Raw genomic sequence first — 56,259 nt, forward strand, 5'->3', positions numbered from 1 at the left:
CCCGCGGGCCGGTCCCGGCCGCCGACGGGGCGGGGTGGGACCCGGTCGTCCGGGCCGGTCACGCGGAGGACCGGGCCCGGGGCGGCCGGGAACCGGGTTTCCCGGTGGTGGCCTGCGGGGACCACCGCGCGTTCTCCGGCCCCGTGCTCCGCGACGGCGTCGCCCGGGCCCTCCTCCCCGCCGGTCCCCGGCGGACCGGGGCGCGCACGGGCCCGGGCGCGCGGAGGCGGGCCCGTGCCGTCCGGGGCGCGTCGGCAGTGGCGCCGGACCGCCGACGGGGCGGAACCTTCCGGCGCGGAGCTCTTCCGGCGCCGGCCTCAGCCGCGGCCGCTGCCCGCCATGCGCTCCAGCCGCGCGATCCGCTCGGTCATGGGCGGGTGGGTGGAGAAGAGCTTGGAGAGGCCCTGGCCCGGCCGGAACGGGTTGGCGATCATCATGTGGCTGGCCGTCTCGATCTTCGGCTCCGGCGGCAGCGGCAGTGCCCTGGCGCCCGCCTCCAGCTTGCGCAGGGCGCTGGCCAGGGCCAGCGGGTCGCCGGTCAGGCGGGCTCCGTCGGCGTCGGCCTCGTACTCCCGGGAGCGGCTGATGGCGAGCTGGATCACGGAGGCGGCGAGGGGGCCCAGCAGCATGATCAGGAGCATGCCGAGCAGGCCCGGGCCCTCGTCGTCGTCCGAGCGGCCGATGGGGATCAGCCAGGCGAAGTTGACCAGGAACATGATCACCGAGGCGAGCGCGCCCGCGACGGACGAGGTCAGGATGTCGCGGTTGTGGACATGGCTCAGCTCATGGCCGATCACGCCCCGCAGTTCGCGCTCGTCGAGGATGCGCAGGATGCCGTCGGTGCAGCACACCGCGGCGTTGCGCGGGTTGCGTCCGGTGGCGAAGGCGTTGGGCGCGTCGGTCGGTGAGATGTAGAGCCGGGGCATGGGCCGGCGGGCCTGTATGGAGAGCTCGCGGACGATCCGGTAGAGGCCGGGGGCCTCGAACTCGCTGACCGGACGGGCGCGCATGGCGCGCAGGGCCAGCTTGTCGCTGTTCCAGTACGCGTAGGCGTTGGTGGCGAGCGCCACCAGCACGGCGGCGATCAGGCCGCCGCGCCCGAAGAAGCCGCCGATGACGATGATGAGCGCCGACAGTCCCCCGAGGAGGACCGCGGTCCTGAGTCCGTTGTGCCGACGGTGCACGGTACGCCCTCCATTGGTGCGGCGGGGGGAGCCTCTGGTGCGTCGCGTCCAGTGGACCCTTACGTACAGGTCAACGCGGTGCGGGCGGCCGCAGTTCCCCACGCCGGTTCCGGGCGGGTACCCCGGCGGGCCCGGGACGCACGTGCCCCCGGGGCGGGGCGCGCGTCCCGCCGCGGGGCCGGTCCCGGGGCGGAGGGACGGATCAGAAGAGGGTCACGCCGGTGAAGCGGAGGATCAGCTGGGGCGCGCCGGAGAGGACGACGGCGAGGAGCCCGGTGACCACCAGGGCGGCGGTGAGCGGGGCCGTGGCGCGGCGGGCGGCGGGGGCGCCCTCGGGCGCGGCGCGGAAGAGGAGCGCGGTCCAGCGGAGGTAGTAGACCAGCGCGATCACCACGTTGACGGCCATCACCACGGCCAGCCACCCCATCCCCGCCTCCACCGCCGAGGCGAAGACGGTGACCTTGGCGAAGAGACCGACGATGCCCGGCGGCAGTCCGGCCAGGGACAGCAGGAAGAAGGCCAGCAGGAGCGCCGCCACCGGGCGGGAGGCATACAGACCGCGGTGGTCCTCGACGCGGCCCGCCGGCCGGCTCCGGTCCACCAGGGCGACCACGGTGAACGCGCCGAGGTTCACGGCGGCGTACATCAGGGCGTAGGCGAGGGTCGAGCCGATCGCCCGGGCGGCGTCGTCGCCGTAGGCGGCCGCCGCGACCGGGACCAGCAGGTAGCCGGCCTGGCCCACGGAGGACCAGGCCAGCAGCCGGACGGCGCTGCGGTCCCGGCCGGGTCGCTGGCGCAGGGCGCCGACGTTGCCGACGGTCATGGTGAGCGCGGCCAGCACGGCCATGACGGGCCCCCAGACCGGGGCGTAGGACGGGAAGGCGAGGACGGTGACCAGGATCAGGCCGGTGAAGCCGACCGCCTTCCCGGTGACCGACAGGTAGGCGGCGACCGGCAGCGGCGCGCCCGCGTAGGTGTCGGGCACCCAGAAGTGGAAGGGGACGGCGGCGGTCTTGAAGGCGAAGCCGACCAGGGTGAGGACCACGCCGGCGCGGGCGAGCGCCGAGAACTGGCCGTCGACCCGCTGGATCTCCTCCGCGACCACCGTCAGGTGCATCGACCCGGTGACGGCGTAGACGAAGCTGACGCCGAGCAGGCTGACGGCAGTGGCGGTGACCGAGGAGAGGAAGAACTTGAGGGCGGCCTCGGAGGAGCGGCGGTCCCCGTGGCGCAGTCCCACCAGGGCGAACGCGGGCAGGGAGGCCACCTCGAGGGCGACGATCAGGGTCGCCAGGTCGCGGGAGGCGGGCAGCAGGGCGGCGCCCGCGGCCGAGCCGAGGAGCAGGAACCAGTACTCGCCGGCGGGCAGCCGCCGGGCCTCGTCCTTGAGCGCCGTCATCGACAGGAGGGCGGCGAGCAGCGCTCCCCCGAGGACGACGAGCTGCACGACCAGGGTGAAGCGGTCGGCGACGTAGCTGCAGACGCCGGGGTCGGTGGTCAGGCAGAAGGTGGAGCGGTCGCCGTCGAGCAGGGGCAGCAGGGCGAGCAGGCCGGCGGCGAGGGCCGCGACGGAGATCCACCCCAGCAGCGCCTTGCGGGGCCCGGGGAGGAACAGGTCGGCGACCAGGACCGCCAGGGCGGCCACGGCGGTGAGGGTGGGGGGCGCGACGGCGAGCCAGTCGACGGACTGGACCACGCTCTCGGCGGTGGCCGGGGCGCTCATCGGGTGCCTCCTGCGAAGAGCTGCTGGACGGCCGGGTCGGTGAGGCCGAGGAGCGCCTTCGGCCAGAGTCCGGCGAGGACGGTGAGGACCACCAGCGGGGTCCAGGCGGCGAACTCGTGGCCGCGGACGTCGGCGAGGAGCGGGACGCCGTCGGTGTCCCGCGGCGGTGCGCCCATGCAGACGCGGCGGACCACGACCAGCAGGTAGGCGGCGGTGAGCAGGGTGCCGAAGGCGCCGACCGCCATGAAGACCAGGTAGGCCGGGCGGCTGAGGCCCGCTGCCGGGTCGAACGCGCCGAAGAGGGCGAGCATCTCGCCCCAGAAGCCGGCCAGGCCGGGCAGTCCCAGGGAGGCGACGGCGGCGAAGGCGAGCAGGCCGCCGAGGCGGGGCGCGCGGCCGTAGAGGGCGGCTCCGGTGGCCTGGAGCCCCTGTGCCGAGAGGGCGTCCAGGTCGGTGGTGCCGGTGCGGTCCTTGAGGGCGCCGACCAGGAAGAAGAGCAGGCCGGTGATCAGCCCGTGGGCGACGTTGGCGAACAGGGCCCCGTTGACGCCGGTGGGGGTCATGGTGGCGATGCCGAGCAGGACGAAGCCCATGTGGCCGACGGAGGAGTAGGCGATCAGGCGCTTCAGGTCGCCCCGGGCGCCCTTGCGCGCCAGCGCGAGGCAGGCCAGGGAGCCGTAGACGATGCCGACGACGGCGAAGGCGGCCAGGTAGGGCGCGAAGACCTCGAAGCCCTCGGGGGCGGCGGGGAGCAGGATGCGGACGAAGCCGTAGGTGCCCATCTTGAGCAGCACGCCGGCCAGCAGGACCGATCCGACGGTGGGCGCGGCGGTGTGGGCGTCGGGCAGCCAGCTGTGCAGGGGCCACATCGGGGTCTTCACGGCGAGGCCGATGCCGATCGCCAGGACCGCCACCACCTGGACCGTCACGGTGAGTGGCCGTCCGTCGCCGGTGGCGAGTGCCACCATGTCGAACGTGCCCGCCTCGATCCCGATCAGGAGCAGGCCGAGCAGCATGACCACGGAGCCCAGCAGGGTGAACAGGATGAACTTCCAGGCCGCCTGCGCGCGGCCCGCCCCGCCCCAGCGGGCGATCAGGAAGTACATCGGGATCAGCACGGTCTCGAACGCCAGGAAGAACAGCAGCAGGTCGAGGACGGCGAAGGAGGCGAGGGTGCCGGTCTCCAGGACGAGCAGCAGGGCGACGAACGCCTTCGGGGAGCCGCCCGCGGGCGGGTTGGCGTACGCGTGGAGCGCGCAGAGGAAGGTCAGCAGGGCGGTGAGGACCAGCAGCGGCAGCGAGATGCCGTCGACGCCCAGGTGGATCCGCACGTCGAGGGCGGGGATCCAGCTGATGTCGGTGGTGGCCTGCATGGTCTGGGGCCGGTGGTGGTCGAACCCGGCGGCGAGGGCCAGGGCGGCCAGGAGGACGGCGGCGGTGACGGTCACGCCGTGCCGCAGCACCGCCTGCTCGGGCGACCTCCCCCTCAGCCCGGGCGGGGCCGGGAGGAGGGCGGCGGCGGCCCCGAGCAGCGGGATCACCACGACGAACGCGAGAAGGGCCCGCATCACGGACTCGTTGACATCGATCACGCCTGCTCACGCTCCCGAGACGGCGAGGACGACGGCCACCGTGAGGACCACGGTTCCGGCGAGCAGCGCGCTCACGTAGGTCTGGAGGTTGCCGGTCTGTGCGCGGCGGACGGCCGCGCCCAGCAGGCGGGGCGCGGCGGCGGCGCCGCGGACGTAGGTCTCGACGACCTCGCGGTCCAGGAAGCGCACCAGGGACGCCGCGGCGGTCACCGGACGGACGAAGGCCGCGCGGTAGAGGGCGTCCAGGTGGAAGCCGGCGGCCGCGTGGCGGTGCAGGGGGCCCAGCAGGAGACGGCCCGGGTCGGAGGGGTCGGGCGCGTCGGCCACGTCGCCGTAGGCGGGGGCGTGGCTCGCGATGGCCTCCGCCTCGACCCGGCCGGGGTCCGCGTCGGGGTGGGCGGCGACCGCGCCGAGCGGCGCGCCGGCCGCGAAGGCGGTGGTGTGCCGCCAGGTCGCGTAGGTGACGATCCCGCCGACCAGGGCGATGCCGGTGGCGAGCACGGAGGTCGCCCAGCCGGGGGCCGGCGACTGCCCGCCGAGCCAGTCGGGGAGCACGCCGAAGGCGGTGCCGAGGGCGAGGGAGGGGACGGCCAGCACCCACAGGACGGCGTTCATGGCGACGGGCTGCCTGCCGTGCGCGGGGAGTTCGGCCCCGCGGCCGCGGAAGGCCCGCAGCCACAGGCGGGCCGCGTAGGCGGCGGTCAGCAGGGCGGTGAGCAGGCCGGCGGCCAGCACGATCCACCCGGCGGCGACCGGGCCGCCGTCACCGGTGGCGGCGTGCTCGGCGGCGACCAGGACGGCCTCCTTGGAGAAGAAGCCGCTGAACGGCGGGATCGCGGCCAGTGCCAGCAGGGCGACGGTCATCGTCCAGTAGGCGTCGGGCACGCGGGAGCGCAGTCCGCCCATGCGGGACATGGCGGCCAGCGAGTTGGTGCCGGCGGCGTGGATGAGCACGCCCGCCGCGAGGAACAGCAGTGCCTTGAAGGCGCCGTGGGTGAGGAGGTGGAACGCGGCGGCCGAGCGGTCCCCGGCGGCCAGTGCGCCGGTCATGTAGCCGAGCTGGCCGATGGTCGACCAGGCCAGGACCCGTTTGACGTCGTCCTGGGCGAGGGCGGCGAGGGCGGCACCGGTCATGGTGACGGCGGCCGTCACCGCCAGCACCAGCATGGCGGCCCCGGACAGCTGGAAGAGCGGGAGCAGCCGGGCCACGAAGTAGACGCCGGCGGCGACCATGGTCGCGGCGTGGATCAGCGCGGAGACGGGTGTGGGACCGGCCATCGCGTCGGGCAGCCAGGTGTGCAGCGGGAACTGCGCCGACTTTCCGGCCACCCCGGCCAGGAGCAGCAGGGCGATCAGGGTGGGGTGGTCGATCCGCTCCGCCGCGGCGAAGGTCGGCGTGCCCGGGGCGAGGGCCGTGTTCCGGACCGCCTCCAGGATCTCGGTGATCCGGAACGAGCCCGCGTCGGAGGCGAGGACGAAGAGGCCGATCAGGAACGGGACGTCGCCGGCCTTGGTGACGAGGAACGCCTTGAGCGAGGCGGCGCGCGCCTCGGGGGTCTCCCAGTAGTGACCGACCAGGAAGTAGGAGCAGATGCCCATGACCTCCCAGCCGACCAGCAGCACCATCAGGTCGCCGGTGTAGACGACGAGCAGCATGGCGGCGGTGAAGAGGGAGACCAGCGCGGCGTACGAGGGGTAGCGGGCGTCGTGGCGGAGGTAACCGGTGGAGTAGACCTGCACGCACGCGGAGACCAGCGTCACCAGCACGGCGGCGAGGGCCGCGAAACCGTCGACGTGCAGGGCCAGTTCGATCGGCACCGAGCCGGTCGGGGTGAGTTCGGTCGCGGCGTCGACCGGGTCCCGGCCGCCCTGGCGGGCCGCCACCAGCGCGGCGAGGGCGAGGGAGGCGAGCACCGGGAGCACGGCGAGGGGGCGGACGAAGCCGGGGGCGACGCGGCCCAGCAGCAGCCCCGCGACCGCGCCGAGGAACGGCAGCAGGGGGACGAGGACGGCGAGGGTGATCGTGCTCATGCTGAGGCCTCGGCCTTCTCGCCGGTCCCGGTGGCGGTGGCGGTGGCGTCGTCGGTGCCGGCCCCGTCGTCCCTGCCCGCGCCCGTGTCCGCGCTCCCGCCGCCGTCCTCCGCGGTGTCGCGGAGGCGGTCGATGTCGGCGGTGCCGCGGTTGCGGTACACGGCCAGGACGATCGCCAGGCCGATGCCGATCTCGGCGGCGGCGATGGCGATGGTGAACAGGGTCAGCGCCTGGCCCGAGTGGAGCCCGTCGTGGGGGAACCCGGCCCGGGCGGCGCGGCTCAGCCAGGCGTCGAAGGCGACGAGGTTGAGGTTGACGGCGTTGAGCATGAGCTCGACGGACATCAGCACCAGGATCGCGTTGCGGCGTGCCAGGACGCCGTAGACCCCGGTGCAGAAGAGGAGGGCGGAGAGGACGACGGGATACACGAGGTGCATCAGCGCTCGCCTCCTTCGGCACGGCGTCCGGCGTCACCGGACGCGGCGTCGGCCGCGCCCTGCTCGCCGGGCCGGGCGGCGGCACGGCCTGCGGCGGCGCGGCCGGCGGCCTTCGCACCGGCCGCGGTCCTCGTGGACGGGCCGGCCGGGCGGGCGGCGCCGGCCTTCCCGGAGGACGCGGCGTCCACGTCGGCGTTCCGTTTGCGGGAGAGGACGATGGCGCCGACCAGCGCGGCCAGCAGCAGGACGGAGAGGGCCTCGAAGGGGAGCACCCAGTGCCGGAAGAGGGACTCGCCGGTGACCTCGGTCGTGCCGGCGGACGCGCCGTCCAGCTCGATCCAGGTGGTGCGGAAGGCGTCGACGACCAGCCAGACCAGGGCGACCGCCGCGGCGACCGCCACGCCGAGGGCGACCCCGCGGTTGCCGGAGTCGGCGTCCGGGGAGCGTCCGATGGGGGCCCGGGTGAGCATCAGGCCGAAGAGGAGGAGGACGACCACCGAGCCGACGTAGATCAGGACCTGCACCCAGGCGATGAACTCGGCGGTGAGCAGCAGGTACTCGACGGCGAGCCCGCCGAGCGCCACCACCAGCCAGAGCGCGGCGTGCACCAGTTGCCGGGTGGTCACGCTGACCACCGCCGCGCCGAGGGTGACCACGCCGACCAGCAGGAAGGTGACCTCCACCCCGGTGGGCGAGAGGAATCCGTGGCTCACGGGGCCTCACCCTCCGCCGGGCCCTCCGCCTGGCCTTCGGCCTGCCGCAGCTTGTCCGCGGTCCTGCGCGCGGCGGCGACCTCCTTGGGCTCCTCCGCGCCGGCGTCCAGGGCGGGCGGGGCGGGGACGGTCCACATCCACTCGCGGAGCTTGTCCCGCTCGTGGGTGAGCTCGCGGATGTCCGTCTCGGCGTACTCGAACTCCGGGGACCAGAACAGGGCGTCGAACGGGCACACCTCGACGCAGATCCCGCAGTACATGCAGAGCGCGAAGTCGATGGCGAACCGGTCGAGGACGTTGCGCTGCCGCTCGCGGCCGCCGGGCGCGGCCGGGGGCACCGTCTCCTTGTGGGAGTCGATGTAGATGCACCAGTCCGGGCACTCGCGGGCGCACAGCATGCAGACCGTGCAGTTCTCCTCGAAGAGGCCGATCACGCCGCGGGTGCGCGGGGCGAGCTCGGGCTGGACCTCCGGGTACTGCGCGGTGACGTTCTTCCGCATCATGGTGCGCAGCGTGACGGCCAGGCCCTTGGCCAGCCCGCTGCCGGGGAATCCCGGGGATGCGGAGGCCGAGGCCGAGGCGGAGGCGGACGGCGTCACGGGATCACCACCTTGACGACGCCGGTGAGGGCGATCTGGGCGAGGGCGAGCGGAACCAGAAAGGTCCATGACAGCTTCTGCAACTGGTCCTCCCGCAGCCGGGGGTAGGTGACGCGCAGCCAGATGACCACGAAGGCCAGGGCGGCGGTCTTCAGCAGGGTCCAGAACCAGCCGAGGCCGTCGCCGCCGAACGGGCCGTGCCAGCCGCCGAGGAACAGCACGGTGGTCAGGCCGCAGAGGACGACGATGCCGGCGTACTCGGCGAGCAGGAAGAAGGCGAAGCGCAGGCCGGTGTACTCGGTGTACGCGCCGAAGATGATCTCCGAGTCGGCCACCGGCATGTCGAACGGCGGGCGCTGAAGTTCGGCGAGTCCGGCCACGAAGAAGACGACGGCGCCGACGATCTGCCAGGGCAGCCACCACCACTCGAAGGCGCCGGCGATCCCGGTGAGCGAGACGGTGCCGGCCGCCATGGCGACGGAGGCCGCCGCGAGCAGCATGGGCAGCTCGTAGGCGAGCAGCTGGGCGGCGGTGCGGAGGCCGCCGAGCAGGGAGTACTTGTTGGCGGACGCCCAGCCGGCCATCAGCGAGCCGAGGACGCCGACGCCCATCACGGCGAGGGCGAAGAAGACGCCCGCGTCGATCGCCTGGCCGACCGCGTCGCCCGGGCCGAGCGGGATGACCAGCAGGACCAGCAGGTACGGCAGGAGGGCGACGGCGGGGGCCAGCTGGAAGACCCGGCGGTCGGCGCCGGCCGGGACCACGTCCTCCTTCTGTGCGAACTTCACGCCGTCCGCGACGAGCTGGGCCCAGCCGTGGAAGCCGCCGGCGTACATGGGGCCGAGGCGGCCCTGCATGTGGGCCATCACCTTGTGCTCGGTCTGGCCCACGACCAGCGGGAGGACCAGGAAGGCGGCGAAGACGGCGAGCAGACGCAGCGTGACGTCGAGCGCGTCGGTCACTGTCCGCCTCCCTCGGGGTCGTCGGTGGGTCGTTCGTCCGTGGTGGGGTCGTCGCCCTCGCGGGGCCCCTCCGGCTCCTCGAAGGCGGGCTTCGCGTGGTGCCACGGGGCGTCGGGGCTGCGCGGGGCGGCCTGCGGCCGCCGGGGTTCCCGCTCGGCGGGGGGCGTCGTCCCCTCGGCCCGCTGCGACGCGGACCCGCCCGAGGCGGAACGGGACCGGCGCGGCACCGAGGGCGGCGGCGCGGTCGCGTCACCCTGTTCCTCGCGCTGCGACGCCGAACCCTCCGACACGCTCCGCGAACGCCGCGGACCCGCCGGCGCGCCCGCGGCCCCCGCCGCACCACCCGGCTCCTCGCGCTGCGACGCGGAGCCCGCGGACGCGCTGCGGGAACGCCGGGGGGCGGCCGGGGTCTCCGCGGCCTGGGAGGCGGACCCCTCGGAGACGGTCCGGGCACGGCGCGGGCGGTCGGCGCCGGCCGCGCGGGCCGCGCCCCGGGCCGGGGCGGCGGGCAGCTGCCCCTTCAGCGGGCCCCACTCGTTCGGGTCCGGGACCCCCGGCGGCAGCATCTGCCGCCGCCTGGGCCCGCCGTGCTCCGCCGCCGCGGACTCCCCCGGCTCCTTGGCCCCCGGCCACGCCTTGACGACCCGTGCCGCCAGCACGAAGTCCTTCCGCAGCGGATGCCCCTCGAAGCCCTCCGGCAGCAGCAACGGCTCGAGGCCGGGGTGGCCGTCGAACCGCACGCCGAACATCTCGTGGGTCTCCCGCTCGTGCCAGGCCGCGCCCGCGTGGACGCCGACCGCGGAGGCCAGCACCGGGGCGTCGTGCGGCACGGTGGTGCGCAGCAGCAGCCGGCGGACCGGCCGGCCCAGGGCGGCGACGTGGGCGCAGACCCGGAAGCCCGCGCCCGGCTCGTCCACCGCGCTCAGCCAGTCGAAGAAGGTGCACCCCAGCCGGTCGCGGGCCACGGTCAGCGCCTCGGTCCAGGCCTCCGGGGGCACGTCGACCGTCAGGACCTCGTAGGACTCCTCCGCCACGGCCCCGTCGCCGAAGAGCGCACCGGCCGGTTCCGGGAGCCACCCCTCGCTCATCGGTCCCCCTCCGCGGCCGGCGGCCGGACCAGCCCGCTGGTGAGCGCGGCGGTGGAGGGGCGCGGGGCCGCGCCGCTCCCGCCGTACCGCTTGCCCAGCGATTCCCGGGCGATCTTCTCCTGGAGCTTGATGATCCCCTGCAGCAGCGCCTCCGGCCGCGGCGGGCAGCCCGGCACGTAGACGTCGACGGGGACGATCTGGTCGACGCCCTTGGTGACCGAGTACGAGTCCCAGTACGGCCCGCCGCAGTTGGAGCAGGCGCCGAAGGAGATGACGTACTTCGGCTCCGGCATCTGCTCGTAGAGCCGCTTCACCGCGGGCGCCATCTTGTCGGTCACGGTGCCCGAGACGACCATCAGGTCGGCCTGGCGCGGCCCCGGCGCGAACGGGATGACGCCGAGGCGCATGAAGTCGTGCCGGGACATCGACGCGGCGATGAACTCGATGGCGCAGCAGGCGAGCCCGAAGTTGAAGACCCAGAGCGAGTAGCGGCGGCCCCAGTTGAGGACCACCTTCATCGGCTCGGGCGCCAGCCGGGAGAGCGCGCCCAGCCGCTTGGGCTCGGGCAGCATCACCGGCTGCGGCTCGGGGGTGTCACCGGTGGCGGCAGCGGTCACGTCCACTCCAGGACGCCTTTCCTGTAGGCGTACAGCAGGCCCACGGCGAGGAAGCCGAGGAACAGGAACATCTCCACGAGGGTGGTGGCGCCGTAGCCCTGCGCGTCGAAGACGGTCGCCCAGGGGAAGAGGAACACCGAGTCCACCGCGAAGATCACGTAGAGGAACGCGTACACGTAGTACCGGACCTGGGTGTGCGCCCAGCCCTCGCCGACCGGGTCGACGCCGCACTCGTAGGTGAGCAGCTTCTCGGGCGTCGGCACCACGGGCCGCAGCAGGCGTCCCGCGCCGAAGGCGGCGGCGACGAACAGCACGCCGACGACGGCGAGGAGGCCGACGACCGAGTAGGACGGAAAGTAGTCGGGCACCTCGGTCCTCGCTCCCCACGTCTGGTTCCCTCGTGAACGTACGCAACGGGAGTCTAGGCCCTGCCTCCCCGGCGGAGGCCGGGTGCGGTGGTGGGGTTTTCCCCCGTACCTCTCGGCCGGACCACCTCATGGCGCGGGCGTGCCGCCGCCGGGCAGTCTGGCCCCATGACCACCGAACCGACACCGGCCCCGCTGCCGGCCTCCTCCCCGGCGGCCCCGGCGGCCCCGGTTCAGGCCCCGTCCCCGGTGGCCCCGGCGCTCCCGGCGGCCCCGTCCCCGGCGGCCACGCTCCCGGACGGCGCCGGCCCGCCTCCGGCGCGCCTGGCCTACGACGCGTACACCTGGCGGGAGATCGCGTTCCTGCTGAGCAACCTCCCGGTGACCGTGGTCGGCTTCACCTACGCCGCGGTGGTGCTGCCGACCGGCGCCGGGCTGACCGTGACCGCGATCGGGCTGCCCCTGCTCGCGCTGGCCCTGATGGGCGCGCGCCTGCTGGGCCGGCTGGAGCGCGGCCGCGCCCGCGGCCTGCTGGGGCTCCGGATCGACGAGCCGAGCCCGCTGAGCTCGCACAACCGCTCCGGCAACTTCTTCGTCCGCCTGTGGACGGCGCTCAAGGACCCGGTGGGCTGGCGGTCGATGCTGTACCACCTGATCCGCCTGCCCTGGGGCGTCCTCACCTTCACGGTGACGCTGACCGGCCTGTTCGTCCTGTGGCCGGTCCTGCCCCACGTGGTGCGCGCCATGACGACGGTGGACCGGGCGATGGTCCGCGGGCTGCTGTCGCCCTCCCCGGACCTGGAGCGGCGGATCGCCGAGCTGGAGTCCGACCGGGGCGTGGTGATCGACACCGCGGCGGCGGACCTGCGGCGCATCGAGCGCGACCTGCACGACGGCGCGCAGGCCCGGCTGGTGAACCTGGCGATGGGGCTGGGTCTGGCCAAGGAGAAGCTGCTGGAGGACCCCGAGGCGGCCGCCGCCATGGTCGACGAGGCGCACGGCGAGGTGAAGCTGGCCCTGCGGGAGCTGCGCGACCTGGCCCGCGGCATCCATCCGGCGGTGCTCACCGACCGGGGACTGGACGCGGCGCTCTCCTCGGTGGCGTCCCGCTGCACGGTTCCGGTGCGGGTGTCGGTGGAGCTGCAGACCCGGCCGGCCGAGGCCGTGGAGGGCATCGCCTACTTCACCGTCTCCGAGCTGCTGCAGAACGTCAGCAAGCACAGCGGGGCGCGCACCGTCTCGGTGGACGTGTGGCGCGCCGGGGACCGGCTGATGCTCCAGGTCCACGACGACGGCCGGGGCGGCGCCCGCCTCGACGCCGGGTCGGGCCTGGCGGGACTGGCGGAACGGCTGGGCGCGGTGGACGGCGTGTTCGTCGTCGACTCCCCGGAGGGCGGGCCCACCACGGTCACCGCCGAACTTCCCTGGCGGGACCGGCCCGTCACCCTCACGAAGGAAGGCTGACGTCATGACCGCCGTCCACCCCTGCAAGCGGGCCGCACGCCTCCCCGCGCCGCTGGCGCCGCTGCTGGAGCCCGCGACCCCGCTGGCGGTCCTGCACGCGCTGCTGAACCTGCCGGTCGCCGTCGTGCTGTTCACCTACGTCGTGACCGCCCTGTCGCTGGGCGCCGGGCTGCTGGTCACGGTGGTCGGGCTGCCGGTGCTGGTGCTGGCCCTGGCCGGCTGCCGGCTGCTGGGCGCGGCCGAGCGGGCCCGGGTGCGGCTGCTGCTGGGCGTGCGGGTCGCCGAGCCCGAGCCGCCGGCGCCGCGCGGGGACGCGCCGCGGCTCATCGCCTGGTGCGGCGCGGTGCTGCGCAGCGGGTCGACCTGGCGGCAGGCGCTGTACGCGCTGGTGCACCTGCCGTGGGCGGTGTTCTCGTTCACCGTGACGGTGACCCTCTGGTCGGCCGGGCTCGGGCTGCTGACGCTGCCGGTCTGGTACTGGTGGCTGCCGGCCGGCGACCGGGAGATCCACCTCTTCGGCGACGGCGCCCTGCTGGGCTCCACGCCGTTCGAGCTGGCCGTGTGCTGCCTGGTGGGCGCGGCGGTGACCCTGGGGGCCGCCTGGACCGCGCGCGGGACGGCCGCGGTGGACACGGCGCTGGCCCGCGGCCTGCTCGGCCCGTCCGGGCGCGCCGGGCTCTGAGGGCGGAACGGGCGGCGGGGCGGCGGCGGGGACGGAAATCGTCCCCGCCGCCGGAATGTTGCTGGGATGCTGGGCCGGTGGAGAACGCGGAGAACAACAAGGTGCGGGTGGTCATCGCCGAGGATTCGGTGCTGCTGCGGGAGGGGCTGACGCGGCTGCTCACCGACCGGGGCCACGAGGTGGTCGCGGGGGTCGGCGACGGGGAGGGGCTGGTGAAGACGATCACCGATCTCGCCGCCCGGGGCGAGCTCCCCGACGTGGTGGTGGCCGATGTGCGGATGCCGCCCACCCATACGGACGAAGGGGTGCGGGCCGCCGTCCGGATCCGCAAGGACCATCCGCGGGTGGGCGTGCTGGTGCTCTCGCAGTACGTGGAGGAGCGTTACGCCACCGAACTGCTGGCCGGGTCGAGCAGGGGCGTGGGCTACCTGCTCAAGGACCGGGTGGCCGACATCCGCGAGTTCACCGACGCGGTGGTCCGGGTCGCCCGTGGCGGGACGGCCCTGGACCCGGAGGTGGTGGCGCAGCTGCTGGGCCGCAGCCGCCGCCAGGACGTGCTGGAGGGCCTGACCCCGCGCGAGCGGGAGGTGCTGGGGCTGATGGCGGAGGGCCGCACCAACTCGGCGATCGCGCGCCGCTTGGTGGTCAGTGATGGAGCGGTGGAGAAACACGTGAGCAACATCTTCATGAAGCTGGGTCTGGCCCAGAGTGACGGGGATCACCGTCGGGTTCTCGCCGTCCTGACCTATCTGAACTCCTGAACTGGTGAACTGCTGCCACGCTGGACCGAGGGTTCGCTGTTGACAAGATGTCAACAGCCCGCGGGGGCCGCCTGGCGACAGGCGCCGGCTCCGCGCCCTTCCACGCCAAGCGGTTCAACGAATGACACAGGAAGGCAGCCCTTACAGACTTAGGGTTGAGGCGGGAGCGGCCGGCCCAAGGCGTCTCCCGCACATGCCGCCCAGGGAGGTCCAGTTCAGTGACCAGCCAGGTCAGTACAGAGCGCGAGCCGACAGCGGCGAAGGACGTCCGCCGGCTCGAACGGGTGGTCATCCGGTTCGCGGGTGACTCGGGTGACGGGATGCAGCTCACCGGCGACCGTTTCACCTCGGAGACGGCGTCCTTCGGCAACGACCTGTCGACCTTGCCCAACTTCCCCGCCGAGATCCGCGCCCCCGCAGGCACCCTCCCGGGCGTCTCCTCGTTCCAGCTCCACTTCGCGGACCACGACATCCTCACCCCCGGCGACGCACCGAACGTGCTGGTCGCCATGAACCCGGCCGCGCTGAAGGCGAACCTCGCCGACCTGCCGCGCGGCGCGGAGATCATCGTCAACACCGACGAGTTCACCACCCGTGCCCTGCAGAAGGTCGGCTACGCGGCCGATCCGCTCGAGGACGGGTCGCTCGACGGCTACCAGGTGCACCCCGTGCCGCTGACCACCCTCACGGTGGAGGCGCTGAAGGAGTTCGGTCTCACCCGGAAGGAGGCCGAGCGCAGCAAGAACATGTTCGCGCTGGGCCTGCTGAGCTGGATGTACCACCGGCCGACCGAGGGGACCGAAACGTTCCTGAGGAAGAAGTTCGCCAAGAAGCCGCAGATCGCCGAGGCGAACATCGCGGCCTTCCGGGCCGGCTGGAACTTCGGCGAGACGACCGAGGACTTCGCCGTCTCCTACGAGGTGGCCCCGGCGTCGCAGGCGTTCCCGCCCGGCGTCTACCGCAACATCTCCGGCAACCTGGCGCTCTCCTACGGTCTGATCGCCGCGTCGCGCCAGGCCGCGCTGCCGCTCTACCTGGGGTCGTACCCGATCACCCCGGCCTCCGACATCCTGCACGAGCTCAGCCGGCACAAGAACTTCGGCGTGCGCACGTTCCAGGCGGAGGACGAGATCGCCGGCATCGGGGCGGCGCTCGGCGCGGCCTTCGGCGGCTCCCTGGCGGTGACCACGACCTCCGGCCCGGGTGTGGCGCTGAAGTCGGAGACGGTGGGCCTCGCGGTCTCGCTGGAGCTTCCGCTGCTGATCGTGGACATCCAGCGCGGCGGCCCGTCGACGGGTCTGCCCACCAAGACGGAGCAGGCCGACCTGCTCCAGGCGATGTACGGCCGCAACGGCGAGGCCCCGGTCCCGGTGGTCGCCCCGTGCACCCCGGCGGACTGCTTCGACGCGGCGCTGGAGGCGGCCCGGATCGCGCTGGCCTACCGGACCCCGGTGTTCCTGCTCTCGGACGGCTACCTCGCCAACGGCAGCGAGCCCTGGCGGGTGCCCGAGGTGGAGGACCTGCCGGACCTGCGGGTGCCGTTCGCCGACGGACCGAACCACACCACCGAGGACGGCACCGAGGTCTTCTGGCCGTACAAGCGGGACCCCGAGACGCTGGCCCGTCCGTGGGCGGTGCCGGGCACGCCCGGTCTGGAGCACCGGATCGGCGGCATCGAGAAGCAGGACGGCACGGGCAACATCTCCTACGACCCGGCCAACCACGACTTCATGGTCCGCACCCGCCAGGCCAAGGTGGACGGCATCGCGGTGCCGGACCTGGAGGTCGACGACCCGGACGGCGGCGCCCGGATCCTGGTCCTCGGCTGGGGCTCCACCTACGGGCCCATCACCGCGGCGGTCCGCCGGCTGCGCGGCATCGGCCACCAGGTCGCCCAGGCGCACCTGCGGTACCTCAACCCGTTCCCGGCCAACCTGGGCGAGGTGCTCCGGGCCTACGACAAGGTGGTGGTCCCGGAGATGAACCTGGGCCAGCTCGCCGCCCTGATCAGGGCGAAGTACCTGGTCGACGCCCGCTCCCACACCCAGGTCAACGGCATGCCGTTCAAGGCGGAGCAGCTCGCCGCGGCGCTGAAGGAGGCCATCGATGGCTGAGACGACCGAGACCGCCCCGCACCTGCTGTCACTGGTCCCCAAGGCGGCCGGCAAGCAGACGATGAAGGACTTCAAGTCGGACCAGGAGGTCCGCTGGTGCCCCGGCTGCGGCGACTACGCGATCCTCGCCGCCGTCCAGGGCTTCATGCCGGAGCTGGGGCTGGCGAAGGAGAACATCGTCTTCGTCTCCGGCATCGGCTGCTCGTCCCGCTTCCCCTACTACATGAACACCTACGGGATGCACTCCATCCACGGGCGTGCGCCGGCCATCGCCACCGGGCTGGCCACCTCGCGGAGGGACCTGAGCGTCTGGGTGGTCACCGGCGACGGCGACGCGCTGTCCATCGGCGGCAACCACCTGATCCACGCCCTGCGCCGCAACGTCAATCTGAAGATCCTGCTCTTCAACAACCGGATCTACGGGCTGACCAAGGGCCAGTACTCCCCCACCTCCGAGATCGGCAAGATCACCAAGTCGACGCCGATGGGGTCGCTGGACGCCCCCTTCAACCCGGTGTCGCTGGCGCTGGGCGCGGAGGCGACCTTCGTGGCGCGGACGGTGGACTCCGACCGCAAGCACCTCACCGAGGTGCTCCGGCAGGCCGCCGCCCACGAGGGGACGGCGCTGGTGGAGATCTACCAGAACTGCAACATCTTCAACGACGGCGCCTTCGACGTGATCAAGGACCGGGAGCAGGCCCAGGAGGCGGTGATCCGCCTGGAGCACGGGCAGCCGGTCCGCTTCGGCGCGGACAACGGCAAGGGCGTGGTCCGCGACCCGGCCACCGGCGACCTCGCGGTGGTCGAGGTCACGCCGCGGAACGAGGCCGACGTGCTGGTCCACGACGCGCACGCCGCCTCGCCGACCACCGCGTTCGCGCTCTCCCGCCTGGCCGACCCCGACACCCTGCACCACACGCCCATCGGGGTCCTCCGGTCGGTGGAGCGCCCGGTGTACGACACGCTGATGGCACGGCAGCTGGAGGACGCCGTCGAGCGGCAGGGCCCCGGCGACCTGGGCGCGCTGCTGGCGGGCGGCGACACCTGGACGGTCGCCGGATGACCCCCACGGGGCGCGCGTCACGGCGATGACCGCCGGGTGACGACGCCGGCGCGCCCGCGCACTCCCGCGTGTCAGGACCGTATTCCGATACGGGAATGACACGCGGGAGGCGCGGCGTTACCTTCCGAATGGTGCCGACGCTGTGGGAGCGCGGCAGCCAGGAGGAGGAAAGATGCCACAGCCGGCTCCGCGGAACGAGAACCGGATCGGTCTGCTCAACGGATTCGCCGCCTACGGCATGTGGGGCCTGGTCCCCCTCTTCTGGCCGCTGATGAAGCCGGCCGGCGCGGTGGAGATCCTGGCGCACCGGATGATCTGGTCCCTGGTCCTGGTCGGGCTGATCCTGCTGGTGATACGCCGCTGGGCCTGGGCCGGCGAGCTGATGCGCCGGCCCCGCAAGCTCGCGCTGGTCACCCTGGCCGCGACGGTGATCACCGTGAACTGGGGCGTCTACATCTGGTCGGTCAACGCCGGCCACGTCGTCGAGGCGTCCCTCGGCTACTTCATCAATCCGCTGGTCACCATCGCCCTCGGCGTCGTCCTCCTCAAGGAGCGGCTGCGCCCCGTGCAGTGGACCGCGGTCGGCGTCGGTCTCGCCGCCGTGGTGGTGCTGACCGTGGGCTACGGGCGGCTGCCGTGGATCTCGCTGACCCTGGCCTTCTCCTTCGCCGCGTACGGCCTGGTCAAGAAGAAGGTCAACATCGGCGGGCTGGAGTCGATGGCCGCCGAGACCGCCGTCCAGTTCCTGCCCGCCCTGGCGTACCTGCTCTGGCTCGGCTCCCAGGGGCGGTCCACCTTCGGCACCGAAGGGGCCGGGCACGCCGCCCTGCTGGCCGCCACCGGTGTGGTCACCGCCGTGCCGCTGATCTGCTTCGGCGCCGCCGCCATCCGGGTGCCGCTGTCCACGCTGGGCCTGCTGCAGTACCTGGCGCCGGTCTTCCAGTTCGGGCTGGGCGTCCTCTACTTCCACGAGGCCATGCCGCCGGAGCGCTGGGCGGGCTTCGCCCTGGTGTGGCTGGCGCTGTCCCTGCTCACCTGGGACGCGCTGCGCACCGCCCGCCGCTCGGCCCGCGCCCTGCGCGCGGCGGCCGCCGCGGCGGTGGCCGTCCCGCCGGCCGACCCGGTGGCACTGCCGGAGCAGGGCGCGCGGACCGAGGCGGTGCGCTCCCAGGAGCGCACCGCCTGATCACCCGCTCCCAGGGGGCCGCCTGATCACGCTTTCCCAGGGGCGCGCCGCCTGATCACGCGTTCCGGTTGCGCGCGCCCGCGCGCCACCCGTAAGAGTGGTGCCATGACGGAACCCACGGTGCCGGTCCACTGGAAACTCGTCGTCGACGCGGCCGACCCGCACGCCCTGGCCGACTTCTGGGCGGCCGCGCTGCACTACCTCCCGGAGGACAACAGCCCTCTGGTGGAGAAGCTGCTGGGCGCCGGCGCGGTGCCCGCCGAGGCCACCCTGGAGTGGCGCGGCCGGGCCGCCTGGCGGAACCTGGCGGCGGTCCGGCACCCGGAGGACCCGTACGACGAGGAGTCCGGGACCGGACTGGGGCGGCGGCTGCTGTTCCAGCGGGTCCCGGAGCCCAAGACCGGCAAGAACCGGCTCCACCTGGACCTCCACCCCGGCCCGGGGACGCGTGCCGCCGAGGTCGAGCGGCTGACGGCGCTGGGCGCCCGCGTGCTGCGCGAGGTCCGCGAGCAGGGCGGCGCGTGGACGGTCATGTACGACCCGGAGGGCAACGAGTTCTGCGTCAGCTGAACCCGCCGCCCCCGAACGCCCCGTCCGGGCCCCCTCCCCGCACGTGCGGCGCCCGCGGGCCCGGTGCGCACGGGCCCCGCGCCCGCCGGACCTGTGGAAAACTCCGGCGGCGTCGGCGCTCCCCCCTATGGTGGAGGGAGGTCGACAGGGACGGGCGGTACAGGTGTGACCACGGCAACAACGGCATCGGCGGCCACGGGCGCGGACGCGCACGGGGCGGACCCGCACGGGGCGGACGCGCACGGGGCGGACGCGCACGGGGCGGACGCGCACGACGCGGGCGGAGCGGCGCTGGAGACGCTGCGCAAGGTCTTCGGCTACGACTCCTTCCGCGGCGAGCAGCAGGCCGTGGTCGACCACGTCGTCTCGGGCGGGGACGCCGTGGTCCTGATGCCCACCGGTGGCGGCAAGTCGCTCTGCTACCAGATCCCCGCCCTGGTGCGCCCCGGCACCGGCGTGGTGATCTCCCCGCTGATCGCGCTGATGCAGGACCAGGTCGACGCCCTGCGCGCGGCCGGCGTGCGGGCCGGCTTCCTGAACTCCACCCTGGACCTCGACGAGCAGCGGGTGGTGGAGGCCCAGTTCCGCTCCGGTGAGCTGGACCTCCTCTACCTGGCCCCCGAGCGGCTCCGCCTCGAGTCCACCCTGAACCTCCTCTCCCGCGGCCGGGTCTCCCTCTTCGCGATCGACGAGGCGCACTGCGTGGCCCAGTGGGGCCACGACTTCCGCCCCGACTACCTGGCCCTGTCGGTGCTGGGCGAGCGCTGGCCCGACGTGCCGCGGATCGCCCTGACCGCGACGGCCACCCGCGCCACCCACCAGGAGATCACCCGCCGCCTCGGCCTGGACTCGGCCCGGCACTTCGTCGCCGGGTTCGACCGGCCCAACATCCAGTACCGGATCGTGCCGAAGGCGGAGCCGAAGAAGCAGCTGCTGGCCTTCCTGCGCGAGGAGCACCAAGGCGACGCAGGGATCGTCTACTGCCTCTCCCGGAACTCCGTGGAGAAGACCGCCGAGTTCCTCCGCGCCAACGGCGTCGAGGCGGTGCCGTACCACGCGGGCCTGGACGCGGGGACCCGTGCCGCCCACCAGTCCCGGTTCCTGCGCGAGGAGGGCCTGGTGGTCGTGGCGACCATCGCCTTCGGCATGGGCATCGACAAGCCCGACGTGCGGTTCGTGGCCCACCTGGACCTGCCGAAGTCGGTGGAGGGCTACTACCAGGAGACCGGCCGCGCGGGCCGTGACGGGCTGCCGTCCACGGCGTGGATGACGTACGGGCTCAACGACGTCGTCCAGCTGCGGAAGATGATCCTGTCCGGCGAGGGCGACGAGGCCTTCCGCCGCCGCGCGCAGGCCCACCTGGACGCCATGCTGGCCCTCTGCGAGACGGTCCGGTGCCGCAGGGCCCAGCTGCTGGCCTACTTCGGCCAGGAGGCCGCCGAGGAGCACTGCGGCAACTGCGACACCTGCGTCGCCCCGCCGGAGACCTGGGACGCCACCGTGGCCGCGCAGAAGGTGCTGTCCACCGTGGTCCGGCTGGACCGGGAGCGGCGCCAGAAGTTCGGCGCCACCCAGATCATCGACATCCTGCTCGGCAAGCGCACGGCCAAGGTGATCCAGTTCGACCACGACCAGCTGTCCGTCTTCGGCATCGGCGAGGACCTCGCCGAGGGCGAGTGGCGCGGTGTGGTCCGCCAGCTGCTGGCCCAGGGACTGCTCTCGGTGGAGGGCGAGTACGGCACGCTGGTGCTGACCGAGGGCAGCGCCGCCGTGCTGCGCGGCGAGCGGCCGGTGCCGATGCGCAAGGAGCCCAGGAAGGCGCCCTCCGCGCGCGGTGAGCGCAGGGCGAAGGCCGCCGCGGCCGTGGCCGAGCTGCCCGAGGAGCTCCAGCCCGTCTTCGAGGCGCTGCGCGCCTGGCGCGGCGAGCGCGCCCGGGAGCAGGGCGTCCCCGCCTACGTGATCTTCCACGACGCGACCCTGCGGGAGATCGCCGCGGCCCGCCCCTCCTCGGTGGAGGAGCTGCGCGGGATCAGCGGCATCGGCGAGAAGAAGCTGGCCACCCACGGCGAGAGCGTCGTCGAACTCCTGGCATCGCTCGACGCCGCCTGACCCCGTACGCCCCCTCCCCGCCGTCCGCCGTCGGCGGCCTTCCGAGGAGGGGACGTACGGGAAAACGGCCACCCGAACGCTCACATGAGACGACCGGTGCCCTATTGCACATATCGCGCCGGCGTGTCAACCCGTCACGGGGGTGCTCCGGATCGTCCGTATTCTCTGATCATGCCCGCACCCGCCGCCTATGCGCCCCCCTCCCGCGCGCTCCCCGCGTACGCGCTCATCGCCACGGACCTGGACGGCACGCTCCTGCGTGACGACGACACCGTCTCCCCCCGCACCCGCGCGGCGCTGGGGTGCGCGGCCCGGGCGGGAGCCCGGCACCTGGTGGTGACCGGCCGCCCCGCGCCGCGGGTACGCGACCTGCTCGCCGGGATCGGCGGCGGCTTCGCGGTGTGCGGGCAGGGCGCGCAGCTCTACGACGCGGACCGGGACCGCCTGGTGTGGTCGATGACGCTGGACCGGGAGCTGGCCGAGACGGCCCTCGGCAAGATCGAGGCCGAGGTGGGCCAGGTGTACGCGGCCGTCGACCAGGACGGCGTCGACGGGCTCACGCTGATCGAGCCGGGTTACCGGATGGCGCGCCCCACCCTGCCCTCGGTGCGGGTGGACCGCCGGGACGACCTGTGGGAGCGGCCGATCACCAAGGTGCTGCTCGGCCACCCCGAGCTGACCGACGACGAGCTGACCGCGGTGGCCGGCGCGGCGGCCGGTTCGCTGGCGACGGTGACGATGTCCGGTCCGGGCACCGTGGAGCTCCAGCCGCACGGCATCACCAAGGCGACCGGCCTGGCCATGGCGGCCTCCCGGCTCGGCCTCGGCCCGGAGGACGCCATCGCCTTCGGCGACATGCCGAACGACGTGCCCATGTTCAGGTGGGCGGCCCGCGGGGTGGCCATGGCCAACGCCCACCCCGAGCTGAAGGCGGTCGCCGACGAGGTCACCACGACGAACGAGGACGACGGCGTGGCCGTCGTCCTCGAGCGCCTGTTCCCCCGAGGGACCGGCGTGGATCAGCGGTGATCGCGCGGGGGCGGCGGAAGCCGCCGGGGATCAGTACGCGCTGTTGACGTTGTCGATCGAACCGTAGCGGTCGGCCGCGTAGTTGCAGGCGGCGACGATGTTGGCGACCGGGTCGAACGGCGAGTTCCCGGTGCCCTCCACGTGGTACGCGTCGAAGGTGGGGTCGATCACCTGGAGCAGGCCCTTGGACGGGATGCCGTTGACGGCGTTGATGTCCCAGTCGTTGATGGCGAGCGGGTTGCCCGAGGACTCGCGCATCACGTTGCGGTGGATGCCCTCGTAGGAGCCCGGGATGTCGTGCTTCGCCATCACGGCGAGGGCGTCACGGATCCACGTCTCCAGGTTCTCCGGGGTCGCGGCCAGGTTGACGACCTTGTTCTCCGGGGCGGCGGAGCCCTGGGCGGCGGCCGGGGCCTCGGCGGCCCAGGCGCCGGTCGCGCCCGCGATCGGGGCGGCGACGACGGCCGCGGCGACGGCGAGGGCGGACGCGGTACGGGTGAAGCGGGACATGGCTTTTCCTCTCCGGGCGCCTGCGAGGTGAGCTGTCGGGTTCGGGCCAGAAAGGCTGCCCGGCCGTCGCCCTTGCCGGGCGACAGGCTTCACCCCGAGCCGTCCGGGAGCACGCGTGCTCCGGTCCGGCGGTGTACCTGGGTCCCCCGCTCCTGCCGTGCGTGGAATGGGTCTGTGGTGACCGGACGGCGGCAGGATTCGGCGTTCCGCCCGGCTGGCGCGAAACCTATGCGAGAGCGGACATCCGACACAAGTACGAAGTCTGCGGATCATTCGGGTCGATCATGATTACGGGTGATTCGCCCGCCACTCCCGCCTCCGCCGCCGACCCCCAACTCCGGTTCAGAAAGGGCGAGTTCAGGCCACCCGGCCCGCCGCGTCCACACCTCCGCCCTGTGGCTCATTTCACGGATCACCCAATGCGCACACAAACGGCAGGAAAGAGACCGAAGCCACCCAACTCCCCGAAACCGGACGGTTCATCTCCGGCCATCCGGCGGGTGGGGGCTGTCGGTGATCGAATCCTGACCGGATACGCTGAGTGGGGTGATGGCAATGACCTATCGACAAGCCGTGTGATCGTCAGCACACACCAGCAGACAGGAGACCCCTCGTGACCGTGGTCGGGCCGTTCGGGCTGAGGGTTCGGGACCAGGCGCTGGAGGCCGCCGTACAGGCCGGCATGGCGGCCGTCGAGGAAGGTCTGCTCGAAGCCACCAAGAGCGAGGTCCCGTTCATCACGGAGGCCGCGCAGCACCTCGTGAAGGCCGGCGGCAAGCGGTTCCGCCCGCTCCTCGTCACGCTCGCCGCGCAGTTCGGCGATCCGGAGGCACCGGGGATCGTCCCCTCGGCGGTGGTCGTCGAGCTCACCCACCTCGCCACGCTGTACCACGACGACGTGATGGACGAGGCGGAGGTGCGCCGCGGCGTGCCCAGCGCCAACAGCCGCTGGGGCAACTCGGTGGCCGTCCTCACCGGCGACTTCCTGTTCGCCCGCGCCTCGCACATCCTGGCCGACCTGGGCCCGGAGGCGGTGCGGGTGCAGGCGGAGGCGTTCGAGCGGCTGGTCACCGGCCAGATCCTGGAGACCGCCGGCCCGTCCGACGGGCGCTCCCCCATCGACCACTACCTCGACGTGCTGGCCGGCAAGACCGGCTCGCTGGTCGCCGTCGCCTGCCGGTTCGGCGCGATGATGTCGGGCGCCGACGACCAGGTCGTGGACGTGCTCACCCAGTACGGCGAGCGGCTCGGCGTGGCCTTCCAGCTGGCCGACGACGTCCTGGACATCGCCTCCGAGTCCTCCGACTCCGGCAAGACCCCCGGCACCGACCTGCGCGAGGGCATCGCCACGCTGCCCGTGCTGCGCCTGCGCGAGCGGGTGCGCCGGCTCGGGCTGCCGGAGGACGTCGCCCTGTGCGAGCTGCTCGACTCCGACCTGACGGACGAGGCGCGCCTCGCCGAGGCGGTGGCCCGGCTGCGGGTCCACCCCGCCCTGGAGGAGGCCCGCGCCGACACCGTCCGGTACGCCCAGGAGGCCCGCGCCGCCCTCACCCCGCTGCCGGAGTGCGAGGCCAGGACCGCCCTCGTGCACCTGTGCGACGCCGTGGTGCACCGCGCGGGCTGACCCGCCGCCGCGGCCTCCTGCCGCCGCGCACCCCGCCGTGACCGCCGAAGGCCCGGCCCCCCGTCACGAGGGGGCCGGGCCTTCGGCGTGACCGGGACCGTCAGCGGACGAACGTCCCCGCCGAGGTCGCCAGGTCCAGGAAGTACTGCGGCGCCACGCCCAGCACCACCGTCACCGCGGCGCCGACCGCGATCGCGGTGGTCGTCAGCGGCGACGGCACCGCCACCGTGGGCCCCTCCGGCGTGGGCTCGCTGAAGAACATCAGGACGATCACCCGGATGTAGAAGAACGCCGCGACCGCCGAGGACAGCACGCCGACCACCACCAGCGGAGCCGCGCCGCCCTCCGCCGCCGCCTTGAAGACGGCGAACTTGCCCGCGAACCCGGACGTCAGCGGGATGCCCGCGAAGGCCAGCAGGAAGACCGCGAACACCGCCGCCACCAGCGGCGAACGCCGCCCGAGACCCGCCCACTTGGACAGGTGGGTGGCCTCGCCCCCCGCGTCGCGCACCAGCGTCACCACGGCGAACGCGCCCACCGTGACGAAGGAGTAGGCGGCCAGGTAGAAGAGGACCGAGGAGATCCCCTCCGGCTTCGCCGCGATCACGCCGGCCAGGATGAACCCGGCGTGCGCGATCGAGGAGTAGGCCAGCAGCCGCTTGATGTCGGTCTGGGTGATGGCGACGATCGCACCGATCACCATGGTGACCGCGGCCACCGCCCACATCACCGGCCGCCAGTCCCAGCGCAGCCCCGGCAGCACCACGTACAGCAGCCGCAGCAGCGCGCCGAAGGCCGCCACCTTGGTCGCCGACGCCATGAACCCGGTCACCGGGGTCGGCGCGCCCTGGTAGACGTCCGGCGTCCACATGTGGAACGGCACCGCGCCCACCTTGAAGAGCAGGCCCATCGTCACCAGCGCCGCGCCGAGGAGCAGCAGCACGTCGTTGCCCATGGTGCCGGCGAGCGCCGGGCTGACCTCCTTCACCGTGCCCTCGACGACCTGCGCGATCCGGGCGTAGGAGACCGACCCGGCGTAGCCGTAGAGCAGCGCGATGCCGAAGAGGGTGAACGCCGAGGCGAAGGCGCCCAGCAGGAAGTACTTGACCGCGGCCTCCTGCGACAGCAGCCGCCTGCGGCGGGCCAGCGCGCAGAGCAGGTACAGCGGGAGGGAGAAGACCTCCAGCGCGATGAACAGGGTCAGCAGGTCGTTGGCGGCCGGGAAGACCATCATGCCGCCGACCGCGAACATCAGCAGGGGGAAGACCTCGGTGGTGGTGAAGCCCGCCTTGACGGCCGCCTTCTCGCCGTCGCTGCCGGGCACCGAGGCCGCTTGGGCGGCGAAGGAGTCCACCCGGTTGCCGTGCGCGGCCGGGTCCAGGCGGCGTTCGGCGAAGGTGAACAGGGCCACCAGGCCGACCAGCAGGATCACGCCCTGGAGGAACAGCGCGGGTCCGTCCACCGCGAGCGCGCCCTCCGCGGCGATGCCCGCCTCGGTGGTGGCGTAGCCGCTCACCGACAGCGCCACCACGGCGGCGAAGCCCGCGGCGAGCGCGACGCCGGCGACGAAGAGCTGCGTGTAGTGGCGTGCCCGGCGCGGCACGAAGGCCTCCACCAGGATGCCCAGCACGGCGGCGCCGATCACGATCAGCACGGGCGAGAGCTGCGCGTACTCGATCGTCGGGGCCTGGATCCTGGCGATCGGCTCGGCCGCGGGTGCGGCCAGGTCCGTCCACAGGCCGTGGACCGCTGATGCGCTCACTTGGCCGCCTCCACCTCGGGCTCGGGGTCGTGCTCCTGCACGTCGGACATGGTGTGCCGGACCGCCGGGTTGACGAGGTCCGTGAGGGGCTTCGGGTAGACGCCCAGGAAGATCAGCAGGGCGATCAGCGGCGCCACGACCGCCAGTTCACGCACCCGCAGGTCGGGCAGCTTCGCCAGTTCCGGCTTGACGGGGCCGGTCATGGTGCGCTGGTAGAGCACCAGCGTGTAGAGCGCGGCCAGCACGATGCCGAAGGTGGCGACGACGCCGACCACCGGGTAGCGGGCGAAGGCGCCCACCAGCACCAGGAACTCGCTGACGAACGGGGCGAGTCCGGGCAGCGACAGGGTGGCCAGGCCGCCGACCAGGAAGGTTCCGGCCAGCACCGGGGCCACCTTCTGCACCCCGCCGTAGTCGGCGATCAGGCGCGAGCCGCGGCGGGAGATCAGGAAGCCGGCCACCAGCATCAGCGCCGCCGTCGAGATCCCGTGGTTGACCATGTACAGCGTGGCACCGGACTGGCCCTGGCTGGTCATCACGAAGATGCCGAGGATGATGAAGCCGAAGTGGGAGATCGAGGCGTACGCCACCAGCCGCTTGATGTCCCGCTGTCCGACCGCCAGCAGCGCGCCGTAGACGATGCTGACCAGTGCCAGCACCAGCACCACCGGGGTGGCCCACTTGCTGGCCTCCGGGAAGAGCCCGAGGCAGAAGCGGAGCATCGCGAAGGTGCCGACCTTGTCGACCACGGCGGTGATCAGCACCGCGACCGGGGCGGTCGCCTCGCCCATGGCGTTGGGCAGCCAGGTGTGCAGCGGCCACAGCGGGGCCTTCACCGCGAAGGCGAGGAAGAAGCCGAGGAAGAGCAGCCGTTCGGTGTTCGTCCCCATCTCCAGCTCGCCGCTCGCGCGGGCGGCCACGATGTCCGGCAGCGAGAAGCTGCCCGCCGCCACGTACAGCCCGATCACCGCGGCCAGCATGATCAGGCCGCCGGCCAGGTTGTAGAGGAGGAACTTGACCGCCGCGTACGACCGCTGGGTGGCGGCCGCCTCCTCGCCGCCCTGGTGGGCGCGGTCCCCGAAGCCGCCGATGAGGAAGTACATCGGGATCAGCATGGCTTCGAAGAAGATGTAGAAGAGGAAGACGTCGGTGGCCTCGAAGGAGAGGATCACCATCGCCTCGACCATCAGGATCAGCGCGAAGAAGCCCTGGGTGGGCCGCCACCGATTGTTCGCGTTCTCCTTGGGGTGTCCCCCGCTCGAACGCGGTGGAGAGCTTGGGGAAGGGTCGGCGTCGTGCCAGCCGGCCAGCACGATGAACGGGATCAGCAGCGCGGTCAGCAGCAGCAGCGCCACCCCGATGCCGTCCACGCCGAGTTCCCAGCGGACCCCGAAGGCCGGGATCCACTCGTAGGTCTCGGTCAGCTGGTACCGGGCGCCGCCCGGCTCGAAGCGGACGGCCACCACGGCGGCCAGCACCAGCGTGGCCAGCGAGACCAGCAGCGCCAGCCACTTGGCGGCCGTGCGCCGCGCGGCGGGGACGGCGGCGGTGGCGACCGCCCCGAGGGCGGGCAGCACCGCCGTCGCCGTCAGCAGGGGAAAGCTCATGTCAGACCGCCCTCATCAGCAGGGTCGCGGCGACCAGGAGCGCCGTACCGCCGAACATCGAGACCGCGTAGGACCGCGCGAAGCCGTTCTGCAGCCGGCGCATCCGGGAGGAGAGCCCGCCCACCCCGGCCGCGGTGCCGTTGACCACCCCGTCGACCAGGGTGTGGTCGACGTAGACCAGGGAGCGGGTGAGGTGCTCGCCGCCGCGGACCAGGACCACGTGGTTGAAGTCGTCCTGGAGCAGGTCGCGGCGGGCCGCCCGGGTGAGCAGCGAGCCGCGCGGGGCGACCACCGGGACCGGACGGCGGCCGTACTGCAGCCAGGCCAGGCCGACGCCGATCACCATCACGGTGACGGTGGCGGCGGTGACGGTCAGCGCGCTGACCGGCGGGTGGCCGTGCTCGTAGGCGGTCACCGGCTCCAGCCAGTGCACGAACCGTTCTCCGATGCCGAAGAAGGCGCCGGCGAAGACGGAGCCGAAGGCCAGCACGATCATCGGCACGGTCATCACCTTGGGCGACTCGTGCGGGTGCGGCACGCCGCCGTGGTCCGCGGCGGGCTCCACATCGGGAGCGTCCGGGGAGGCCGCCGGGAGGTTCCGCCAGCGCTCCTCGCCGAAGAAGGTCATCAGCATCACGCGCGTCATGTAGAACGCGGTGATCCCGGCGCCCACCAGGGTCACCGTGCCGAGGATCCAGCCCTGGACGCCGCCCTTGGCGAAGGCGGACTCGATGATCAGGTCCTTGGAGAAGAACCCGGACAGGCCCGGGAAGCCGATGATCGCCAGGTAGCCGAGGCCGAACGTCACGAAGGTGACCGGCATGTACTTCCGCAGGCCGCCGTACCTGCGCATGTCGACCTCGTCGTTCATGCCGTGCATCACGGAACCCGCGCCGAGGAAGAGCCCGGCCTTGAAGAAGCCGTGCGTCACCAGGTGCATGATGGCCACCGCGTAGCCGATCGGGCCGAGGCCCGCGGCCAGCACCATGTAGCCGATCTGCGACATCGTCGAGCCGGCCAGCGCCTTCTTGATGTCGTCCTTCGCGCAACCGACGATCGCACCGAAGATCAGCGTGACCGCGCCGACGACGGTGACCACCAGCTGCGCGTCCGGCGCCGCGTTGAAGATCGCGCCGGAACGGACGATCAGGTAGACGCCCGCGGTCACCATGGTCGCCGCATGGATGAGGGCCGAGACCGGGGTCGGGCCCTCCATCGCGTCGCCCAGCCAGGACTGCAGCGGCACCTGGGCGGACTTGCCGCAGGCGGCCAGCAGCAGCATCAGCGCGATCGCGGTCAGCGTGCCCTCGCCCGTCTCGCCCACCGACCCCAGCACCGGCGTGAACGCGAACGTCCCGAAGGTGGTGAACATCAGCATGATCGCGATCGACAGGCCCATGTCGCCGACCCGGTTCACCAGGAAGGCCTTCTTGGCCGCGGTCGCCGCGCTGGGCTTGTGCTGCCAGAAGCCGATCAGCAGGTAGGAGGCGAGGCCCACGCCCTCCCAGCCGAGGTACAGCAGCAGGTAGTTGTCGGCGAGGACCAGGATCAGCATCGCCGCGAGGAACAGGTTGAGGTAGCCGAAGAACCGGCGGCGGCGCTCGTCGTGCTCCATGTACCCGATCGAGTACACGTGGATCAGCGAGCCCACACCGGTGATCAGCAGGACGAAGGTCATGGACAGCTGGTCCAGCCGGAACGCCACGTCCGCCTGGAAGCCCTCCACCGGGATCCAGCTGAACAGGTGCTGGACCAGGGTGCGGTCCTCGGCGCCCCGGCCCAGCAGGCCGGCGAAGAGGACGGCGCCGAGGACGAAGGAGGCGACGGCCAGCGCGGTGCCGATCCAGTGGCCCGCCTTGTCCAGTCTCCGGCCGCCGCACAGCAGGACGGCCGCTCCGAGCAGAGGCGCCGCGATCAGCGGCGCGATCAGGTTCTCCACGTCAGCGACCCCTTACAGCTTCATCAGTGCGGCGTCGTCGACCGAGGCCGAGTGGCGGGTGCGGAACAGCGACACGATGATCGCGAGCCCGACCACGACCTCCGCGGCGGCGACGACCATCGTGAAGAAGGCGATGATCTGGCCGTCGAGGTTGCCGTGCATGCGGGAGAAGGCGATCAGCGAGAGGTTGCAGGCATTGAGCATCAGCTCGATGCACATGAACACCACGATGGCGTTCCGCCTGATCAGCACACCGGTGGCTCCGATGGTGAACAGCAGAGCGGCGAGATAGAGGTAGTTGACCGGGTTCACTGCTGGGCCTCCTCCGCCCGCTTCAGCTCCGTCGACCCGCCGGGGCGGGGCCGCGGCTCCAGGGGGTTGCGCTCCAGCCGCTCGGCGGACCGCTGCTCCAGCGCCCGCAGGTCCGCGATGGCCTCGGTGGACACGTCACGGATCTGGCCGCGCTCGCGCAGCGTGGCGCTGACCGAGAGCTCGGACGGGGTGCCGTCGGGCAGCAGGCCCGCGATGTCCACCGCGTTGTGCCGGGCGTAGACGCCGGGGGCGGGCAGCGGCGGGACGTACTCGCCCTTGCGGACGCGCTCCTCGGCCAGTTCCTTCTGGGTCTTGGCCCGCTCGGTGCGCTCCCGGTGGGTGAGCACCATCGCGCCGACCGACGCCGTGATCAGCAGCGCGCCGGTGATCTCGAAGGCGAAGACGTACTTGCCGAACAGCAGGGCCGCCAGGCCCTGGATGTTCCCGGCGGAGTTGGCGGCGGCCAGGCCCTCGAACTCGGTGAGCGTGGCGTTGCCGATCCCGCCGGCCAGCAGGGCCCCGAAGCCGAGGCCGCAGAGCAGGGCGAGCCAGCGCTGGCCCCGGATGGTCTCCTTCAGCGAGTCCGCCGCCGTGACGCCGACCAGCATGACCACGAACAGGAACAGCATCATGATCGCGCCGGTGTAGACGACGATCTGCACGATGCCCAGGAAGTAGGCGCCGTTGGCCAGGTAGAACACGGCGAGGACGATCATCGTGCCGGCCAGGCAGAGGGCGCTGTGCACCGCCTTCCTCATGAAGACCGTGCACAGGGCGCCGATCACCGCGATCGTGCCGAGGATCCAGAACTGCACGGCCTCGCCGGTCGAGGTGGTGTACGCGGCGAGCACGCTCGTTCCGGTCATGGCGGTCATGCCCCCACCTCCTGCTGGGCGGTCGGCTGACCGTCCGCGTCCTGCGTGGCCTCCTCGGGCTTCTCGCCCTTGGACACCGCGACCTGCCGGACCGTGCCGGGAGCGGCCTCGGTGACCAGGCCCCGGTAGTAGTCCTGCTCGTCGGTGCCCGGGAAGATGGCGTGGGGCGTGTCGACCATGCCCTCCTCCAGCCCGGCCAGCAGCTGTTCCTTGGTGTAGATCAGGTTCTGCCGGGACAGGTCGGCGAGTTCGAAGTCGTTGGTCATGGTCAGCGCCCGGGTCGGGCACGCCTCGATGCACAGGCCGCAGAGGATGCAGCGCGCGTAGTTGATCTGGTACACGCGGCCGTACCGCTCGCCGGGCGAGTAGCGCTCCTCGTCGGTGTTGTCCGCGCCCTCCACGTAGATCGCGTCGGCGGGACAGGCCCAGGCGCACAGCTCGCAGCCGACGCACTTCTCCAGGCCGTCCGGATGGCGGTTGAGCTGGTGCCGTCCGTGGAACCGCGGAGCCGTGGTCTTCTTCTGCTCCGGGTACTGCTCGGTCAGCCGCTTCTTGAACATGGCCTTGAAGGTCACGCCGAAGCCGGCCACCGGATTCATGAACCCCGGCTTGGTGTCAGCGGGGTTGTTCTGTTCCTCAGCCATCGGACGCCTCCTTTCCATCCAGAGATCCGTCACGAGGTCCGTCACTGAGAGGGTCCGCACCGCCGCTGGTGACCAGCTCCCGCTCGGTGCGCGGGCGGCGCCGCGGCACCGGCGGCAACTGCTGCCCCGGCAGCGGCGGCACCGGGAAGCCGCCGGCCATCGGGTCGAAGGCGGCCGGATCCGCGGGGGCGGAGTCGTCCTTCGGCCCGCGGCGGTCGCGGAGCGTGTCGACGACCAGCGAGGCCAGCAGCACGGCGAGGATCGCGCCGCCCACGTAGAGGGCGATGTCGGCGAACCCGTAGCCCTCGTTGCGCAGCGCCCGCATGGTGGCCACGACCATCAGCCAGATCACCGAGACCGGGATGAGGACCTTCCAGCCCAGCTTCATCAGCTGGTCGTAGCGGACGCGGGGCAGCGAGCCGCGCAGCCAGATGAAGAGGAAGAGCAGCAGCTGCACCTTGAGGACGAACCAGAGCATCGGCCACCAGCCGTGGTTCGCGCCCTCCCAGAAGGTGCTGACCGGGTACGGGGCCCGCCAGCCGCCCAGGAAGAGCGTGGTGGCGACCGCGGAGACCGTCACCATGTTCACGTACTCGGCGAGCATGAACATCGCGAACTTGATGGACGAGTACTCGGTGTTGAAGCCGCCGACCAGGTCGCCCTCGGACTCCGGCATGTCGAACGGCGCCCGGTTGGTCTCGCCGACCATGGTCACGATGTAGAGGATGAAGGACACCGGCAGCAGTACGACGAACCAGCGGCTCTCCTGCTGCGCGACGATCTCGGACGTCGACATCGACCCGGAGTAGAGGAACACCGAGGCGAAGGCGGCGCCCATGGCGATCTCGTAGGAGATCATCTGCGCGCAGGAGCGCAGGCCGCCGAGGAGCGGGTAGGTCGAGCCGGAGCTCCAGCCGGCCAGCACGATGCCGTAGATGCCGACCGAGGCGACCGCCAGGATGTAGAGCATCGCGATCGGGAGGTCGGTCAGCTGCATGGTGGTGCGCTGGCCGAAGATGGAGACCTCGTTGCCCGGCGGGCCGAACGGGATCACCGCGATCGCCATGAAGGCGGGGATCGCGGCGACGATCGGCGCCAGGACGTACACCGCCTTGTCGGCCCGGCGGACGATCACGTCCTCCTTGAGCATCAGCTTCACGCCGTCGGCCAGCGACTGCAGCAGTCCCCAGGGGCCGTGGCGGTTGGGGCCGACGCGCAGCTGCATCCAGGCGACGACCTTGCGCTCCCAGACGATGGCGAACAGCACGGTCACCATCAGGAACGCGAAGCAGAAGACGGCCTTGACGACGACCAGCCACCAGGGGTCCTGGCCGAACATCGAGAGGTCCTCCGCGGCGAGCGCCGTCGGGTTCACGTTCACGCTCCGGCCTCCTCTGCGGTACCGGGGGCCTCGGCGGCGGGGGCCGCCGGGCCGACGCGGACCAGGGCGCCGGGCAGCGCACCGGTGTCGGAGGCGACGCCGCCCCCGGTGGAGTTGAGCGGCATCCAGACCACCCGGTCCGGCATCGCGGTCACCGTCAGCGGCAGCGCGACGCTCCCGGCGGGACCCGTGACGGCGACCAGGTCGCCGTCCTTGACGCCGGCCTCGGCGGCGGTGGCGGCGGAGAGCCGCACGGTGGCCGCGTGCCGGGTGCCGGCCAGGGCGTCGTCGCCCTGCTGGAGGACGCCCTGGTCGAGCAGGAGCCGGTGCCCGGCGAGCACCGCCTCGCCCGCGGCGGGGCGGGGCAGCTCCCCGGGCACGGCGGCCGGGCCCTCGGGGCGCTGCCCCTCCCAGACGCCGAGCCGGTCGATCTCCGCACGCGTGGTGCGCAGGTCGGGCAGGCCCAGGTGGCGGTCCATGGCGTCGGCCAGCATGTGCAGCACCCGGCTGTCCGCCGGGTGGTGGCGGGTGGTCGTCTGGTCGGGCTTCAGGGACGCCTCGAACGGGCGGACCCGGCCCTCCCAGTTGACGAAGGCGCCGGCCTTCTCGGCGACCGCGGCCACCGGCAGCACCACGTCGGCGTGGTCGGTGACCTCGCTCGGCCGTAGTTCGAGCGAGACCAGGAAGCCCACCTCGGCGAGCGCCCGGCGGGCGAGGGCCGGGTCCGGCAGGTCGGCGACCTCGACGCCGGCGACCACCAGCGCCGCCAGTTCGCCCTCGGCCGCCGCGTCGAGGATGCGGGCGGTGTCGCGGCCCGGACGCTCGGGCAGGGCGGAGGTCCCCCAGGCGGCGGCCACCTCGCGGCGGGCCTGCGGATCGTGGGCGGGGCGTCCGCCGGGCAGCAGCCCGGGCAGCGCGCCCGCCTCGATCGCGCCGCGTTCACCGGCCCGGCGCGGGATCCACGCCAGGCGGGCGCCGGTGGCGGTGGCCACCCGCACCGCGGCGGTGAGCGCGCCGGGGACGGCGGCGAGGCGTTCGCCGACCAGGATCACCGCGCCCTCGGCGCGCATCGCCTCGGCCACCCGGGGGGCGTCGCCCTCCAGGCCGGTGCCGTCGGCGAGCGCCTCCAGCCAGGCGGTCTCGGTGCCGGGGGCGGCCGGCAGCAGCGTGCCGCCCGCCTTGGTGAGGCCCCGGGTGGCGTGGCTGGCCAGCGCGAAGACCTTCTGCCCGTGCTTGCGCCAGGCCTTGCGGAGCCGCAGGAAGACGCCGGGCGCCTCCTCCTCCGCCTCGAACCCGGCCAGCAGCACGGCGGGCGCCTGCTCCAGCGCCGTGTACGTCAGGCCCGTACCGTCCAGGCCGATTCCGCGTCCGGCGACCCGGGAGGCGAGGAAGACGGCCTCCTCGTCGCTGTGCACCCGCGCCCGGAAGTCGACGTCGTTGGTGTCCAGCGCGATCCGGGCGAACTTGGAGTACGCGTAGGCGTCCTCGACGGTGAGCCGCCCGCCGGTGAGCACGCCGGCCCGGCCGCGCGCGGCGTTCAGCCCGCGGGCCGCCGCCTCCAGCGCCTCGGGCCAGGAGGCCGGCTCCAGCACGCCCTCGGCGTTGCGCACCAGCGGCGCGGCCAGACGGTCGCGCTGCTGGGCGTAGCGGAAGGCGAAGCGGCCCTTGTCGCAGATCCACTCCTCGTTGACCTGCGGGTCCTCGGCGGCCAGCCGGCGCATCACCTTGCCGCGCCGGTGGTCGGTGCGGGTGGCGCAGCCGCCGGCGCAGTGCTCGCAGACCGAAGGGCTGGAGATCAGGTCGAACGGACGGGCCCGGAACCGGTAGGCGGCCGAGGTGAGCGCGCCGACCGGGCAGATCTGGATGGTGTTGCCGGAGAAGTACGACTCGAACGGGTCGCCCACGCCGGTGCCGACCTGCTGGAGCGCGCCGCGCTCCACCAGTTCGATCATCGGGTCGCCCGCGACCTGGTTGGAGAAGCGGGTGCAGCGGGCGCAGAGCACGCAGCGCTCGCGGTCCAGCAGCACCTGGGTGGAGATGGGGACCGGCTTCTCGTAGGTGCGCTTGTGGCCCTCGAAGCGGGACTCGGCGTTGCCGTGCGACATCGCCTGGTTCTGCAGCGGGCACTCGCCGCCCTTGTCGCAGACCGGGCAGTCCAGGGGGTGGTTGATGAGCAGCAGCTCCATCACCCCCTTCTGCGCCTTGTCGGCGACCTGGGAGGTCAGCTGCGTCTTCACCACCATGCCGTCGGTGCAGGTGATGGTGCAGGAGGCCATCGGCTTGCGCTGGCCCTCCACCTCGACGATGCACTGGCGGCAGGCGCCGGCCGGGTCCAGGAGGGGGTGGTCGCAGAACCGGGGGATCTCGATGCCGAGCTGCTCGGCGGCCCGGATGACCAGGGTGCCCTTGGGCACGCTGATCTCCGCGCCGTCGATGGTCAGCGTGACGAGGTCCTCCGGGGGCACGGCCCCGGCTCCCGGTCCGCCGCCGGAGGGAGCACTGGTCGGCGCGGTCATGCGTTCACCTCCAGGTGCTTGTCCGCCCAGAGGGTGGACTTCGCCGGGTCGAAGGGGCAGCCGCGACCCCTGATGTGCTCCTCGTACTCGTCGCGGAAGTACTTCAAGGAGGAGAAGATCGGCGAGGCGGCGCCGTCGCCGAGGGCGCAGAACGACTTGCCGTTGATGTTGTCGGCGATGTCGTTGAGCTTGTCGAGGTCGGTCAGGACGCCCTTGCCGGCCTCGATGTCGCGCAGCAGCTGGACCAGCCAGTAGGTGCCCTCGCGGCAGGGGGTGCACTTGCCGCAGGACTCGTGCGCGTAGAACTCGGTCCAGCGGGTGACCGCGCGGACCACGCAGGTGGTCTCGTCGAAGCACTGCAGGGCCTTGGTGCCGAGCATGGAGCCGGCCGCGCCGACCCCCTCGTAGTCCAGCGGGACGTCGAGGTGCTCGTCGGTGAACATCGGGGTGGACGAGCCGCCGGGGGTCCAGAACTTCAGGCGGTGGCCGGGCCGCATGCCGCCGCTCATGTCGAGCAGCTGGCGCAGCGTGATGCCGAGCGGGGCCTCGTACTGGCCGGGGTTGGTGACGTGGCCGCTGAGCGAGTACAGCGTGAAGCCCGGGGACTTCTCGCTGCCCATGGAGCGGAACCAGTCCTTGCCGTGGTGCATGATCGCGGGGACCGAAGCGATGGACTCCACGTTGTTCACCACGGTGGGGCAGGCGTAGAGGCCGGCGACCGCGGGGAAGGGCGGGCGCAGCCTCGGCTGGCCGCGGCGTCCCTCCAGGGAGTCGAGCAGCGCGGTCTCCTCGCCGCAGATGTACGCGCCCGCGCCCGCGTGCACGGTGATGTCGAGGTCCAGGCCGCTGCCGAGGGCGTCCTTGCCGAGGTAGCCGGCCGCGTAGGCCTCGCGCACGGCGGAGTGCAGCCGCCGCAGCACGGGGACGACCTCGCCGCGCAGGTAGATGAAGGCGTGCGAGGAGCGGATGGCGTAGCAGGCGATGATCATTCCCTCGATGAGGGAGTGCGGGTTGGCGTAGAGGAGGGGGATGTCCTTGCAGGTGCCGGGCTCCGACTCGTCGGCGTTGACGACGAGGTAGTGCGGCTTGCCGTCGCCCTGGGGGATGAACTGCCACTTCATCCCGGTGGGGAAGCCCGCGCCGCCCCGGCCTCGCAGGCCGGATTCCTTGACGTAGGCGATGACCTCGTCGGGGGTCATCGTCAGGGCCTTGCGCAGGCCTTCGTAGCCCTCGTGCCGCCGGTAGACGTCCAGGGTCCAGGAACGGTCCTCGTCCCAGAACGCCGACAGCACGGGAGCGAGCAGCTTGTCCGGGCTCGTCTCGTTGAGTTCGCCGGTCGCCACGCTCATCACTCCCCCTCCTCTTCTTCGGCAGAGCCGGCGGAGCCGGCCACGGGACCTGCCGGGTGGGCCGGGTCGGACGCCGAGGTGGTGCTCGGCGCGTCGTGCGAGCTGGAGTGGGACGCGGGCGAGGGGCCGGTGCGCGGACCGTCGCCGAAGGAAGCGCCGTGCGACGGCTCCCCGCCCTGGCCCGCGGCGTCGCGCGGGTGGACGACGCGGGGGCCGAGCGGCTGTCCCTTGGCGAGGCGGAGCCCGGCCAGCGAGGCGGGCCCGGCGCTGCCGCCCGCCTCGACGGCGCCGGGGCGCTCGTCGGGGAAGCCGGCCAGGATGCGCGCCGTCTCCTTGAAGGTGCACAGCGGGGCGCCGCGGGTCGGCGTGACAGGGCGTCCTTCGATCAGGTCGTCGACCAGTCGCCGCGCGGAGGCCGGCGTCATGTTGTCGAAGAACTCCCAGTTGACCATCACCACGGGGGCGAAGTCGCAGGCCGCGTTGCACTCGATGTGCTCCAGCGTGACCTTGCCGTCCGGGGTGGTGCCGTTGTTGCCGACGCCGAGGTGCTGCTGGAGGTCCTCGAAGATGGCGTCGCCGCCCATCACCGCGCAGAGCGTGTTGGTGCAGACGCCCACCTGGTAGTCGCCGCTCGGCCGGCGCCGGTACATCGTGTAGAAGGTGGCGACGGCGGTGACCTCCGCGGTGGTGAGGTCCAGCATCTCGGCGCAGAACCTCATGCCGGTGCGGGTGACGTGCCCCTCCTCCGACTGCACCAGGTGCAGCATCGGCAGCAGCGCGGACCGGGAGTCCGGGTAGCGGGCGATGATCTCGCGCGCGTCGGCCTCCAGCCGGATCCGCACGTCCTCCGGGTAGTCCGGGGCGGGCAGTTCGGGCATGCCGAGCCCGATGCCGTGGGTGCCCTGGGAGGGTGTGCCCTGGGCAGGTGTGCTGGTCACCGGTCGACGCCTCCCATCACGGGGTCGATGGACGCGACGGCGACGATGACGTCGGCGACCTGGCCGCCCTCGCACATCGCCGCCATGGCCTGCAGGTTGGTGAAGGACGGGTCGCGGAAGTGGACCCGGTAGGGGCGGGTGCCGCCGTCGGAGACGACGTGCACGCCCAGTTCGCCCTTGGGCGACTCGACCGCCGTGTACGCCTGGCCGGGCGGGACCCGGAAGCCCTCGGTGACCAGCTTGAAGTGGTGGATCAGGGCCTCCATGGAGGTGCCCATGATCTTCCGGATGTGGTCGAGGGAGTTCCCGAGCCCGTCCGGACCGAGCGCGAGCTGGGCCGGCCAGGCGATCTTCTTGTCCGCGACCATCACCGGGCCCGGCCTCAGCCGGTCCAGGCACTGCTCGACGATGTGCAGCGACTGGCGCATCTCCTCCAGCCGGATCAGGAACCGGCCGTAGGAGTCGCAGGTGTCGGCGGTCGGGACGTCGAAGTCGTAGGTCTCGTAACCGCAGTACGGCTGCGTCTTGCGCAGGTCGTGCGGGAGGCCGGTGGACCGCAGGATCGGGCCGGTGGCGCCGAGCGCCATGCACCCGGCCAGGTCCAGGTGGCCGATGTTCTCCATGCGGGCCTTGAAGATGGGGTTCCCGGTGGCGAGCTTGTCGTACTCCGGGAGGTTCTTCCGCAGCTTCTTGACCGCCTCGCGGATCTGGTCGACGGCGCCGGGCGGGAGGTCCTGGGCGAGCCCGCCGGGGCGGATGAACGCGTGGTTCATGCGCAGGCCGGTGATCAGCTCGTAGAGGTCCAGGATGATCTCGCGGTCGCGGAAGCCGTAGATCATGATCGTGGTGGAGCCCAGCTCCATGCCGCCGGTGGCGATGCACACCAGGTGGGAGGAGAGCCGGTTGAGCTCCATCAGCAGGACGCGGATGATCGTCGCCCGGTCGGGTACCTGGTCCTCGATCCCGAGGAGCTTCTCCACCGCGAGGCAGTACGCCGTCTCGTTGAAGAAGGAGGTCAGGTAGTCCATGCGGGTCACGAAGGTGGTGCCCTGCGTCCACGTGCGGTACTCGAGGTTCTTCTCGATGCCGGTGTGCAGGTAGCCGATGCCGCAGCGGGCCTCGGTGACGGTCTCGCCCTCGATCTCCAGGATCAGGCGGAGCACTCCGTGGGTGGACGGGTGCTGGGGACCCATGTTGACGACGATGCGCTCGTCGTCGGCCTTGGCGGCCGCCTCGACGACCTCGCCCCAGTCGCCCCCGGTGACCGTGTAGACCTTGCCCTCGGTGGTGTCGCGGGCTGTTGCCGACTGCGTGCTCATGAGTACGACCTCCGCTGGTCCGGAGCCGGGATCTGGGCGCCCTTGTACTCGACGGGGATGCCGCCGAGGGGATAGTCCTTGCGCTGCGGATGGCCCTGCCAGTCGTCCGGCATCATGATCCGCGTGAGTGCCGGGTGGCCGTCGAAGACGATGCCGAAGAAGTCGTACGTCTCGCGCTCGTGCCAGTCGTTGGTCGGGTACACCGACACCAGCGAGGGGACCCGCGGGTCGCCGTCGGGCGCGCCGACCTCCAGCCGGATCAGCCGGTTGTGGGTGATCGACCGCAGGTGGTAGACGGCGTGCAGCTCACGGCCCTTGTCGCCCGGGTAGTGGACGCCGCTGACGCCGGTGCACAGCTCGAAGCGCAGGGCCGGGTCGTCGCGCAGGGTGCGGGCGACGCGGAGCAGGTGCTCGCGCTCGATGTGGAAGGTCAGTTCGCCCCGGTCGACGACGGTCCGCTCGATGACGTTCCCGGGGAGCAGCCCCTGCTCCTCCAGGGCGCCCTCCAGTTCGTCCGCGACCTCGTCGAACCACCCGCCGTACGGCCGGGAGGACGGGCCGGGAAGCCGGACCGGGCGGACCAGACCGCCGTAGCCGGAGGTGTCGCCGCCGTTGTTCGCGCCGAACATGCCGCGCTGGACGCGGATCTCCTCGCCGTGGTCCCCCCGCTGTCCGGGGAGGTTGGAGGCGGAGAGCTCCTTCTCCGGATTGGGCTCGTTGACGTCGCTCATCGCAGGAGGCCCTTCATCTCGATGGTCGGCAGGGCCTTCAGCGCCGCCTCCTCCGCCTCCCGGGCCGCCGCCTCGGCGTTGACGCCGATCTTGGAGGTGCGGACCTTCTCGTGGAGCTTGAGAATCGCGTCCATCAGCATCTCCGGCCGCGGCGGGCAGCCGGGGAGGTAGATGTCGACCGGCACGATGTGGTCGACGCCCTGCACGATCGCGTAGTTGTTGAACATCCCGCCCGACGAGGCGCAGACGCCCATGGAGATCACCCACTTGGGATTGGGCATCTGGTCGTAGACCTGGCGCAGCACGGGCGCCATCTTCTGGCTGACCCGGCCGGCCACGATCATCAGGTCGGCCTGGCGCGGTGATCCGCGGAAGACCTCCATGCCGAACCTCGCCAGGTCGTACCGGCCGGCGCCCGTCGTCATCATCTCGATGGCGCAGCACGCCAGGCCGAACGTGGCGGGGAACATGGATGACTTGCGCACCCAGCCCGCGGCCTGCTCGACGGTGGTCAGCAGGAATCCGCTCGGCAGCTTTTCCTCGAGTCCCATGTCTCTCTCAGCCCCTCAGGCCCCTCAGGCCTCTCAGTCCCAGTCCAGGCCGCCGCGTCGCCACACGTAGGCGTACGCGACGAAGACGGTGAGCACGAAGAGCAGCATCTCGACGAGCCCGAAGATCCCCAGGGCGTCGAAGGTGACCGCCCACGGGTAGAGGAAGACGATCTCGATGTCGAAGATGATGAAGAGCATCGCCGTCAGGTAGTACTTGATGGGGAATCGCCCACCGCCGGCCGGTTGAGGGGTCGGCTCGATACCGCACTCGTACGCCTCGAGCTTCGCCCGGTTGTACCGCTTTGGACCGACAAGCGTGGCCATGACCACGGAGAAGATCGCAAAGCCTGCCCCGAGGGCTCCCAGTACGAGGATGGGCGCATACGCGTTCACCGCTCCTCGCTCCTCTCAGTCGGCACTGACTGCTGGCGATTGCACACCGGATCCGCCTCCTGCCTCTCGGTGTTCTCCCTGTGCCCACTCGGCGCTCGTGAAGATCGAGAACATGTGAAGCAGGTCACAAGCCCGGTAGCTCCGCATCTTATGCCTGGTCGTCTGTGATCTGCGACACGCGGTACGAGACGGTCTTTGTGATCTCTGCCACCCGAGCGGCGATCAACGGGTCCGAACGGCTTGGATCTTGATGCTGCACGTGCGCAACCGGTCACACAAAGCGACAAGTTGACAGGTAGGCCCAGGCCAGGAGGCGCGTCTCTATATCAAGAGTCTTCCCGTGCAAGCAAATTCGCCGCAGCAGTCGATCATTGATATAAGCGCCCGCTTCGATCGCCGGTGGCGAACCGGGTCCCGTTCCGGCGACCGGAAGCCGGCCCTCGGCGTGTGCGCGCGTTCACGAGCGACACAGGAAGATCACAACAGTGACCTCTCCGTGACCTGCGCCACATCGGACCGCCGCCGGAACCCCTTCGAGTTGGCGAACCGGTGCACGGATGGTAAGCGGGGGCAAATGGGGCGTAACGACGGAAGTCCATGCTCACGGCCTCGCGGGTGGCTGACCGCTTTAACCTTTTTGGGAGCAATATCCCTTTGCCTTGGGAGACTTCAGGGGCGACGGACACCAAATGTGGCGGACGGCACGATTGTTGAAGGGAGGGACGATCCCCTGGTAGGTCTGGTTGCCATGTCCCAGACCGCTCACATACGCAGCCACCGGAAGCCCCGCCGCAGCGCATCGAAGATCGTGATGCGCGCCGGGGTCACCGGTGGCGTTCTCAGCACCCTGGCCGTGGCCGGCGCCTCGGGTACGGCGACTGCGGCCGAGCCCGTGACGCAGACGCTGGAACTCCCCACGCTCACGGCAGACCTGGCGACCGAGGCCGCCATCTCCGCGGAGGCCACCGCGTCGGCCGCCGCCACCTACGAGCTCCGGGCGGAGCGCGACGCCGCCACCGAGCGCGCCGCCGATCTGGCCGAGCGCAACCTGAAGAAGGCCAAGGCCGAGGCCGAGGCCAAGCGGAAGGCCGAGGAGAAGGCCGCGCGCGAGGCCGCCGAGCGTGCCTCCCGCGACTCCGCCCGGGAGACCCTCTCCACCGCCTCCGCGAGCGGCTCCGCCGCCACCCCCGCCTCGACGACGGCCGTCAGCGGGTCCGCCGCCGCGGTGGTCGCCTTCGCCAAGGCCCAGGTCGGCGACGCCTACGTCCTCGGCGCCACCGGACCCAACGCCTGGGACTGCTCCGGTTTGGTGCAGGCCGCCTACAAGCAGGCCGGCGTCTCCCTGCCGCGCGTCTCCCAGGACCAGTCCGTGGCCGGCACCCCGGTCTCGCTGAGCAACCTGCTGCCGGGCGACATCCTGTACTGGGGCGGCGCGGGCAGCGCGTACCACGTGGCCGTCTACGTGGGCGGCGGCCAGTTCGTCGGCGCGCAGAACTCCGGCACCGGCGTCGTCCAGGCGTCCCTGGACTACGACCCGCCGTCCGGCGCGGTCCGCGTCCTCTGACGTCCGCCCACCCGCACACCGCACGATGAAGGGCCGCAGCCTCGGGGGCTGCGGCCCTTCGCCGTGCGGGAGCGGTGCGGCCTGCCGGGGAGCGGCGGACCGGACCGCGCTCGTCCCGGCCGCCCGGCGCGGGAGTCCGTCACGACCCCGTCACGCCCTCGGAGCCAGTCTGGTCAGGCCGTTGAGGACGCGGTCCACGGCGTCGCCGCCGGTCGGGTCGGTGAGGTTGTTCACGAGCTTGAAGACGATCTTCATCAACTGCGGGTGGGTGAGCCCCCGTTCGGCGGCGAGCTTCATCACCCGGGGGCGGCCGATCAGCTTCACGAAGGCGCGGCCCAGCGTGTAGTAGCCGCCGTGGGTGTCCTTGAGGACGCGCGGATAGCGCCGCAGCGCCGCCTCACGGCCCTCCGCGGTGCGCCGGGCCAGGGCCTGCGCCACCACCTCGGCGGCGGTGCGGCCCGATTCCATCGCATAGGCGATGCCCTCGCCGTTGAACGGGTTGACGGCGCCCGCCGCGTCGCCGACCAGCAGCAGGCCGTCCGCGTAGTGCGGCTGCCGGTTGAACCCCATGGGCAGCGCCGCGCCGCGCACCGGGCCGGTCATGTTCTCGGGGGAGAACCCCCACTCCTCGGGCAGCGAGGCGCACCAGGCGCGCAGCACCCCGCGCCAGTCCGGGTCCCGGTACGGCAGCGAGGCGTCCAGGACGCCCAGGCCCACGTTGCAGGTGCCGTCCCCCATGCCGAAGATCCAGGCGTAGCCGGGGAGCAGGCGGCCGCCGGGCTCCGGCCGGTCCCGCACCTCCAGCCACGACTCCAGGTAGTCGTCGTCGTGGCGCGGGCTGGTGAAGTAGGTGCGCACGGCGACCCCCATCGGCCGGTCCTCGCGCCGCCGCAGGCCCATCGCCAGGGAGAGGCGGCTGGAGTTGCCGTCGGCCGCCACCACCAGTGGGGCGCGGAAGGTCACCGGGCGCTTCTCCTCCCCGGTCCTGGCGCGCACGCCGGTGATGCGTCCGGTGCGGTCGTCCAGGAGCGGTCCGGTGACGGTGCAGCGCTGGAGGAGGCGGGCGCCGGACCTCTCCGCCTGCCGCGCCAGCCGTTCGTCGAAGTCGTCGCGCCGCCGGACCAGTCCGTGGTCGGGGAAGGCGGCCAGCTGCGGCCAGTCCAGCTCCAGCCGCATCCCGCCGGCGACCACGCGCAGCCCCTTGTTGGGCAGCCAGCCGGCCTCCGGAGAGGTGTCGACCCCCATCGCCACCAGTTCCTTGACGGCGCGGGGGGTGAGACCGTCGCCGCAGACCTTCTCGCGGGGGAAGGCGGTCTTCTCCAGCAGCAGGACGTCGAGCCCGGCACGGGCCAGGTGGCAGGCGGCGGCCGAGCCGGACGGACCGGCTCCGACCACGATCACGTCGGCGCTCCCGGCGGGGTCCGGTGCCCCGGCGGGGCCGGGGATGCCGGAACTGCCGGGGCTGCCGGAACTGCCGGGGCTGTCAGGGCTGTCGGAGAGCGGCTCGGTCACAGCGGAATCTCCCCGGGAACGAGGGTGCCGACGGGCAGGACACGGGCAGTCTATGCAGCGACCACCGATCTCCGGCCGAAGGACGTCCTCGTGAACCGACCGCTTCCCGTGGTGAGACTCCGTGTCCCGACCGAGGAGGACGCCTGGGCCTGGCACGACCTCTTCGACGACCCGGAGGTGATGGAGTTCTTCGGCGGCGCCTCCCTCGAACTCTCCGCCTACCAGCTGAGCACGGCCCGCCAGCGCCGGAACGCGGCCGAGTACGGCTTCTGCTTCTGGTCGGTGCTCGACGAGGACGACGAGGTGATGGGTTTCGTGGGCGCCCAGCCGTGGCCCCAGGACTGGGGTCCGGCGGTCGGCGAGATCGAGATCGGCTGGCGGCTGGGCCGCGCGTACTGGGGGCGGGGCTACGTGACCGCCGCGGCCCTGCAGACGCTGGAGCGGCTCCGGGAGGCCGGCGTCGAGTCGGTGGTGGCGGTGGTCGACGCCGGGAACGAGCGGTCCGTGGCGGTCGCCCGGCGGCTGGGCATGGAGTTCGCCGAGCGGTTCGTCATCCCGGACCTGGGCCGGGAGGGGCACATGTACCGGCTCTCCCTCGTCTGACGCCTCGCGGCGGGGAGGCGGACCGGTGGGGCCCGGCGGATCGCCCGGGCCCCGGCGCGGCGGCCGGCCGGAGGCGGCCGGTCAGACCCGCTTGAACCCGCGGTGCAGCGCCACGACGCCGCCCGTGAGGTTGCGCCAGGCCACCTCGTTCCAGCCGGCCTTGCCCAGCAGGGCGGCGAGGGACGGCTGGTCGGGCCACTCCTGGATCGACTCGGCCAGGTAGACGTAGGCGTCCGGGTTGGAGGAGACCGCCCGCGCCACCGGCGGCAGCGCCTTCATCAGGTACTCCATGTAGACCGTGCGGAACGGCGCCCACACCGGCCTGCTGAACTCGCTGATCACCACGCGCCCGCCCGGCCTGGTCACCCGGTGCATCTCGGCGAGCGCGGCGTCGGTGTCCTGCACGTTGCGCAGCCCGAAGGAGATCGTGACGGCGTCGAAGGTGTCGTCCTTGAACGGCAGCCGGGTGGCGTCGCCCGCCGTGAACGGCATCCACGGGTGGCGGTCCTTGCCGACCCGCAGCATGCCCAGGGAGAAGTCGCACGGCACCACGTAGGCGCCGGCCTCCGCGAAGGGCTGCGAGGAGGTGGCCGTGCCGGCCGCCAGGTCCAGCACCTTCTGCCCCGGACGGGCGTCGACCGCCCTGGCGACCGCCTTGCGCCAGAGCCGGGCCTGCCCCAGGGACAGCACGTCGTTGGTCAGGTCGTAGCGTTTCGCCACCCCGTCGAACATCGAGGCGACTTCGTGCGGCTGCTTGTCCAAGGATGCGCGGGTCACGCGGCCCATTGTTGCAGCCGCCCCCCGGCCCGGCGCCGATGCCCCGGCGCTCGGCCCCGGCCGGGCGGCGCGGGGGCGCGAGGGCTCAGCGGCGCCGGAAGACCAGGCGGCCGGCCAGGGCCGTGGCCAGACAGCCGCCGTCGGGGGCGCGGACGGTGAAGTCGGCCGTCCCGGAGGGGCGCAGGGCCTGGGGCGGGGGCGGGGAGAGCGCCACGTGGAGGCCGGAGCGGGTGACGGCCGCGGCGACCGCGGGGCGCGTGAACGGACCGGCCAGGACCGTGGTGCCGCGGCCCAGCAGGCGCTGGACGCCGCGGCGGGCGCTGTGGCCCCACCGGGTGTCCGTCATGGGCAGCGCGGCCAGCGCGTCGCCGGTCAGCGGGCCGGTGCCGAGCTCGTCGGCCTCGCGGGGGTCGGGCCAGTAGGCGGACTCCAGGAGGGCGACGGCGTCCGGCTCGTACCGGCCGGGGGTCAGGACGCCGTCCCAGTCCCGGACCCGCGCGCCGTACTCGGCGAGCAGGTCCTCCGCCGGGCCGACCGCGGCGATCCGGTCCCCGAGGACGGCCACCGCGTGGCCGGGGCGGACGTCCCCGTCCGCGACGAGGCCGACCCCGAGCGCGGGGCGGTGGATCGTGAGCAACGCTCCGGACCTCAGCCCGCGTCGACGATCTGCAGCTCCGGGTGGGCGATACCGCGCTCGATCGCCGTGGAGGAGATGTGCGAGGTGACGCGGTCGCCGTCGCCCGGGTCGTTCGCCGGGTCGTCGTGCACCACGAGGTGCTCGTAGGTGGTCGCGCGCTGCGCGGGGACGCGGTCCGCGGCGCGGATCAGGTCGATGATCTCCTGCCGGTTGGAGCGGTGGCGGGCGCCGGCCGAGGAGACCACGTTCTCCTCCAGCATGATCGAGCCCAGGTCGTCCGCGCCGTAGTGCAGCGAGAGCTGGCCGGCCTCCTTGCCGGTGGTCAGCCAGGAACCCTGGATGTGGGTGACGTTGTCCAGGAAGAGCCGGGCGACGGCGATCATCCGCAGGTACTCGAAGAGCGTGGCCTGGGTGCGGCCCTTCAGGTGGTTGTTCTCCGGCTGGTACGTGTAGGGGATGAAGGCGCGGAAGCCGCCGGTGCGGTCCTGCACGTCGCGGATCATCCGCAGGTGCTCGATCCGCTCGGCGTTGGTCTCGCCGGTGCCCATCAGCATGGTCGTCGTCGACTCGACGCCCAGCCGGTGCGCGGTCTCCATGATCTCCAGCCAGCGCTCGCCACTCTCCTTCAGCGGGGCGATCGCCTTGCGCGGCCGCGCGGGCAGCAGCTCGGCGCCGGCCCCGGCGAAGGAGTCCAGGCCCGCCCGGTGGATCCGGGTGATGGCCTCCTCGACGGAGACGCCGGAGATCCGGGCCATGTGCTCGACCTCGGAGGCGCCCAGGCTGTGGATGACCAGCTGCGGGAAGGCGTCCTTGATGGCCTTGAAGTGCGACTCGTAGTACTCGACGCCGTAGTCCGGGTGGTGCCCGCCCTGGAACATGATCTGGGTGCCGCCCAGCTCGACCGTCTCGGCGCAGCGGCGCAGGATGTCGTCGAGGTCCCGGGTCCACCCCTTCTTGGTGTCCTTGGGGGCCGCGTAGAAGGCGCAGAACTTGCACGCCGTGACGCACACGTTGGTGTAGTTGATGTTGCGTTCGATGATGTACGTCGCGATGTGCTCCGTGCCGGCGAACCTGCGGCGGCGGACGGCGTCGGCGGCCTGGCCGAGGGCGTGCAGCGGGGCGTCGCGGAGGAGGGCGACCGCCTCCTCGGGGGTGATCCGCCCACCATCGGCGGCACGGTCGAGCACAGACTGAAGTTCGGCCTTCTCGGTCACCGATGCGTCCCTTTCGTCAAGGGTTTGGACGGACCGCATCAGCCTACGCCAGCCGTTCCGACGAACCGCCGGAGCCTCGGGGCTGCCCGGGGCCACCCGCTCGGGAAGTGAACGTTTCCGCTGGTCAGCGACCGTATCCAGCCGTACCTCATGCCGGTGACGTCCCGCGGCGACAGCAACTCCCCCGCCCGCGGCCCGTTGTCCCGCTCACCGGTGCGGAACACGGAAGGACACGAGTCATGCGCCACATCACTCACTTCGCCATCACCCTGCTGTCGGCCGCCACCCTGGCGATGGCACCCCCTGCGCACACTTCTGTGAACGCGATCGGCTCCACGCCTGTGCGGACGTTCGCCTACACGGTCGGAGGCATCGCGATGAACATTCCGACCGGCTGCATGTTCACCCACATCGTCCGGGGCGGCGGCAGACGCATCACGTACCAGAACGCCGGGGTCGACTGCGCCTTCGCCGGCGCGTTGAACAGCGGCTTCTGCAACTGGCGCATCGACTTCGCGTACGCCGACACCGACAACCGGGTGTACCGGACCTCACGAGGCCGGGTGCACACGGAATGCCGGATCGATCCGATGCGGGGCAACAGCCCGCAGACGCTCCCGCGTTACGGAAAGGCGTGCGCCCGCCTCCACGTCAACGGGACTCGACTGGCGAGCCAGTGCCACCACATCACCCGGTGAAGGACCTCATGCACGAACAGCAGCCCGAGGACCGGAACGGTACCCGGGGGCCCGAGGCGGAGGACCGGCGCCGCCGTGTCTCCGTCGCCGCGTTCGTCGCGGGAGTAGTGGCGGGGCTCGGCTTCTTCCTGTTCTTCCCCGGGCTGCCCCACGTCATCGACTGGGGGGCGATCCTGGTGGCCCTGGCCGCCGGTGTCGCGGCGCGTGCGGGGTGCCTGGCCTGGCTGGGACGGGGGGAAGCGGGCCGTCGCGGGAGGTGAGGTCAGGCGGCGTAGGCGCCGGCCAGCAGGCCCAGGAAGGCGCCCGCGAGGAGGAACGGGCCGAACGGCATCTCCGTGCGGCGGTCCGCCCGGCGCAGGACGATCAGGGCCAGGCCGTAGAGCCCGCCGAGCAGGAACCCGGCGAAGGCGCCGAGCAGCAGCACGCCCCAGCCGTACCAGCCGAGCACCGCGCCGGTGGTGAGGGCGAGCTTGACGTCGCCGAATCCCATGCCGGCCGGGCTGATCAGGTGCAGCACCAGGTGGCCCCCGGACAGCGCGAGGGCGCCGAGCGACGCGCCGGTCCACCGGCCCGCGTGCTCGGGCAGCAGCGCGGCCACACCCAGCAGGGCGAGGGCGGTCACGGCCAGCGGCAGCGTCAGCACGTCCGGCAGGCGGCGCACCCGGAGGTCGACGGCGGCGAGGAGGACCCCGGCGGGAGTCAGGAGCAGCCAGACCAGCAGCTCGGGACGCGGCCCGGTGGCCGCGGCGAGGGCCCCGCAGAGGAGGGCGGTGACGGCGGGCAGGGCGACGCGTCCACGGCCGTACGGTCCGTGGCAGCCCCGGCAGCGGGCGGGGCCGAGCCAGCCGGGCAGCGGGTGGCCGCCGGGGCAGTCGGCCCGCCACGGCTGCTGCGGCCCGACCGCCAGCCGGTACGCGGGCCGCGCCAGGAGCAGTCCCACTGCCGCCCCCCACACGACCGCCACCGTCCCCAGCAGCCACACCTCGGTCGTCACCCGGCCAGCCTATGCCCGGGGACGGGCCGGGCGCCGTGGACCGCCGTCACCCGTGGACCGCCGCTACTTGAGGGCCGCCGCTACCCGAGGGCCGGTCGCCCGTCCGCCGGTCCGGGCAGCAGGACGTCCCGCAGCCCGCGCACGACGGACAGCCACGCCCGGTCGCCCTCCCAGAGCTCCAGCAGCTCGGACGGCTCGGTGACCACCCGCCCCAGCGCCTCGGCCGCGACCGCGCGCAGCCCGGTCAGGTCGGGCAGCGGCTCGTCCGGGGCGTAGGGCGTGTCCACGGGTTCGCCGCGCGGGCACTGGGCGGCGACCAGCGCGGCGGCCGCGACGGCCTCGCAGGCGACGTCGGCGTCGAGGTGGCCGGCGGCCCCCGTGCCGGCCGCCCGGAGCAGCACGGCGCGCACCACGGCCGCACGCGCGCCCTCCGGCGCGTCGTCGAGGTCGCCGGAGAAGTCCGCCGCGGTGTCGTTGTCGAAAGGACCTGTGTCCCAGGTGCCCATGGGCGCCCGCCTCCCGGATCCGGTGGTGCGGTCCGCCCGCACGCCGCGCATCCTGGCAGGCCGCACCGACATCCCCCGGAATCCGGGCTACGCCTCCAGCAGGCTGACCTTCACGTCCGCAGGGAAGCCCGTGGTGGGGCCGACGCGGCGGGCGAACTCGGCGACCGCGCCGAGCTGCCGCGGGCCGAAGCGGAAGTCCAGGGTGGTGAAGTACCGCTCCAGGAGCTCGGCATCGAAGGCCTCCCAGCGGGCGGCCTGTTCCGCGACCTTGGTGACCTCCTCCAGGGAGAGGTCGCGGGAGGCGAGGAACGCCTCGTGGACGCGGCGGGTGAGCTCCGGCTCGCGTTCCAGGTAGTCGCGGCGGGCGGCCCAGACGGCGAAGACGAACGGCAGCCCGGTCCACTCCTTCCACAGCGCCCCGAGGTCGTGGACGGCGAGGCCGAGCCGGGGCGCGTCGTGCAGGCTGGCCCGCAGCGCGGCGTCGCCGATCAGGACGGCGGCGTCCGCCTCCAGCATCATCGCGCCCAGGTCCGGCGGGCAGGTGAAGTACTCGGGCTGGACGCCGAAACGCTCCTGCAGCAGCAGCTGGGCCAGCCGCACGGAGGTCCGGGAGGTGGAGCCGAGGGCGACCCGGGCGCCGTCGAGCTGGTCCAGCGGCAGCTGCGAGACGATCACGCAGGACATCACCGGCCCGTCGCAGCCGACCGCGATGTCGGGGAAGGCGACCAGGTCGTCGGCGTTCTTCAGGAACTCGACCAGGGTGACCGGACCGATGTCGAGGTCTCCCGCGACCAGCCTCTCGCTGAGCTTCTCCGGCGTGTCCTTGGTCAGCTCCAGGTTGAGGAGCGTGCCTGTTCTCGCGAGCCCCCAGTAGAGGGGCAGGCAGTTCAGGAACTGGATGTGGCCGACGCGCGGCCGGATGCGAGAATTGTCCACATCGCGAGACTAGACCCCGTCCGGCGCAATCCGACGCCCAGGGTGCGCCCGCGCGCGCCCGTGTGCCGCGGGCCGCGCCCGCGGCCCGCCGGATTCCGGGGTCGCCCGCACGGCCCAACCCGACCGTCAACCCCGATCTGCGATTTTTATGCACACGAGTGACGTGATCTTGCCCTCTCTTGCATTCAGGTCCCTGCGTGCTAGGCTCGCAGCAAGTTGCAGTTTGGTTTCCCTTGCAGTACAGAGCCTGCGGAGCATGTGACCGCGGGCTCTCGTCGTTTTCAGACTTGTGCAGTTGTTTCGGACACTTGCAGGTTCTGGAGCAGGGCAACCCTTTGGGCCCAAGGAGGGCTTATGGCTACCGGAACCGTGAAGTGGTTCAACGCCGAAAAGGGCTTTGGCTTCATCGCCCAGGAAGGCGGAGGCCCCGACGTCTTCGTTCACTACTCCGCGATCAACGCCAGCGGTTTCCGCTCCCTCGAGGAGAACCAGGCGGTGACCTTCGACGTGACCCAGGGTCCGAAGGGCCCGCAGGCGGAGAACGTCACCCCGCAGTAAGCCTCCGGCTCGAAGAGAGCCCGATGCTCTGCTCCGGTTGAGTTGATTCCGGAACGAGTGCAGTACCCAAGGAGCCCCCTGCCGGTTCTCACCGGCACCGGGGGCTCCTGCCTTTCGCCGGAAGCGGGCCGCCTCAGGCCCGCTCGAGAATCGCCGTGACGCCCTGGCCCCCGGCCGCGCAGACGGATATCAGGCCCCGTCCCGGCGCGTCCCGCTCGGCCAGCAGCGCGGCCAGCGTGGCGACCACCCGGGCGCCGGTGGCGGCGAACGGATGGCCGGTGGCCAGCGAGGAACCGGCCACGTTCAGCCGGTCCCGGTCCACCGGGGCCAGGCCCCGCTTCTCCCAGGCCGCCAGCGTGGCCAGGACCTGGGAGGCGAAGGCCTCGTGGATCTCGATCAGGTCGAAGTCCTCGATGCCCAGTCCGGCGCGCTCCAGCATCCGCGGCACCGCGTACGCGGGGGCCATCAGCAGCCCGTCCTCGCCGTCGGCGACGTCGCCGTGCACGAAGTCCACCGCCGCCGTCCCGTAGGCGGTCAGATAGGCCAGGGGCCGCAGGCCGCGGGCCTCGGCCCACTCCTCGCTCGCCAGCAGGACGGTGGCCGCGCCGTCGGTGAGCGGGGTGGAGTTGCCGGCCGTCATCGTCGGCCCGGGGCCGTCGAGGCCGAAGACCGGCTCGAGGGCCGCCAGCTTCTCCACCGTGGAGCCGGGCCGCAGGTTCTGGTCCCTGGCCAGGCCCCGGAAGGGCACCACCATGTCCTGGAAGAAGCCCCGCTCGTAGGCCGCGGCCAGCTTGCGGTGGCTGGCCGCGGCCAGCTCGTCCTGCGCCTCGCGGGTGATGCCCCAGGCCCGGGCGGTGACCGCCGCGTGCTCGCCCATGGACAGGTGCGTGCGCGGCTCGGCGTTGCGCGGGACGTCGGGGACCAGGTGGGACGGGCGCACCCGGGAGAGCGCCTTCAGCCGGGCGCCCGCCGACCTGGCGCGCCGGGCCTCCAGGAGGATCCTGCGCAGCCGGTCGTTGAGGCCCAGCGGGGCGTCGCTGGCGGTGTCGGCGCCGCCCGCGATCCCCGACTCCAGCTGGCCCAGCATGATCTTGTTGGCGACCGCGATCACCGCCTGGAGTCCGGTGCCGCAGGCCTGCTGGATGTCGTAGGCGGGCGTCCTGGGGTCCAGCCGGGAACCCAGCACCGTCTCCCGGGCCAGGTTGAAGTCGCGGCTGTGCTTGAGCACCGCGCCGGCCACGAACTCCCCGACCGCGCCCCGCTCCCCGAGGCCGTACCTCTCGACCAGCCCGTCCAGGGCGGCGGTCAGCATCTCCTGGTTGGACGCGGTGGCGTAGGGGCCGTCGGAACGGGCGAACGGAATGCGCGCGCCGCCGATGACGGCGACGCGGCGGGTCGCCGGGGGCTGCGGGAGAACGCTCATCTCGGCCTGCTCCTTGCGTCGGGCCTCGTGCCGCCCTGGCGTCGGCGGCCTGTGAACGGGCTTACGGATTGAGGCTTACCATCGGTAACCTTACTTCAGGGTAAGCCACCTCCGTCCGCACAGCACATGCCTGGGAGCCCTCACATGGCCGACCGCTATCAGAGCTTCACCCGGACCGCGCCAGGCCGCTTCCTCACCAGGCGGCTGGGCCTGCCGCAGCCCGCCCCGTTGCGCCGCTGGTCGGCCGAACAGCCCCTGCTGGACGGCCCGGTGCTGCACCTGACGGCCGGGAAGCCGGCCCCCGGCCTGGCGCCGGTCCTCGCCCGCACCGGGCTGGACGTGCGCACCGGGGACGCCGAGCGGCCCGCCGCGGTGCTGGTCGACGCCACCGGCGTGCGGACCGTGGAGGCGCTGGCCGGGGTGCACGGGGCGCTGCACCCGGTGGTCCGCTCGATCGCCGACTCCGGCCGGGTGGTCGTCCTGGGCGCGCCGCTGGACCCGTCCGACCACCACCAGTCGGCGGTGCAGCAGGGGCTGGAGGGCTTCGTCCGCTCGCTCGGCAAGGAGATCGGCCGCGGCAGGACCGTCAACCTGGTCCGCCTCACCGACGCCGCCGCCGCCGAGTCCACGCTGCGGTTCCTGCTGTCGCCGAGGTCGGCCTTCGTGGACGGCCAGGTGATCGAGGTCGACGCGGCCGAGGTGACCGCCCCCGAGGACTGGGACCGTCCGCTGGCCGGACGCACCGCGCTGGTCACAGGCGCCGCGCGCGGCATCGGCGCGGCCGTCGCCGAGACCCTGGCGCGGGACGGCGCCCACGTGGTCGTGCTGGACGTGCCGCGGGCCGAGGACGAGGCCCGCGCCCTCGCCGGGCGGCTGGGCGGCACCGCCCTCGGGCTGGACGTCACCGCGGCGGACGCCGCCGACCGGATCGCCTCGGCGCTGCCGGACGGCCGGCTGGACGTGCTGGTCCACAACGCGGGCATCACCCGCGACCGACGCCTGGTCAACATGCCCGCGGAACGCTGGAGTTCGGTGCTCGACGTCAACCTGGCGAGCGTGCTGCACACCACCGACGCCCTGCTGGCGCAGGGGCTGATCCCGCGCGGCGGCCGGATCACCGCCACCGCCTCCATCGCGGGCATCGCCGGCAACTCCGGCCAGACCAACTACGCGGCCAGCAAGGCGGGCGTCGTCGGCCTGGTCCGCGCGCTGGCGCCGCGGGCGCTCGCCGAGCACGGGGTCACCGTCAACGCGGTGGCGCCGGGCTTCATCGAGACCAGGATGACGGCCGCGGTCCCGCTGATGATCCGGGAGGCCGGGCGGCGGATGAACTCGCTGGCCCAGGGCGGTCTGCCGGTGGACGTCGCGGAGACCCACGCCTGGTTCGCGAGCCCCGCCTCCGGCGGCGTCAACGGCCAGGTGGTCCGCGTCTGCGGCCAGAGCATGCTGGGGGCGTGAGGACGTGACCGAGGCGACGTCCGGGTCCGCCCACGAGGAGACGCACCCCGAGGGGACACGCGTCGTGGTGCTGTCACGGCCGCCCGCGCTGGCGCCGCTGCTGGCCCGTGGTGCGCTGCTCTCCCCCGTCAAACGCCCGCGTCCGGACGCGCCGTTCCCGCGCACCCGGCTGGTGCTGCCCGCGGTGCGGGCGGAGGCGGGGCGGCTCACCGCGTACGAGCGGATCTGCGGGTTCGCCGGCGACGGGACGCTGCCGGTCACCTATCCGCACGTCCTGGGGTTCGCGGCGTCGATGCGGCTGATGAGCGAGCGGGCGTTCCCGCTGCCGCTGCTGGGGCTGGTGCACACGTCGATCGGCATCACGCGGCGGGCCGCGATGCCGGCGGACGAGCGGTACGAGATCGCCGTGCGGGTCACCGGGCTGGCGGCGCACCGGCGGGGCACGGAGGCGGTGGTCGTCACGGAGGCGCGGGCCGGCGGCGAGCTGGTGTGGGAGTCGCGCAGCACGTACCTCGCCCGTCACCGGGTGCCGCCCTCCGGGGACCCCGGGGACGGGGAAGGCGGGTCCCGGAGCGGGGAGCACGGCCCCCGGGGCGGGCGGGACGGTGAGTCCCCGCAGGAGTTCGGGCGGTTGCCGACCGTGGCGGAGTGGCGGCTCCCGGCCGGCCTGGGACGGCGGTACGGGGCCGCGTCCGGCGACCGGAACCCGATCCACCTCACGGCGGCGACGGCGCGGCTCCTCGGGTTCCCCCGGGCGATCGCGCACGGCATGTGGACGGCGGCGCGGTGCCTGGCCGAGCACGGGACGCCGCCGGCGGTGCGGGTGTCCGCGCGGTTCAAGGCGCCGGTCCTGCTGCCCGGGAGCGTGGCGTACGCGGCGGGCGGCGGGCGGTTCGTCCTGCGCGGCGGGGAGCGGGTCCACCTGGAGGGGGAGGTCCGGGAGCCGTAGGCGGCCGGGCGTCAGTCCTGGTCGGCGGGCGGGGTCCACGGGCGGCCCGCCATCAGGTTGTCGAGGCCGGCCCAGGCGAAGTTCATCAGGGTGGCCGCGGCCTCACGGGCGGAGACCCCCTCGGTGGCGTTGGCCCACGCCGCGAGCGACTCCGCCGCGCCGACCAGGGCCTCCGCCAGCCCGGCCACCTCGCGCTCGGGCAGGTCCGGGTCGCGGTGTGCGGCGCGGGCCGCGACCACCGTCAACTGGGTGACGAAGGAAACGAGTTCAGCCCGCAGGGCGGCGACCTCGGCCGCGAACGGCTCCCCGTGGGTGCGGGCCTGGACGTGCAGGACGGTCCAACCGTCGGGATGGTCGGCGGTGTGGCGGAAGAAGGCGCGCAGGCCCTCCCAGAGTTGGCGGTCGGGCGGCAGGTCGCGGCGGACGCCCGCCCGGACCGCCCGGGTCAGGGCCTGCGCCTCCCGGCGGATGCAGGCGGTGAAGAGGTCTTCCTTGGACTTGAGATACAGGTAGACCAACGGCTTGGAGACACCGGCGAGTTCGGCGACCTCGTCCATGGAGGCGCCGCGGTATCCACGCCGCCCGAAGACCTGTACGGCGGCGTCCATCATCTGCCGCTCCCGCTCCGCGCGGGGGAGGCGCTTCGTCGTCCTGACCACTACGACCATGCGGCAAGAGTATGCCGGTGGACGCGCGGGAGCGACGCACGGTCGCGGGCGTCCGCCCGTCGGCACGGCGCCTCCCGCGACCGCGCCTCCCGCGTTCCGCGGGGGCGCGCGGCCGCCCGCCCGGGCGGCGGGACGGGTCTCCCGCCGGTGCTCACGGCGTGGGGACGCCGCCGGGCCTGCGGGGCGGTCGGGTGAACCGCACCGGGACGCCCGGCGAGTACAGCACGCTCACCGGGTCCCCGGCCGGGGCGGGCAGGCCCGCGGCGGTCACCAGATTCTCGTCGCAGTGCAGGAGTTCGGCGCGGTGCAGGGGCCAGCGGGGGTGGGCGTTCGGGAGGTACCGCGAGCGCCCGAGGAACACGTTGTGCATCCCCCACCGCGCCGTCAGGAAGTGTTCGAGTCCGGACGGGTCCTCGACCGGTTCCCCGATCCGTATCGCGATCCTGCTGTGCGCGCCCGCGGGGCCCGGCCACCGTCGGCGGCTGGTGTAGGTGACGGTGCCGTCCTTCCGGCGCACCTCCATCCTCGACCAGACGTAGGGCAGGCGGAACGCGGCCCGGCCGACGGCCACGGGGATCAGCCGCGAGGCGTCGAGGGACCGGAAGACCACGCCGCGCCGCCCGTGGGCGTCCACGGAGTACAGGCGCACGTTGGTCTCGGGGAAGGAGCCGAGGTAGGGGACGCCGGGGAGGCCGAACCACCCCACGCGGTGCATCCGGAAGGCGACCAGCCCGACGTACGTGACGCCGTCCAGCGTGTCCGGCCGGGTGCCCGCGGGCAGCAGCCCGGCCACCGCCCCGGGGTCGGCGGCCCAGTGGAGGAAGGCGAGGTCGAGCCAGGACTGGGTGAGGAAGGCGCGTCCCGCCGCGGGGGGCGGATCGGCCGAGACGGGTTCGAGGAACATGTCCGGCGGCGGCATCGCGACAGTATGGCAGGCGCCCGCGCGGGAGCGCCCGGCGCTGCCCGCCGCCCGCGGGCGCCTCCTCCCCCGGGGACGCGGAACGCGCAGGGCCCCGGCGGCC

At 72.8% G+C, this 56,259-nt stretch carries 53 protein-coding genes and 1 riboswitch; of the genes, 17 read left to right on the plus strand and 36 right to left on the minus strand.

The annotated features are described in order from the left end of the window. Nucleotides 1-317 precede the first annotated feature (317 nt). The 11 genes from htpX to A2U95_RS08575 form a co-directional block, all read right to left on the minus strand. Nucleotides 318-1,184: a zinc metalloprotease HtpX gene (gene htpX, locus A2U95_RS08525; protein WP_166021573.1), complete on the minus strand. Its 867-nt coding sequence runs from the start codon at nt 1,182-1,184 to the stop codon at nt 318-320. A gap of 202 nt (nt 1,185-1,386) precedes the next feature. Then, nucleotides 1,387-2,907, minus strand: coding sequence for an NADH-quinone oxidoreductase subunit N (locus tag A2U95_RS08530; protein ID WP_166021574.1), 1,521 nt, complete (start codon nt 2,905-2,907; stop codon nt 1,387-1,389). Further along, complete coding sequence (locus tag A2U95_RS08535; protein ID WP_166021575.1) at nt 2,904-4,499, minus strand: complex I subunit 4 family protein; 1,596 nt, start codon at nt 4,497-4,499, stop codon at nt 2,904-2,906. Before A2U95_RS08535 ends, A2U95_RS08530 begins: the two co-directional genes overlap by 4 nt. Before the next feature lie 6 nt (nt 4,500-4,505). Beyond that, a complete protein-coding gene (locus A2U95_RS08540) occupies nt 4,506-6,530 on the minus strand; it encodes an NADH-quinone oxidoreductase subunit 5 family protein (RefSeq protein ID WP_166021576.1) in 2,025 nt (674 codons plus the stop codon). After that, nucleotides 6,527-6,967 (minus strand): NADH-quinone oxidoreductase subunit NuoK, encoded by a 441-nt coding sequence (gene nuoK / locus A2U95_RS08545; protein WP_166021577.1) that lies wholly within the window; start codon nt 6,965-6,967, stop codon nt 6,527-6,529. Before nuoK (A2U95_RS08545) ends, A2U95_RS08540 begins: the two co-directional genes overlap by 4 nt. Next, nucleotides 6,967-7,680, minus strand: coding sequence for an NADH-quinone oxidoreductase subunit J family protein (locus A2U95_RS08550; protein WP_166021578.1), 714 nt, complete (start codon nt 7,678-7,680; stop codon nt 6,967-6,969). The genes nuoK (A2U95_RS08545) and A2U95_RS08550 overlap by 1 nt, the downstream gene beginning before the upstream one ends. Beyond that, nucleotides 7,677-8,183 carry a 4Fe-4S binding protein gene (locus A2U95_RS08555; protein WP_166024951.1) on the minus strand — a complete coding sequence of 169 codons (507 nt, stop codon included), beginning with the start codon at nt 8,181-8,183 and terminating at the stop codon, nt 7,677-7,679. Before A2U95_RS08555 ends, A2U95_RS08550 begins: the two co-directional genes overlap by 4 nt. Before the next feature lie 92 nt (nt 8,184-8,275). Beyond that, nucleotides 8,276-9,241, minus strand: a complete 966-nt coding sequence (locus tag A2U95_RS08560) for a complex I subunit 1/NuoH family protein (protein WP_166021579.1) — start codon at nt 9,239-9,241, stop codon at nt 8,276-8,278. Then, nucleotides 9,238-10,329 carry an NADH-quinone oxidoreductase subunit C gene (locus tag A2U95_RS08565; protein WP_166021580.1) on the minus strand — a complete coding sequence of 364 codons (1,092 nt, stop codon included), beginning with the start codon at nt 10,327-10,329 and terminating at the stop codon, nt 9,238-9,240. Before A2U95_RS08565 ends, A2U95_RS08560 begins: the two co-directional genes overlap by 4 nt. After that, entirely contained in the window at nt 10,326-10,952 is a 627-nt protein-coding gene (locus A2U95_RS08570) for an NADH-quinone oxidoreductase subunit B (protein WP_166021581.1), read from the minus strand. Before A2U95_RS08570 ends, A2U95_RS08565 begins: the two co-directional genes overlap by 4 nt. After that, nucleotides 10,943-11,314, minus strand: a complete 372-nt coding sequence (locus tag A2U95_RS08575; RefSeq protein ID WP_166021582.1) for an NADH-quinone oxidoreductase subunit A — start codon at nt 11,312-11,314, stop codon at nt 10,943-10,945. Before A2U95_RS08575 ends, A2U95_RS08570 begins: the two co-directional genes overlap by 10 nt. Before the next feature lie 165 nt (nt 11,315-11,479). Here A2U95_RS08575 and A2U95_RS08580 point away from each other — a divergent pair, with 165 nt between their 5' ends. From A2U95_RS08580 to A2U95_RS08620, 9 genes are all read left to right on the plus strand, one after another. Next, nucleotides 11,480-12,775, plus strand: a complete 1,296-nt coding sequence (locus tag A2U95_RS08580; RefSeq protein ID WP_166021583.1) for a sensor histidine kinase — start codon at nt 11,480-11,482, stop codon at nt 12,773-12,775. Between the two features lie 4 nt (nt 12,776-12,779). Beyond that, nucleotides 12,780-13,457 carry a sensor domain-containing protein gene (locus tag A2U95_RS08585; RefSeq protein ID WP_166021584.1) on the plus strand — a complete coding sequence of 226 codons (678 nt, stop codon included), beginning with the start codon at nt 12,780-12,782 and terminating at the stop codon, nt 13,455-13,457. Nucleotides 13,458-13,558: 101 nt separating this feature from the next. Further along, complete coding sequence (locus A2U95_RS08590; protein ID WP_277350932.1) at nt 13,559-14,218, plus strand: response regulator transcription factor; 660 nt, start codon at nt 13,559-13,561, stop codon at nt 14,216-14,218. A gap of 218 nt (nt 14,219-14,436) precedes the next feature. Then, complete coding sequence (locus A2U95_RS08595; protein ID WP_206282840.1) at nt 14,437-16,332, plus strand: 2-oxoacid:acceptor oxidoreductase subunit alpha; 1,896 nt, start codon at nt 14,437-14,439, stop codon at nt 16,330-16,332. Continuing rightward, on the plus strand, nt 16,325-17,395 hold the full coding sequence (locus A2U95_RS08600) for a 2-oxoacid:ferredoxin oxidoreductase subunit beta (protein WP_166021585.1): 1,071 nt from the start codon (nt 16,325-16,327) through the stop codon (nt 17,393-17,395). Before A2U95_RS08595 ends, A2U95_RS08600 begins: the two co-directional genes overlap by 8 nt. Nucleotides 17,396-17,567: 172 nt before the next feature. Continuing rightward, nucleotides 17,568-18,581, plus strand: a complete 1,014-nt coding sequence (gene rarD, locus A2U95_RS08605) for an EamA family transporter RarD (protein WP_166021586.1) — start codon at nt 17,568-17,570, stop codon at nt 18,579-18,581. Nucleotides 18,582-18,686: 105 nt separating this feature from the next. Next, complete coding sequence (locus tag A2U95_RS08610; protein ID WP_166021587.1) at nt 18,687-19,151, plus strand: VOC family protein; 465 nt, start codon at nt 18,687-18,689, stop codon at nt 19,149-19,151. A gap of 291 nt (nt 19,152-19,442) precedes the next feature. Further along, nucleotides 19,443-21,260 carry a DNA helicase RecQ gene (recQ, locus tag A2U95_RS08615; protein WP_240957439.1) on the plus strand — a complete coding sequence of 606 codons (1,818 nt, stop codon included), beginning with the start codon at nt 19,443-19,445 and terminating at the stop codon, nt 21,258-21,260. Between the two features lie 171 nt (nt 21,261-21,431). Further along, nucleotides 21,432-22,289 (plus strand): HAD family hydrolase, encoded by an 858-nt coding sequence (locus A2U95_RS08620; protein WP_166021589.1) that lies wholly within the window; start codon nt 21,432-21,434, stop codon nt 22,287-22,289. A 30-nt stretch (nt 22,290-22,319) separates the two neighbouring features. Here A2U95_RS08620 and A2U95_RS08625 read toward each other — a convergent pair whose 3' ends face one another. Further along, on the minus strand, nt 22,320-22,799 hold the full coding sequence (locus A2U95_RS08625) for a transglycosylase SLT domain-containing protein (RefSeq protein ID WP_166021590.1): 480 nt from the start codon (nt 22,797-22,799) through the stop codon (nt 22,320-22,322). 3 nt (nt 22,800-22,802) lie between these two features. Continuing rightward, a riboswitch (cyclic di-AMP (ydaO/yuaA leader) is annotated at nt 22,803-22,982 on the minus strand. Nucleotides 22,983-23,412: 430 nt separating this feature from the next. Between A2U95_RS08625 and A2U95_RS08630 the strand changes: the two genes are divergently transcribed. Continuing rightward, entirely contained in the window at nt 23,413-24,423 is a 1,011-nt protein-coding gene (locus A2U95_RS08630) for a polyprenyl synthetase family protein (protein ID WP_166021591.1), read from the plus strand. Nucleotides 24,424-24,523: 100 nt separating this feature from the next. On the opposite strand, the gene nuoN is transcribed toward A2U95_RS08630, so the two are convergent. Genes nuoN through A2U95_RS08700 form a run of 14 tightly spaced genes read right to left on the minus strand, consistent with a single transcriptional unit; the run spans nt 24,524 to nt 40,740 of the window. After that, nucleotides 24,524-26,185 (minus strand): NADH-quinone oxidoreductase subunit NuoN, encoded by a 1,662-nt coding sequence (gene nuoN / locus A2U95_RS08635; RefSeq protein WP_166021592.1) that lies wholly within the window; start codon nt 26,183-26,185, stop codon nt 24,524-24,526. Continuing rightward, a complete protein-coding gene (locus A2U95_RS08640) occupies nt 26,182-27,792 on the minus strand; it encodes an NADH-quinone oxidoreductase subunit M (RefSeq protein WP_166021593.1) in 1,611 nt (536 codons plus the stop codon). The genes nuoN and A2U95_RS08640 overlap by 4 nt, the downstream gene beginning before the upstream one ends. 1 nt (nt 27,793) lies before the next feature. Next, nucleotides 27,794-29,731: an NADH-quinone oxidoreductase subunit L gene (gene nuoL / locus A2U95_RS08645; RefSeq protein ID WP_166021594.1), complete on the minus strand. Its 1,938-nt coding sequence runs from the start codon at nt 29,729-29,731 to the stop codon at nt 27,794-27,796. Between the two features lie 12 nt (nt 29,732-29,743). After that, nucleotides 29,744-30,043 (minus strand): NADH-quinone oxidoreductase subunit NuoK, encoded by a 300-nt coding sequence (gene nuoK, locus A2U95_RS08650; protein ID WP_166021595.1) that lies wholly within the window; start codon nt 30,041-30,043, stop codon nt 29,744-29,746. Next, nucleotides 30,040-30,909 carry an NADH-quinone oxidoreductase subunit J gene (locus A2U95_RS08655; RefSeq protein ID WP_166024956.1) on the minus strand — a complete coding sequence of 290 codons (870 nt, stop codon included), beginning with the start codon at nt 30,907-30,909 and terminating at the stop codon, nt 30,040-30,042. Before A2U95_RS08655 ends, nuoK (A2U95_RS08650) begins: the two co-directional genes overlap by 4 nt. A gap of 5 nt (nt 30,910-30,914) precedes the next feature. After that, entirely contained in the window at nt 30,915-31,562 is a 648-nt protein-coding gene (nuoI, locus tag A2U95_RS08660; protein ID WP_166021596.1) for an NADH-quinone oxidoreductase subunit NuoI, read from the minus strand. Further along, on the minus strand, nt 31,555-32,901 hold the full coding sequence (nuoH, locus tag A2U95_RS08665; RefSeq protein ID WP_420857019.1) for an NADH-quinone oxidoreductase subunit NuoH: 1,347 nt from the start codon (nt 32,899-32,901) through the stop codon (nt 31,555-31,557). The genes nuoI and nuoH overlap by 8 nt, the downstream gene beginning before the upstream one ends. A gap of 38 nt (nt 32,902-32,939) precedes the next feature. After that, the gene (locus A2U95_RS08670; protein ID WP_166021597.1) at nt 32,940-35,459 is read right to left on the minus strand and encodes an NADH-quinone oxidoreductase subunit G; all 2,520 of its coding nucleotides are present in this window, start codon (nt 35,457-35,459) and stop codon (nt 32,940-32,942) included. Next, complete coding sequence (gene nuoF / locus A2U95_RS08675; protein ID WP_166021598.1) at nt 35,456-36,808, minus strand: NADH-quinone oxidoreductase subunit NuoF; 1,353 nt, start codon at nt 36,806-36,808, stop codon at nt 35,456-35,458. Before nuoF ends, A2U95_RS08670 begins: the two co-directional genes overlap by 4 nt. Next, on the minus strand, nt 36,808-37,686 hold the full coding sequence (nuoE, locus tag A2U95_RS08680; protein ID WP_166024961.1) for an NADH-quinone oxidoreductase subunit NuoE: 879 nt from the start codon (nt 37,684-37,686) through the stop codon (nt 36,808-36,810). The genes nuoF and nuoE overlap by 1 nt, the downstream gene beginning before the upstream one ends. Nucleotides 37,687-37,742: 56 nt before the next feature. Further along, entirely contained in the window at nt 37,743-39,065 is a 1,323-nt protein-coding gene (locus A2U95_RS08685) for an NADH-quinone oxidoreductase subunit D (protein WP_166021599.1), read from the minus strand. After that, nucleotides 39,062-39,796 (minus strand): NADH-quinone oxidoreductase subunit C, encoded by a 735-nt coding sequence (locus tag A2U95_RS08690; RefSeq protein WP_166021600.1) that lies wholly within the window; start codon nt 39,794-39,796, stop codon nt 39,062-39,064. The genes A2U95_RS08685 and A2U95_RS08690 overlap by 4 nt, the downstream gene beginning before the upstream one ends. Next, complete coding sequence (locus A2U95_RS08695; RefSeq protein ID WP_166021601.1) at nt 39,793-40,347, minus strand: NuoB/complex I 20 kDa subunit family protein; 555 nt, start codon at nt 40,345-40,347, stop codon at nt 39,793-39,795. Before A2U95_RS08695 ends, A2U95_RS08690 begins: the two co-directional genes overlap by 4 nt. 33 nt (nt 40,348-40,380) lie before the next feature. Then, a complete protein-coding gene (locus A2U95_RS08700) occupies nt 40,381-40,740 on the minus strand; it encodes an NADH-quinone oxidoreductase subunit A (RefSeq protein WP_151771834.1) in 360 nt (119 codons plus the stop codon). A 748-nt stretch (nt 40,741-41,488) separates the two neighbouring features. Between A2U95_RS08700 and A2U95_RS08705 the strand changes: the two genes are divergently transcribed. After that, the gene (locus A2U95_RS08705) at nt 41,489-42,304 is read left to right on the plus strand and encodes a C40 family peptidase (protein ID WP_166021602.1); all 816 of its coding nucleotides are present in this window, start codon (nt 41,489-41,491) and stop codon (nt 42,302-42,304) included. Between the two features lie 150 nt (nt 42,305-42,454). On the opposite strand, the gene A2U95_RS08710 is transcribed toward A2U95_RS08705, so the two are convergent. Then, complete coding sequence (locus A2U95_RS08710; protein WP_166024963.1) at nt 42,455-43,750, minus strand: geranylgeranyl reductase family protein; 1,296 nt, start codon at nt 43,748-43,750, stop codon at nt 42,455-42,457. 156 nt (nt 43,751-43,906) lie between these two features. On the opposite strand from A2U95_RS08710, the gene A2U95_RS08715 reads away from it, so the two are divergent. Next, nucleotides 43,907-44,419, plus strand: a complete 513-nt coding sequence (locus A2U95_RS08715) for a GNAT family N-acetyltransferase (protein ID WP_166021603.1) — start codon at nt 43,907-43,909, stop codon at nt 44,417-44,419. Between the two features lie 81 nt (nt 44,420-44,500). Here the strand turns inward: A2U95_RS08715 and A2U95_RS08720 are convergent, their stop codons facing one another. The 3 genes from A2U95_RS08720 to mqnC form a co-directional block, all read right to left on the minus strand. After that, on the minus strand, nt 44,501-45,196 hold the full coding sequence (locus A2U95_RS08720; protein WP_166021604.1) for a demethylmenaquinone methyltransferase: 696 nt from the start codon (nt 45,194-45,196) through the stop codon (nt 44,501-44,503). Nucleotides 45,197-45,281: 85 nt separating this feature from the next. Next, nucleotides 45,282-45,833: an imidazolonepropionase-like domain-containing protein gene (locus A2U95_RS08725; protein WP_166021605.1), complete on the minus strand. Its 552-nt coding sequence runs from the start codon at nt 45,831-45,833 to the stop codon at nt 45,282-45,284. Nucleotides 45,834-45,844: 11 nt separating this feature from the next. After that, a complete protein-coding gene (gene mqnC / locus A2U95_RS08730) occupies nt 45,845-47,047 on the minus strand; it encodes a cyclic dehypoxanthinyl futalosine synthase (RefSeq protein ID WP_166021606.1) in 1,203 nt (400 codons plus the stop codon). Between the two features lie 293 nt (nt 47,048-47,340). Here mqnC and A2U95_RS08735 point away from each other — a divergent pair, with 293 nt between their 5' ends. Then, nucleotides 47,341-47,745 carry a hypothetical protein gene (locus A2U95_RS08735; protein ID WP_240957440.1) on the plus strand — a complete coding sequence of 135 codons (405 nt, stop codon included), beginning with the start codon at nt 47,341-47,343 and terminating at the stop codon, nt 47,743-47,745. Nucleotides 47,746-47,753: 8 nt separating this feature from the next. Continuing rightward, entirely contained in the window at nt 47,754-48,005 is a 252-nt protein-coding gene (locus A2U95_RS08740) for a hypothetical protein (protein ID WP_166021607.1), read from the plus strand. Between the two features lie 2 nt (nt 48,006-48,007). Here the strand turns inward: A2U95_RS08740 and A2U95_RS08745 are convergent, their stop codons facing one another. The 3 genes from A2U95_RS08745 to A2U95_RS08755 form a co-directional block, all read right to left on the minus strand. Beyond that, nucleotides 48,008-48,739 (minus strand): prepilin peptidase, encoded by a 732-nt coding sequence (locus A2U95_RS08745; RefSeq protein WP_166021608.1) that lies wholly within the window; start codon nt 48,737-48,739, stop codon nt 48,008-48,010. Nucleotides 48,740-48,819: 80 nt separating this feature from the next. After that, complete coding sequence (locus A2U95_RS08750; RefSeq protein WP_166021609.1) at nt 48,820-49,245, minus strand: DUF4259 domain-containing protein; 426 nt, start codon at nt 49,243-49,245, stop codon at nt 48,820-48,822. A gap of 87 nt (nt 49,246-49,332) precedes the next feature. Further along, nucleotides 49,333-50,181, minus strand: coding sequence for a menaquinone biosynthetic enzyme MqnA/MqnD family protein (locus tag A2U95_RS08755; RefSeq protein WP_166021610.1), 849 nt, complete (start codon nt 50,179-50,181; stop codon nt 49,333-49,335). Between the two features lie 354 nt (nt 50,182-50,535). On the opposite strand from A2U95_RS08755, the gene A2U95_RS08760 reads away from it, so the two are divergent. Continuing rightward, a complete protein-coding gene (locus A2U95_RS08760; protein ID WP_108954893.1) occupies nt 50,536-50,739 on the plus strand; it encodes a cold-shock protein in 204 nt (67 codons plus the stop codon). 133 nt (nt 50,740-50,872) lie between these two features. Here A2U95_RS08760 and A2U95_RS08765 read toward each other — a convergent pair whose 3' ends face one another. Further along, complete coding sequence (locus A2U95_RS08765) at nt 50,873-52,162, minus strand: acetyl-CoA C-acetyltransferase (RefSeq protein ID WP_166021611.1); 1,290 nt, start codon at nt 52,160-52,162, stop codon at nt 50,873-50,875. A 144-nt stretch (nt 52,163-52,306) separates the two neighbouring features. Here A2U95_RS08765 and A2U95_RS08770 point away from each other — a divergent pair, with 144 nt between their 5' ends. Together A2U95_RS08770 and A2U95_RS08775 are read left to right on the plus strand one after the other, a co-directional pair. Continuing rightward, on the plus strand, nt 52,307-53,620 hold the full coding sequence (locus tag A2U95_RS08770; protein ID WP_166021612.1) for a 3-oxoacyl-ACP reductase: 1,314 nt from the start codon (nt 52,307-52,309) through the stop codon (nt 53,618-53,620). Between the two features lie 64 nt (nt 53,621-53,684). Next, the gene (locus A2U95_RS08775) at nt 53,685-54,569 is read left to right on the plus strand and encodes a MaoC/PaaZ C-terminal domain-containing protein (RefSeq protein WP_206282960.1); all 885 of its coding nucleotides are present in this window, start codon (nt 53,685-53,687) and stop codon (nt 54,567-54,569) included. Between the two features lie 11 nt (nt 54,570-54,580). On the opposite strand, the gene A2U95_RS08780 is transcribed toward A2U95_RS08775, so the two are convergent. Further along, nucleotides 54,581-55,237 carry a TetR/AcrR family transcriptional regulator gene (locus tag A2U95_RS08780; RefSeq protein ID WP_166021614.1) on the minus strand — a complete coding sequence of 219 codons (657 nt, stop codon included), beginning with the start codon at nt 55,235-55,237 and terminating at the stop codon, nt 54,581-54,583. 151 nt (nt 55,238-55,388) lie between these two features. Then, complete coding sequence (locus A2U95_RS08785) at nt 55,389-56,156, minus strand: YqjF family protein (protein ID WP_166021615.1); 768 nt, start codon at nt 56,154-56,156, stop codon at nt 55,389-55,391. Between the last annotated feature and the right edge of the window lie 103 nt (nt 56,157-56,259).

The sequence above is a fragment of the Streptomyces chilikensis genome, assembly GCF_001642695.1.
GTDB lineage: Bacteria > Actinomycetota > Actinomycetes > Streptomycetales > Streptomycetaceae > Streptomyces > Streptomyces chilikensis.

Excerpts from the sequence above, each read along its gene's own strand:
- A2U95_RS08530 (WP_166021574.1), bottom strand. The coding sequence starts at position 2,907 with ATGAGCGCCCCGGCCACCGCCGAGAGCGTGGTCCAGTCCGTCGACTGG.
- A2U95_RS08540 (WP_166021576.1), bottom strand. The coding sequence starts at position 6,530 with ATGAGCACGATCACCCTCGCCGTCCTCGTCCCCCTGCTGCCGTTCCTC.
- nuoK (WP_166021577.1), bottom strand. The coding sequence starts at position 6,967 with ATGCACCTCGTGTATCCCGTCGTCCTCTCCGCCCTCCTCTTCTGCACC.
- A2U95_RS08555 (WP_166024951.1), bottom strand. The coding sequence starts at position 8,183 with ATGATGCGGAAGAACGTCACCGCGCAGTACCCGGAGGTCCAGCCCGAG.
- A2U95_RS08565 (WP_166021580.1), bottom strand. The coding sequence starts at position 10,329 with ATGAGCGAGGGGTGGCTCCCGGAACCGGCCGGTGCGCTCTTCGGCGAC.
- A2U95_RS08580 (WP_166021583.1), top strand. The coding sequence starts at position 11,480 with ATGACCACCGAACCGACACCGGCCCCGCTGCCGGCCTCCTCCCCGGCG.
- A2U95_RS08585 (WP_166021584.1), top strand. The coding sequence starts at position 12,780 with ATGACCGCCGTCCACCCCTGCAAGCGGGCCGCACGCCTCCCCGCGCCG.
- A2U95_RS08600 (WP_166021585.1), top strand. The coding sequence starts at position 16,325 with ATGGCTGAGACGACCGAGACCGCCCCGCACCTGCTGTCACTGGTCCCC.
- rarD (WP_166021586.1), top strand. The coding sequence starts at position 17,568 with ATGCCACAGCCGGCTCCGCGGAACGAGAACCGGATCGGTCTGCTCAAC.
- A2U95_RS08610 (WP_166021587.1), top strand. The coding sequence starts at position 18,687 with ATGACGGAACCCACGGTGCCGGTCCACTGGAAACTCGTCGTCGACGCG.
- A2U95_RS08620 (WP_166021589.1), top strand. The coding sequence starts at position 21,432 with ATGCCCGCACCCGCCGCCTATGCGCCCCCCTCCCGCGCGCTCCCCGCG.
- A2U95_RS08625 (WP_166021590.1), bottom strand. The coding sequence starts at position 22,799 with ATGTCCCGCTTCACCCGTACCGCGTCCGCCCTCGCCGTCGCCGCGGCC.
- A2U95_RS08640 (WP_166021593.1), bottom strand. The coding sequence starts at position 27,792 with ATGAGCTTTCCCCTGCTGACGGCGACGGCGGTGCTGCCCGCCCTCGGG.
- A2U95_RS08655 (WP_166024956.1), bottom strand. The coding sequence starts at position 30,909 with ATGACCGGAACGAGCGTGCTCGCCGCGTACACCACCTCGACCGGCGAG.
- nuoI (WP_166021596.1), bottom strand. The coding sequence starts at position 31,562 with ATGGCTGAGGAACAGAACAACCCCGCTGACACCAAGCCGGGGTTCATG.
- nuoH (WP_420857019.1), bottom strand. The coding sequence starts at position 32,901 with ATGTTCGGCCAGGACCCCTGGTGGCTGGTCGTCGTCAAGGCCGTCTTC.
- A2U95_RS08670 (WP_166021597.1), bottom strand. The coding sequence starts at position 35,459 with ATGACCGCGCCGACCAGTGCTCCCTCCGGCGGCGGACCGGGAGCCGGG.
- nuoF (WP_166021598.1), bottom strand. The coding sequence starts at position 36,808 with ATGAGCGTGGCGACCGGCGAACTCAACGAGACGAGCCCGGACAAGCTG.
- nuoE (WP_166024961.1), bottom strand. The coding sequence starts at position 37,686 with ATGCCCGAACTGCCCGCCCCGGACTACCCGGAGGACGTGCGGATCCGG.
- A2U95_RS08685 (WP_166021599.1), bottom strand. The coding sequence starts at position 39,065 with ATGAGCACGCAGTCGGCAACAGCCCGCGACACCACCGAGGGCAAGGTC.
- A2U95_RS08690 (WP_166021600.1), bottom strand. The coding sequence starts at position 39,796 with ATGAGCGACGTCAACGAGCCCAATCCGGAGAAGGAGCTCTCCGCCTCC.
- A2U95_RS08695 (WP_166021601.1), bottom strand. The coding sequence starts at position 40,347 with ATGGGACTCGAGGAAAAGCTGCCGAGCGGATTCCTGCTGACCACCGTC.
- A2U95_RS08705 (WP_166021602.1), top strand. The coding sequence starts at position 41,489 with ATGTCCCAGACCGCTCACATACGCAGCCACCGGAAGCCCCGCCGCAGC.
- A2U95_RS08735 (WP_240957440.1), top strand. The coding sequence starts at position 47,341 with ATGGCACCCCCTGCGCACACTTCTGTGAACGCGATCGGCTCCACGCCT.
- A2U95_RS08740 (WP_166021607.1), top strand. The coding sequence starts at position 47,754 with ATGCACGAACAGCAGCCCGAGGACCGGAACGGTACCCGGGGGCCCGAG.
- A2U95_RS08750 (WP_166021609.1), bottom strand. The coding sequence starts at position 49,245 with ATGGGCACCTGGGACACAGGTCCTTTCGACAACGACACCGCGGCGGAC.
- A2U95_RS08760 (WP_108954893.1), top strand. The coding sequence starts at position 50,536 with ATGGCTACCGGAACCGTGAAGTGGTTCAACGCCGAAAAGGGCTTTGGC.
- A2U95_RS08765 (WP_166021611.1), bottom strand. The coding sequence starts at position 52,162 with ATGAGCGTTCTCCCGCAGCCCCCGGCGACCCGCCGCGTCGCCGTCATC.
- A2U95_RS08770 (WP_166021612.1), top strand. The coding sequence starts at position 52,307 with ATGGCCGACCGCTATCAGAGCTTCACCCGGACCGCGCCAGGCCGCTTC.
- A2U95_RS08780 (WP_166021614.1), bottom strand. The coding sequence starts at position 55,237 with ATGGTCGTAGTGGTCAGGACGACGAAGCGCCTCCCCCGCGCGGAGCGG.
- A2U95_RS08785 (WP_166021615.1), bottom strand. The coding sequence starts at position 56,156 with ATGCCGCCGCCGGACATGTTCCTCGAACCCGTCTCGGCCGATCCGCCC.